The sequence below is a fragment of the Pseudomonas sp. Irchel 3H3 genome (assembly GCF_900187635.1).
In the GTDB taxonomy this organism is placed as follows: Bacteria; Pseudomonadota; Gammaproteobacteria; order Pseudomonadales; family Pseudomonadaceae; genus Aquipseudomonas.
On record NZ_FYEC01000002.1, the window covers coordinates 1 to 57671 of the forward strand.

Consider the following 57671-nt stretch of genomic DNA (forward strand, 5'->3'; position numbering starts at 1 on the left):
TCTCGTAGTCACTGCACAGCTTGCTGAAGGTGTGTTTGTCCGCCAGATAGGCAGCGATGAACATCACTTTTCGATCCATAGGTTTCAGCTCTCTCCAGGGCATGGTCAGATCCTCGCGAAATCGACCATGCCAGTTAATAACTGTTACCTATGTGCTTGAACTGATTTGTAACCCATGTGGGTGAGTCATACCGGAAAGAGCCTTTTGCTTACTTTTGGGCTCCTCCAAAAGTGAGCCGCTGTAAAAGCGGAACCATAGGAGGCCGTTACCGCAAGAATGGATATGTACTCCGCCTAATCAAACACCCCGCCCGACCCAGAGACCGCTAAAACGTTGTGTAGATAGCTATGCCCATCGCGGGCAAGCCCGCTCCCCCAGGGGATTTGTGTCCAGCACAAGTCATCTGTGGGCGCGGATGCCCGCGATATTGGCAACGCGGACTTCAGACCTGCGCCTGCGCCCCTTCAAACCATGCCAGTTTCTCACGCAGTTGCACCACCTCTCCCACGATCACCAGGGTCGGCGCATGCACTTCATGCTCCGCCACCAGGCGTGGCAGGTCGGCCAGGGTGCCGGTGAAGACTCGCTGGTTAGCGGTAGTGCCCTGCTGGATCAACGCCGCTGGCGTGTCCGCGCCACGGCCGTGCTTGATCAACTGCTCGCAGATGATCGGCAAGCCCACCAGGCCCATGTAGAACACCAGGGTCTGGGCCGGTGCGACCAGGTCGCTCCACGGCAGGTCGCTGGTGCCGTCCTTCAGGTGACCGGTGACAAACCGCACGGATTGCGCGTAATCACGGTGGGTCAAGGGAATCCCGGCGTAGGCTGCGCAACCGCTGGCAGCGGTAATTCCCGGCACCACCTGGAACGGGATGCCCTGGGCCGCCAGCTCTTCGATTTCTTCGCCGCCGCGCCCAAAGATGAACGGATCGCCACCCTTGAGTCGCACCACACGCTTGCCTTGCCGAGCCAGGTCCACCAGTTGCTGGTTGATCTGGTCCTGGGGCACTGCGTGATCGGCGCGACGCTTGCCGACGTAGACACGCTCGGCGTCGCGCCGACAGAGTTCGAGAATCGCTGGCGCCACCAGGCGGTCGTACAGCACCACGTCCGCCTGCTGCATCAGGCGCAGGGCGCGGAAGGTCAACAGGTCCGGATCACCCGGGCCCGCGCCCACCAGATACACCTCGCCGGTAGTCACGCTGGCTTCACCCGCCAGCTTGGCTTGCAGCAAGCGTTCGGCCTCGGCGCCCTGCCCGGCCAGTTGCCGATCGGCGATCGGTCCCTGGAACACGTCTTCCCAGAAGCCACGGCGTTGCTGCACGTCCGGGAACAGGCCTTTGACCTGGTCACGGAAACGCGCCGCCAATCCCGCCAACTGGCCGTAGGTCGACGGAATCCAGGTTTCGATCTTGGCCCGGATCAGCCGCGCCAGCACCGGTGCATCACCGCCGCTGGACACCGCAATGATCAGCGGCGAACGGTCGACAATCGCTGGGAAGATCACGCTGCACAGGGCAGGCGCGTCCACCACATTGACCGGCAGGCAACGCCGGTGGGCATCGGCGGAGACTTGCGCGTTCAAGGTTTCGTCATCGGTAGCGGCAATGATCAGCCCGCAGCCATCCAAGTCCGATTCCTGGTAGCCGCGCACCAGCAGTTCGCCGCCACTGTTTTGCACCAGCTCACGCAGCTGGACTTCGATCTCGGGTGCAACGACCCGCAGCAGCGCACCGGCATCGGCCAGCAGGCGGGATTTGCGCAAGGCAATCTCCCCTCCACCGACCACCAGCACACGGCTACCGCGCAGGTTGTGAAACAGTGGCAGATATTTCATTTAGCCGATGACCTCAAGGCCACCCATGTAGGGTTTCAGCACGTCTGGCACGCGGATCGAACCGTCGGCCTGCTGGTAGTTTTCCAGCACCGCCACCAGGGTCCGACCGACTGCCAGGCCAGAACCGTTCAAGGTGTGCACCAGCTCAGGCTTGCCGGTTTCCGGGTTACGGAAACGCGCTTGCATGCGTCGGGCCTGGAAATCACCGCAGTTGGAGCACGAGGAAATCTCGCGGTATTTGTCCTGGCTCGGAATCCACACTTCCAGGTCGTAAGTCTTGACGGCGCTGAAGCCCATGTCGCCGGTGCACAGCGCCAGGGTGCGGTAAGGCAGTTCCAGCAATTGCAGGACCTTCTCGGCATTGGCTGTGAGGCCTTCGAGGGCTTCCATCGAGGTCGACGGCTCGACGATCTGGACCATTTCAACCTTGTCGAACTGGTGCTGGCGAATCATCCCGCGGGTATCACGACCCGAGGCACCGGCTTCACTGCGAAAGCACGGGGTGTGCGCGACGAACTTGATCGGCAGCAGCTTGGCATCGACGATTTCGCCGGCGACGATGTTGGTCAGCGACACTTCGGCAGTCGGGATCAGGTACAGATCGGCCTCGCCTTCGCGGCTGATCTTGAACAGGTCTTCCTCGAACTTCGGCAGTTGGCCAGTGCCTTGCAGGGCCGGCGCTTGCACCAGATAAGGGGTGTAGGCCTCTTCGTAACCGTGTTCGGTGGTGTGCAGGTTGACCATGAACTGCGCCAGGGCGCGGTGCAGACGGGCAATCGGCCCGCGCAGCAGGGCAAAACGGGCACCGGACAGCTTGGCGGCAGTTTCAAAGTCGAGCCAGCCGAACTTCTCGCCCAGGGCGACGTGGTCCTTGACCTCGAAATCGAAGGTGGCCGGGGTGCCCCAGCGACGCACTTCAACGTTGCCGTCTTCGTCTGCGCCTACCGGCACCGACTCATGCGGCAGGTTCGGCAGGCCCAGCAGGATGGCATCCAGCTCGGTCTGGATCGCGTCCAGCTCGACCTTGCCGGCCCCCAGTTCGTTGGCCATGCGCTCGACGTCGGCCATCAACGGTGCGATGTCTTCGCCGCGCTGTTTGGCCTGACCGATGGATTTGGAACGCGCGTTACGTTCAGCCTGCAGTGCTTCGGTGCGGGTCTGGACGGTCTTGCGCTGTTCTTCCAGCGCTTCGATGCGCGCGACATCCAGCACAAAACCACGGGATGCCAGGCGGTCCGCTACGTCCTGAAGGTTGCTACGTAACAGTTTGGAATCGAGCATGTCGGTCTCTCGTTTATCAAAGTTTGGTCAGGGACAGGCCAGCCCAGGTCGCGAGCAGCCCGCCGAATACGCTGATGGCCGCGTAGCCCAGGGCCAGCGGCACTTGCCCGCTTTCCAGCAAGCGCACCGTATCCAGTGAAAAGGATGAAAAAGTAGTCAGGCCGCCAAGAAAGCCAACCATCAACCCGGCGCGCACCTCCAGGGGTACTTCCGGGCGAGTCAAAAACAGGCCGTACAAAATGCCAATCAGCAGACAGCCCACGATATTAACGGCCAGCGTCGCGCTATAGAAGTGCCGCGGCCAATTGGCGTTGATCCAGTTGCCGGTGGCAAAGCGCAATAACGTGCCGGCCACCCCGCCGACGGAAACCGCAACAATCAGTGCAAGCACTATTTTCTCCGCTGCCTAGGGCTTAAACGGTCGAGTTTGGCCAAGTGATTGAGCTTCTCGCCGATTTTCAACTCCAGGCCACGGGGCACCGGTTGATAGAACGGGATCGGCTCGAGCTCTTCCGGGAAATAGTCTTCCCCGGCGGCATAAGCATCCGGTTCGTCGTGGGCATAGCGGTATTCGTCACCATAGCCCAATTGCTTCATCAGCTTGGTCGGCGCATTGCGCAGGTGCAGAGGCACTTCCAGCGAACCGTGCTCGGCAGCGGCACGCAGGGCAGTCTTGAAGCCCATGTACACCGCGTTGCTTTTCGGTGCGCAAGCCAGGTAGGTGATGGCCTGGGCCACCGCCAGTTCGCCTTCGGGGCTGCCCAGGCGCTCCTGCACTTCCCACGCCGCCAGGCACAGGCTGAGGGCGCGCGGGTCGGCATTGCCGATGTCTTCGCTGGCCATGCGCACCACGCGCCGGGCCAGGTACAGCGGGTCGCACCCGCCGTCGATCATGCGCGCGAACCAATACAGCGCACCGTCGGGGTTGGAGCCACGTACCGATTTGTGCAAAGCGGAAATCTGGTCGTAGAAGGCTTCACCGCCCTTGTCGAAACGACGACGAGTGTCACCGAGCAAGCTTTGCAGGAGATCGGTGCCGATTTCGCTGTTGTCTTCAGCCAGGTCCGAGGCGTTTTCCAGCAGGTTGAGCAGGCGCCGACCATCGCCGTCGGCGGCCGACAGCAGCATCTGGAAGCCTTCGTCGCTGAGGCTCAGGTTGCGCTTGCCCAGGCCCCGCTCTTCGGTCAGCGCGCGCTGCACCAGCTTGCGCAGGGCCGTCTCGTCGAGGCTTTTAAGCACGTACACGCGTGCCCGCGACAGCAAAGCGTTATTGAGTTCGAACGAAGGGTTTTCCGTGGTCGCGCCGATGAAAATCAGCGTGCCGTCCTCGACATAGGGCAGGAACGCATCCTGCTGCGACTTGTTGAAGCGATGCACTTCGTCGACGAACAAGATGGTGCGGCGGCCGTATTGCCCAGCCTGCTGCTTGGCCACTTCCACTGCCTGGCGGATCTCCTTGACCCCGGCCAGCACCGCCGAAACCGTTTCGAAGTGTGCATCCGAAACTTCCGCGAGCAAACGCGCCAGGGTGGTCTTGCCCACACCCGGCGGTCCCCAGAAGATCATCGAATGCAGGGCACCCTGCTCCAGCGCCTCGCGCAGGGGCTTGCCGCGGGCCAGCAGGTGTTCCTGGCCGACGTACTCATCCAGGTTCGCCGCGCGCAAGCGAGCGGCCAGTGGCTGAGCGATCGGGGCACTTCGAAACAGATCCATGACTACGTTTGAAACCTCACTGGGGCCTGACGTCGATGTGTTTGACAACACAATCCCTGTGGGAGCGGGCTCGCCCGCGAAAGCGGCGCATCAGTCACATCAATGCTGGATGTACCGGCGCCATCGCGGGCAAGCCCGCTCCCACAGGCGCTTTGCGGCTGGTTATTCCTGGATCACATCGGCACCCTTGGGGATGTCGAACTTGAACTTGGATGCTGGGATCGGCTCGTTGGCTTTCACGCCGGTGAACAAGATATTGGTGCGCTGGCCGACGCTGTCGATCAGTTGCATGTCGTTGACCAGGCCATTACGGAACGACAGGCGCAGGTTGTCGAACAGGGTGTCCTTGGTTTTCGGCTTGAGGGTGAAATCGATCACGCCGCCGGCTTCCTTGGCACTGATATCAAAACTCTGGCTGATCTTCGACACATCACCGGAGAGCAGCAGCGCCGGGGTCTGGGTCAGGCGCTGGTCGAGGGTCTTGATGGTGACCTGCTCCAGGTCCGGGTCCCACAGGGAGACCTTCTTGCCATCGGAGACCATCAACTGTTCCTGCGGCGCATCGGTGTGCCAGTAGAACAGGCCCGGGCGCTGCAGCGACATCTGGCCGGTGGTTTCCTGCAACTGGGTACCGCTGCCGTCGAGGGTCAGCTGGGAGAAACGCGCACTCAGGGTCTGGGACTTTTCCAGCAGTTGAGTCAGACGCGCCACGTCCTTGTCATCGGCATGGGCCGAGAGGGTGGTGAAAGCCAGTACCGGCAACAGCAACATGCGGATAAGACGCATGGGAGTCCTCATAGAGATTCGTTTGAATGACGCGCCGCGTGAGGTCACGCGGCACTGATCAGTCGCGCACCGGGCCAGGGGCCAGGACTTCACGCGAGCCGTTGGTATTCATGGAGGTCACGACCCCGGCCATTTCCATGGCTTCGATCATGCGCGCCGCGCGGTTGTAGCCGATCTTGAGCTTGCGCTGCACCGCCGAGATGGACGCGCGGCGGCTTTCGAGCACGAACTGCACGGCTTCGTCGTAGAGCGCATCGGTTTCGGCGTCATCGTCACCACCGCCGCCGCCATTTTCAAAGCCGCTGCCGGCTTCTTCGACACCGGCGAGGATGTCGTCGTTGTATTCCGGAGCGCCGCGCAATTTCCAGGCCTCCACCACGCGGTGAACCTCGTCATCGGAAACGAACGCACCGTGCACCCGGATTGGCAGGCTGGTGCCAGGTGGCATGTAGAGCATGTCACCGTGGCCCAGCAGTTGCTCGGCGCCGCCCTGGTCGATGATGGTCCGCGAGTCGATCTTGCTCGACACCTGGAACGCCATGCGCGTCGGGATGTTGGCCTTGATCAGACCGGTGATCACGTCCACCGATGGACGCTGGGTCGCGAGAATCAGGTGGATACCGGCCGCACGGGCTTTCTGCGCGATACGGGCAATGAGTTCTTCAACCTTTTTGCCGACGATCATCATCATGTCGGCGAATTCGTCGACGACCACGACGATGGTCGGCAGCTTGGTCAGCAGCGGCGCTTCGTCGTGAATGCTTTCGCGGTTGTACAGTGGGTCGGTCAACGGCGTGCCGGCTTCTTGCGCCTCGCGCACCTTCTGGTTGAAACCGGACAGGTTACGCACCCCCATCTTGGCCATCAGCTTGTAGCGCCGCTCCATCTCGGCCACGCTCCAGCGCAGGGCGTTGGCGGCGTCCTTCATGTCGGTGACCACCGGGCAGAGCAGGTGCGGAATGCCTTCGTAGATCGACAATTCAAGCATTTTCGGGTCGATCATGATCAGCTTGGCGTCTTCCGGGCCGGACTTGAACAGGATCGACAGGATCATTGCGTTGACCCCCACCGACTTACCGGAACCGGTGGTACCGGCCACCAGCAGGTGCGGCATTTTGGCCAGGTCGGTGATGATCGGCTTGCCGCCGATGTCGTGGCCCAGGGCCAGGGTCACCGGCGACTTGAAGTTGTCGTATTCCGGCGTCGACAGCACTTCGGAGAAGCGCACGATCTGCCGGTCTTCGTTGGGAATCTCGATACCGACCGTGGTCTTGCCCGGGATCACTTCCACCACCCGCACACTGGTCACTGCCAACGAGCGCGCGAGGTCTTTCGCCAGGTTGGAAATACGGCTGACCTTGACCCCCGCCGCCGGCTGGATTTCGTAGCGGGTAATCACCGGACCCGGGTGAATCGAGTCCACCGAGACCTCGACCCCGAACTCCTTGAGTTTGATTTCCAGCAGATGCCCGACCGCCGCCAGCGACTCAGGCGAATAGTTGAGTTGTTTCTTTTCCGCCGGGTCGAGAATAGAGATCGGCGGCAAGGTGCCTTCCACGGCGCTGTCGACGAACAACGGCGCCTGCTTCTCTTTCTCCACGCGCTTGCTTGGGGCGGCGGGTTTCGGTGGCGCCGGGGCGATCACCGGCGGGACCTGTTTCTCGCGTTCGGACATGTGCTTGCTCAGGGCCTGCTCGCGCTCGATCAAGCGTTCCTTGACCTTGGCCTGCTCGCGCTTGTCGGTCACGGTCGGTGCGACGACGTTATGCACCCGATCATCCACTTCACGCAATTGCGCGACCAGTTGCTTGCGCTCGGTACGCGCGGCCCACCAGCGATTGGCGGCACCCTGGAACAGTTCGAACAGATCGAGGGTGATCTTGCCGGTGACGTCCATCACCTTGAACCACGACAGGTCGGTAAACACGGTCAGGCCGAACAGGAACAGCGCAATGAACATCAGGGTGCTGCCCTGGATGTTCAGCGCATTCTTGGCCAACTCGCCCAGGCTTTCGCCCAGCGCACCACCGGCGCCGGCCGGCAAGCCGGTGGGGGCATGGAAATGGATGTGGGCCAGGGCTGCGCCCGACAACACCAGGAACACCAGGCCAATCAGGCGCCAGGAGAACAGCCAGCCGCTCCACTCCCACGGATCGTGGCGCTGGCGGAAGATCTGATAGGTCTTGATCGCCAGCAACAGCGGGAAAATATAGGCGAAATACCCCAGCACCATGAACAGGATGTCGGCGCTGTAGGAGCCCGCCGGGCCGCCGAAGTTCTGCACGTCATCGATCTTGCTGTTGTGGCTCCAGCCCGGATCGTCCTTGCCATAGGTCAGCAAGGCCATCATCAGGAACAGGCACAAGGCCCCGATGGCGATCAACGCACCTTCCTTGAGTCGGTAGTGCAGGTGTTGACGCCAAAGCGGAACGACTGGTTTAGGTGCTGCGGTGGATTTCTTCAAAACGCTACTTTTCCTGCGCCAGGGGCGCGTCCATCTGTTGAATGACTATAAAAAACTGCCCAATCCAGGCAGGTAAAAAAGTGTAGAGGCGCAACTGGGACTACTTTTAACACTGCGCTTGGGTTTTTATAAACACGGCACGCTGTGCTTTTTTCCGTAAAGCATTGTTACAGCCTTGCATTGTACGGGTTTGTACGGCCGATGCCATGCTTCAAGTCCATGGCTACAGCATAGCCAGAAGTCTCTGGCACGCGATTCAATTTGAGCATGCATTGTCTTTTGTGACAAAGGCTTATGAGGTGTTTTTATGAGCGATGCGAAGCATTCACGCCTGATCATTCTGGGTTCCGGTCCTGCCGGTTACAGCGCTGCCGTTTATGCCGCCCGCGCCAACCTCAAACCCGTGGTCATCACCGGCATGCAGGCTGGTGGCCAGCTCACCACTACGGTCGAAGTCGACAACTGGCCCGGCGACGTCGAAGGCCTGACCGGCCCGGCACTCATGGAACGCATGCAAAAACACGCCGAGCGTTTTGACACACAGATCGTCTACGACCACATCCATACCGCCAAGTTGCAGCAACGCCCGTTCCAGCTGATTGGCGACAGCGCCACCTACACCTGCGATGCCTTGATCATCGCCACTGGCGCCTCGGCGCAGTACCTGGGACTGCCGTCAGAAGAAGCCTTTGCCGGCAAGGGGGTCTCGGCCTGCGCGACCTGCGACGGGTTCTTCTATCGCAACCAAGTGGTCGCCGTCGTGGGTGGCGGCAATACGGCAGTAGAAGAGGCTTTGTATCTGTCCAACATTGCCCGGGAAGTGCACCTGATTCACCGTCGCGACAAGTTACGTTCGGAAAAAATCCTCCAGGACAAATTGTTCGAAAAAGCCGCCAACGGCAATATCCGCCTGCACTGGAACCAGAACCTGGACGAAGTCCTCGGCGATGCCAGCGGCGTGACCGGCGCCCGCCTGCGGGACAGCCTGAGCGGGCAAACCCGTGAGCTGCCCCTGGCCGGGGTCTTCATTGCTATTGGCCACAAACCCAATACCGAGCTGTTCCAGGGCCAGTTACCGATGCATGATGGCTACTTGCGGATCCAGGGCGGCAGTGAGGGCAATGCCACCGCCACCGCGATTGCCGGGGTGTTTGCCGCAGGCGACGTAGCCGACCATGTGTACCGCCAGGCGGTGACTTCTGCCGGCGCGGGTTGCATGGCGGCGCTGGACGCTGAAAAATACCTCGACGACAACTGACCCGGATGATGAGCGGCAGCCCGGCGCTGCCGCTGCCCTCCCCTACTGCAAGCTGGATACCATGCTGACCTGGTTACAACGCGACTCCCTGAACTTCCCACCGCTGGAAAAAGCCCTGCGCGAGCCCAACGGCTTGCTCGCCGCCGGTGGCGACCTGTCTGCCGATCGCCTGGTCCAAGCCTATCGCCACGGCTGCTTCCCCTGGTTTTCCGAAGGCCAGCCAATTCTGTGGTGGTCTCCCGATCCGCGCACGGTGTTGTTTCCCGACGAACTGCATATCTCGCGCAGCCTCGGCAAACTGCTGCGCCAGCAACGCTACCGGGTGACGTTCGACCAGGACTTCGCCGCCGTGATCAGCGCCTGCGCAGCGCCCCGGGACTATGCTGACGGCACCTGGATCACCGACGCCATGCAGGACGCCTACCGAGAGCTACATGCCCGTGGCCACGCCCACAGCGTGGAAGTCTGGGACCAGGACGTGCTGGTGGGCGGCCTGTACGGCCTAGCCATGGGCCAGTTGTTTTTCGGCGAGTCGATGTTCAGCCGCGCCGACAACGCCTCCAAGGTTGGCTTTGCCAGCCTGGTGCAGCACCTTCGGGAGGCCGGTTTTGTCCTCATCGACTGCCAGATGCCCACCGACCACCTGCACAGCCTGGGCGCGCGCTCGATTGCGCGCCGGGAGTTCGCCGATTATCTGGCCCGCCACCTCGATCAGCCCAACCGCGCCACATGGGTTTATCAGGCGACTTTGACGCCTGTGGCTTACACTTAATTGAACGGCTTACCCCCGAGGGTTGATCCATGACCGAGTTGGCGCGTCTCAAGTTTTATGCCACTCAGCCCCATTCTTGCAGCTATCTGCCAGAGGAGCAGGCGACCACGCTGTTCCTCGACCCTAGCCAGCCCATGGATGTGCATGTCTACGCAGACCTGTCGGAAATGGGTTTTCGGCGCAGCGGCGATCACCTGTACCGGCCCCATTGCCAGAACTGCAATGCGTGCGTGCCTGCCCGTATCCCCGTGGCGCAATTTACCCCCAACCGGCAGCAGAAACGCATTTTCAAGCGCAACGCCGACTTGCAGGTACGCCCAGCCAAACCGGGGTTCAGCGAAGAATATTTCGACCTTTACCAGCGCTACATCGAACAACGGCACGCCGATGGCGACATGTATCCGCCCAGTCGCGATCAGTTTTCCACCTTCCTGGTGCGCGACCTGCCCTTTTCCCGATTCTACGAGTTCCGCCTGGAAGGCCGGCTGCTGGCCATCGCCGTGACCGACCTGCTGCCCAATGGTTTATCCGCGGTCTACACCTTCTACGAGCCCGCAGAAGAGCGCCGCAGCCTGGGACGCTACGCGATCCTCTGGCAAATCGGCGAGGCCAGCCGCCTGGGGCTGGATGCGGTGTACCTGGGGTACTGGATCAAGAACTGCAAAAAAATGAACTACAAGACCCAATATCGCCCCATAGAGCTGCTGATTAACCAGCGCTGGGTGGTTCTGAACTAGGGTCAACCCTAAAGCCCTTGGCTTAAACCCCATTTTTCGGGCACAATGCACGCCGCTTTTGCCTGGCGCAGTTGCACCGGGCCATTCATTGGACACCGAGGGCTTTACTGCATGTCGAAAGAAGACAGCTTCGAAATGGAAGGCACTGTCGTCGACACCCTGCCCAACACCATGTTTCGTGTGGAGTTGGAAAATGGGCACGTCGTAACCGCGCATATTTCCGGCAAGATGCGCAAGAACTACATTCGTATTCTTACCGGTGACAAAGTGCGCGTCGAGCTGACGCCCTATGACTTGAGCAAAGGGCGCATCACTTACCGCGCTCGCTAATCAAGTCAATACAAAACGCCCGGTTTATGCCGGGCGTTTTTGTTTGTCTGTTGTTTGCGTAGATTGAGTGCATATCCGTTTCTACGGTTACGGCTGCCGGCGGGTTCGCTTTTGCGGGCTGGGTTGCGTATATATCCGTTTCTGCGGTTACGGCTGCCGGCGGTTGCGCTTTTGCGGGCTGGGTTGCGTATATATCCGTTTCTGCGGTTACGGCTGCTGGCGGTTGCGCTTTTGCGGGCTGGGTTGCGTGTATATCCGTTTCTGCGGTTACGGCCGCCGGCGGTTTCGCTCTTACAGCGACTCACTTTTCCAAACGCCGAAAAGTAAGCAAAAGGCTTCGCCCCGGCGTACGGCACTTCGCTAAGGCTCAGTGTTCCCTCGCTACGGCGTCCATCAGGGGGCATCGCCTACGGTTTGCTTCGCTGCACCTCCTCTCGATGTGTGCGGCTTCGCCGCACGGCGCTACGCGCCTATCCCCCTGATGGACACCTTCGCTCGGCCTGCCGAAGGGGCGAAAGATCAAGAGCCAAAGCAAAGCAAAGCAAAGCAAAGCAAAGCAAAGCAAAGCAAAGCAAAGCAAAGCAAAGCAAAGCAAACGCCAATGCCAATGCCAATGCCAATGCCAACGGTGTGGCGCGGATCGCCATCGCGAGCAAGGGGGATTTGTACGCAGGGCAAACAGGCCGGCCGGTAGGCCGCCTCGTTCGCTCTTACCACTCAGGCCGACTGTCAGGTCGCCGTGCTCTTGCTTTTGATCTTGATCCACCTGCCCCTTCGGCAGGCTGAGCGAAGGTGTCCATCAGGGGGGGGAGGCGCGTAGCGCCGTGCGGCGAAGCCGCACACATCGAGAGGAGGTGCAGCGAAGCAAACCGTAGGCGATGCCCCCTGATGGGCACCGTAGCGAAGGCACCCCGAGCCTTAGCGAGGGGCCGAACGCTGGGGCAAGACTTTTTGGGTACTTTTGTGTCGTTTGACAAAAGTGCCTCGCCGTAAGGGCGAAACCCTAAGCCGCCGTTACCGCAGCAACGGATATGCCCCCAAACCCCCAAACCCCAAGCAGCAAACCCCACACAGCAAAAAGGCGCCTCCCGGCGCCTTCTGCTCTAACACAACCAACCGTCAGGCCATTTCCGCCGTGGTCTCGAAATCGAAGGTCAGCTCCCCGTCCTTGATATCGATATGCACCACGCCACCATGATCGGCCAACTCGCCAAACAGGATCTCCTCCGCCAGCGGACGCTTGATCTTGTCCTGGATCAAACGGGCCATTGGACGAGCGCCCATTGCCGAATCGTAGCCACCCGCCGCCAGCCAGCTGCGTGCGGCATCGGTCACTTCCAGCTGCACGCGCTTGTCTTCCAACTGCGCTTGAAGCTCGGTAAGGAACTTGTCCACCACACTTTTGATGACCTCATGACTGAGGCGACCAAACTGGATAATGGTGTCCAGACGGTTACGGAACTCCGGCGTGAAGCTCTTCTTGATCACTTCCATCGCATCGGACGAGTGGTCCTGATGGGTGAAGCCGATCGACGCACGGGCCGCAGTTTCGGCGCCGGCGTTGGTCGTCATGATCACGATCACGTTGCGGAAGTCCGCCTTGCGCCCGTTGTTATCGGTGAGCGTACCGTGGTCCATGACCTGCAGCAGCAGGTTGAAGACTTCCGGATGCGCCTTCTCGATCTCATCGAGCAACAACACGCAATGCGGCTGCTTGGTGATGGCTTCGGTCAACAGACCGCCCTGGTCGAACCCGACGTAACCCGGCGGCGCACCGATCAGACGCGATACGGTGTGACGCTCCATGTACTCGGACATGTCGAACCGCACCAGCTCGATCCCCAGCGCCTTCGCCAGTTGGCGAGCCGCCTCGGTCTTGCCGACACCGGTCGGACCGGCGAACAGGAATGAGCCCACTGGCTTGTCCGGCGACTTGAGACCGGCACGGGACAGTTTGATCGCAGTCGACAGCGAGTCGATCGCGGCATCCTGGCCAAATACCGTCAGCTTGAGGTCACGCTCAAGGTTGCGCAGCAGCTCCTTGTCGGAACTGGTGACATGCTTAGGCGGAATCCGCGCGATTTTCGCCACGATGTCCTCGACCTGAGGCACCTCGATGCGTTTCACGCGTTTCTCGACCGGCTGCAGACGCTGGTAGGCGCCCGCCTCGTCGATCACGTCGATGGCCTTGTCCGGCATGTGCCGGTCGTTGATGTAGCGCGAGGCCAGTTCGGCAGCGGCGCGCAAGGCCTCATCACTGTATTCGATGTTGTGGTGCGCTTCGAAACGACCCTTGAGGCCGCGCAGGATGCCAATGGTGTCTTCCACCGAAGGCTCCGACACATCGACCTTCTGGAAACGTCGTGCCAGGGCGCGGTCTTTTTCGAAGATCCCGCGAAATTCCTGGAACGTGGTCGAACCGATGCAGCGGATATCACCCGACGACAGCAGCGGCTTGAGCAGGTTCGAAGCGTCCATGACGCCACCAGAGGCGGCACCCGCACCAATGATGGTGTGGATTTCGTCGATGAACAGAATGGCCTGCGGACGTTTTTTCAGCTCATTGAGCAGCGCCTTGAAGCGCTTCTCGAAATCGCCACGGTACTTGGTACCTGCCAGCAGCGCACCGAGATCCAGGGAGTAGACCACGGCATTGGCCAACAGATCAGGCACCTGGTTGTCGACAATGCGCTTGGCCAGGCCTTCGGCAATCGCGGTTTTACCCACGCCTGCCTCGCCCACCAGCAACGGGTTGTTCTTGCGCCGGCGCGCGAGAATCTGCGCCACTCGCTCAACTTCCATTTCACGCCCGACCAGCGGGTCGATACGACCCTGGCGGGCCAGTTCGTTGAGGTTGCTGGCATAAGCGTCCAGCGGATTGCTTGAAGAAGAAGATTCACCACCTTCCTCGTCCTGCATATCTTGCTCACCTTCAGAGTGATCGCCATGCCCCGGCACTTTGGAAATGCCGTGGGCGATGTAGTTGACGACATCAATGCGGGCAACGCTCTGCTGTTTCAGCAGGAACACCGCCTGACTCTCTTGCTCACTGAAGATCGCGACCAGCACGTTGGCGCCGGTCACTTCACGCTTGCCCGAGCTCTGCACATGGAAGACAGCACGTTGCAGTACACGCTGGAAGCCCAGGGTTGGCTGGGTTTCACGATCCTCGTCATGGACGGGAATCAAAGGCGTGGTGGAGTCGATGAACTCCTGCAGGTCGTGCTTGAGTTTGTCGAGGTTTGCGCCGCAGGCACGCAAAACGGTGGCGGCTGCCTCATTATCCAATAGTGCCAACAGGAGGTGTTCGACAGTCATGAACTCATGACGTTTCGAACGCGCCTCCTTGAAGGCGAGATTGAGGGTGACTTCGAGCTCGCGGTTTAACATAGCTTCACCTCATACCCAAGTGGTCGGCGTTAACCGTCCTTCTCGATTTCACAGAGTAGCGGATGCTGGCTTTCCCTGGCGTACTGGTTGACCTGCATGGCCTTGGTCTCGGCGATGTCACGGGTAAACAATCCGCATACTGCCCGTCCTTCTGTATGGACGGCCAGCATTACCTTGGTCGCCAGCTCACGATTCAGGTTAAAAAACACCTCGAGCACTTCGACGACGAAATCCATCGGTGTGTAGTCATCATTGAACAAAACCACCTTGTACATCGGCGGCGCCTGTAAAGCAGGCTTTGCCTCCTGTACAGCAATGCCTGCGGAATCGTCGTCGTGTGAATCCGGGCGATCCTGATTGAATGTTAGTCGAATCTGGCTGATTGCATGCATGGAAAGAAAGGTTCGTCTGTTGAGCTGAATACAGTGGTGGGGGCGGTCCCAGAGCTTTTCAACTCTGACTGTCCGGTCGCCTTGACTATCGGCAAATCAGTGTTACAACCAATAGAGCCCACAGTGGGTAAAAAAGGTCCGTGCCGTCAAACCCTATTTGCAGGATTTGAGCAGGATCAACTGGATGATACTCCAGTGATGGAGTCTGTTGCAGAGGGAGTTGGGTATGTCAGGCGTCAAGATCAATGGCAAGGTCAAGTGGTTCAACAATGCCAAGGGTTACGGTTTCATCAATGAAGACGGCAAAACGGACGATCTGTTCGCCCACTACTCGGCGATCCAGATGGAGGGATACAAAACCTTGAAGGCCGGCCAGGCGGTGGTCTTCGAGATCATCCAGGGCCCCAAGGGCCTGCACGCCGTGAACATCGGTGCCGCCATTGACGCCAGCGCAATCAACACAACCCCGCAAGAACACTCCGTTACCGCCTGAGACCCTCACTGACCGCAGGCTTTGCATAAAAAAACCGGCCGACTCAATCACTTGAGCCGGCCGGTTTTTGTTTAATGCCGCTCAGCTCACATGTGCGAGATCAGGGCATCGCCAAACGCCGAAGAAGACAGCAGCTTGGCGCCTTCCATCAGGCGTTCGAAGTCATAGGTCACGGTCTTGGCCGAGATAGCGCCATTGGTGCCCTTGATGATCAGGTCGGCCGCTTCGGTCCAGCCCATGTGGCGCAGCATCATTTCCGCGGACAGGATCAGCGAGCCCGGGTTGACCTGGTCCTTGCCGGCGTACTTCGGCGCAGTGCCGTGGGTGGCTTCGAACATCGCCACGGTGTCGGACAGGTTGGCACCTGGCGCGATACCGATACCGCCGACTTCAGCCGCCAGGGCGTCGGACAGGTAGTCGCCGTTCAGATTCAGGGTCGCGATCACGTCGTATTCTGCCGGGCGCAGCAGGATCTGCTGGAGCATGGCATCGGCGATAGCATCCTTGACGATGACGTTCTTGCCGGTTTTCGGGTTCTTGAACTGCATCCACGGACCGCCGTCGAGCAGGGTCGCGCCGAACTCTTCGGCCGCCACTTCGTAGGCCCATTCCTTGAAGGCACCTTCGGTGAACTTCATGATGTTGCCTTTGTGGACGATGGTCAGCGAGTCGCGATCATTGTCGACCACATATTGCAGGGCTTTGCGCGCCAGACGCTTGGTGCCTTCCAGGGAAACCGGCTTGACGCCGATGCCGCAGTTTTCGTCGAAACGGATCTTGGTGACACCCATTTCCTCTTTCAGGAACTTGATGACCTTGGTCGCTTCCGGCGAGCCGGCTTTCCACTCGATACCGGCATAGATGTCTTCCGAGTTCTCACGGAAGATGGTCATGTCGACGTCGCCTGGCTTCTTCACCGGGCTTGGTACACCTTCGAACCAGCGCACCGGGCGCAGGCAGACGTAAAGGTCGAGTTGCTGACGCAGGGCCACGTTCAACGAACGGATACCGCCACCGACCGGGGTGGTCAGCGGGCCCTTGATGGAAACCACGTAATCCTTGACTGCGTCCAGGGTTTCCTGAGGCAGCCAGGTGTCCTGATCGTAAACCTGAGTCGCTTTTTCCCCGGCATACACTTCCATCCAGGAAATCTTGCGTTCGCCGCCGTAAGCCTTCTTAACAGCAGCATCGACAACCTTGATCATGACCGGGCTGATATCAACACCAATACCATCACCTTCAATGAAAGGGATGATCGGGTTGTTAGGAACATTGAGAGAATGGTCTGCATTGACGGTGATTTTGTCGCCGACTGCTGGAACCTGAATCTTCTTGTATCCCATGCTGAACTCCGTTGTGTGGATTGAACATCTGGCTGCGTTCGAGCGTACCCCAGTTGAATCTGCACGGGAACCTCATGTTCCACTCATCTGCCGCCAAGCTAACCAGTTCGCGGCCTACAAGCCTGAAAGCAAAGGGGAAACTGCCAAACTCAAGCACATGGAGCGACTCTACGCCGCAGCACCGGGTGCGACCTTTAGACCAATGGACGAGACCGGAGGTGTATGAACCATCGGCGTTTTGCCAGCTACCTATGTATAATGCCGCCGCTGACCACAGAGTCACGACGGCCGAGCCCTCTACTACAAGAGTTTCGGCCCGAAAAGCCGGGTTGTTACCGCAACCCGAGCGCTTGACGCTCGACTGATGCACCCAACATCACCGCGACGAAATCTCGACATTCGGCTCATGGATGACTTTGAACGAACGCGCTTACCCGGCGCCCCTCGAATTTCCGCGCACGCTTTTAGCAAAGAAGAGAGTTAATCCGAATATGCCCACCCGCTCGAAGATCATCTACACCTTCACCGACGAAGCTCCCGCCCTCGCCACCTATTCCCTGCTCCCGATCGTAGAAGCCTTTACCGCTTCCGCCGATATTGCCGTGGAAACCCGCGATATCTCCCTTGCAGGGCGCATCCTGGCAAGCTTCCCCGAGCAACTGGGTGACAAAGCCGTAGCCGACCACCTCGCCGAACTGGGCGCCCTGGCCGTTACGCCTGAAGCCAACATCATCAAGCTGCCGAACATCAGTGCTTCGGTACCGCAACTGCAGGCCGCGATCAAAGAGTTGCAAGCCCAGGGCTATGCACTGCCGGACTACCCGGAAACCGTGACCAGCGATGCCGACAAAGACGCCAAGGCTCGTTACGACAAGATCAAGGGCAGCGCGGTAAACCCGGTTCTGCGTGAAGGCAACTCCGACCGTCGCGCACCGCTGTCGGTCAAGAACTACGCACGCAAGCACCCGCACAAAATGGGCGCATGGGCCAAGGACTCCAAGTCCCACATTGCGCACATGAGCACCGGCGATTTCTACGGCAGCGAAAAGGCCGCCCTGATCGACGCCGCTGACGCCGTGAAAATCGAACTGATCGCCCAGGACGGCACCGCCACCGTCCTGAAGGCCAAGACCACCGTGCAAGCCGGTGAGATCCTCGATTGCGCAGTCATGAGCAAAAACGCCCTGCGCAGCTTCATCGCCGCCGAGATCGAAGACGCCAAGGCCAAGGGTGTACTGCTGTCGGTCCACCTCAAAGCCACCATGATGAAGGTCTCCGACCCAATCATGTTCGGCCAGATCGTTGCCGAGTTCTATAAAGACGCCCTGGCCAAGCACGCAGACGTGCTGGCCCAGATCGGCTTTAACCTGAACAACGGTATCGGCGACCTGTACGCTCGCATCAAGGCCCTGCCGGCCGACCAGCAAGCGCAGATCGAAGCTGACATCCAGGCGGTCTACGCCGCTCGCCCTTCCCTGGCGATGGTCAACTCCGACAAAGGCATCACCAACCTGCACGTGCCAAGCGACGTGATCGTCGACGCATCGATGCCGGCCATGATCCGTGACTCCGGCAAAATGTGGGGCACCGACGGCCAACTGCACGACACCAAGGCCGTGATCCCGGATCGCTGCTACGCCACCATCTACCAGGCCGTGATCGAAGACTGCAAGGTCAATGGCGCCTTCGACCCAACCACCATGGGCAGCGTGCCAAACGTTGGCCTGATGGCGAAAAAAGCCGAAGAATACGGTTCCCACGACAAGACCTTCCAAATCAAGGCTGACGGTGTGGTTCGTGTTTCCGACAGCGCTGGCCGCACCCTGCTGGAGCAACCGGTTGAGGCCGGCGACATCTTCCGCATGTGCCAGACCAAGGACGCGCCGATCCAGGATTGGGTCAAACTGGCCGTCAACCGCGCTCGCGCCAGCGCCACCCCAGCGATTTTCTGGCTGGACCCAATGCGCGCCCACGACGGCGTGGTGATCGAGAAGGTCCAGGCTTACCTGAAAGACCACGACACCGCCGGCCTGGATATCCAGATCATGGCACCGGTCGACGCCATGAAGTTCACCCTGCAGCGCACCCGCGAAGGCAAGGACACCATCTCGGTGACCGGCAACGTGTTGCGCGACTACCTGACTGACCTGTTCCCGATCATGGAACTGGGCACCAGCGCCAAGATGCTGTCGATCGTGCCGCTGATGAACGGTGGCGGCCTGTTCGAAACCGGCGCTGGCGGTTCGGCACCCAAGCACGTGCAACAACTGCTGGAAGAAAACTTCCTGCGTTGGGATTCGCTGGGCGAGTTCCTGGCCCTGGCCGCCTCCCTGGAACACCTGGGCGTGACCTACAACAACCCTAAAGCGTTGGTGTTGGCCAAGACCCTGGACCAGGCTACTGGCCAGTTCCTCGACAACAACAAGTCGCCATCGCGCAAAGTCGGCAACATCGACAACCGCGGCAGCCACTTCTACCTGGCGCTGTACTGGGCACAAGCCCTGGCCGCCCAGAGCGAAGACACTGCACTGCAGGCGCAGTTCAGCCAACTGGCCAGCACCCTGACCGAGAACGAGGCAACCATCGTTGCCGAGCTCAACGCCGTCCAGGGCAAGCCAGTGGACATCGGCGGTTACTACCACGCCAATGCCGAGCTGATCAGCCAGGCCATGCGCCCGAGCAACACCTTCAACGCGGCGATTGCTGCGCTGGTGTAAGGTTGTAAGGGAACACCACAAACCCCGGCCATGTGCCGGGGTTTGTGTTTATGACTTTTATTGATCGACACAGGCCCCTGTGGGAGCTGGCTTGCCAGCGATGGCGGCTTATCATTCAACATTGATGATGACTGCCCCGTTGCTATCGCTGGCAAGCCAGCTCCCACAGGGTTTCATTGCTCACGACCGAGGACACTTCATGGACTGGAAACCCCACATCACCGTCGCCACCATCGTCGAGGACAACGGCCGCTTTCTGATGGTTGAAGAGCACAAGGCTGGTCGCAACGTACTCAACCAGCCCGCCGGCCATCTGGATCCGGATGAGACCTTGACCGAAGCCGCCGTGCGCGAAACCCTCGAAGAGACCGGCTGGGACGTTGAACCGACCGGCGTGGTCGGTATTTACCTGTACACCGCCCCCAGCAACGGCGTGACTTACCAACGGGTCTGCTTCATCGCCAAAGCGATCAAACACCACCCCGATTACCCACTGGACGACGGTATCGTCGGCGCCAAGTGGCTGACCCGGGACGAGTTGCTGGCCCAGCGCGACAACTGGCGCAGCGAGCTGATCATCCGTTGCATCGAAGATTATCTGCAGGGAAATTGCTTTAGTCTCGAACTGATCCGTCCTTCTCTTTAGCCTTGCGGGCGCCAGCCTGTTAGAATCGCGTCCTTTTTCAAGACACTCATTAAATTCCCATGCGTGATCCAGCCCCTTCTGACACCCAATCGAAGCGCGTCATTGTCGGCATGTCCGGCGGCGTGGACTCTTCCGTTTCCGCCCTACTGCTGATCGAGCAGGGTTACCAGGTGGAAGGCCTGTTCATGAAGAACTGGGAAGAGGACGACGGTACGGACTACTGCACCGCCATGGATGACCTGGCCGACGCCCAGGCCGTGTGCGACAAGATCGGCATCAAGCTGCACACCGCCAACTTCGCCGCCGAGTACTGGGACAACGTGTTCGAGCACTTCCTGGCCGAATACAAGGCCGGACGTACGCCAAACCCGGACATCCTGTGCAACCGTGAAATCAAGTTCAAGGCGTTCCTCGATTACGCCATGATGCTCGGCGCCGACCTGATCGCCACCGGTCACTACGTGCGCCGCCGCGACATTGATGGCCGCACCGAACTGCTCAAGGGCCTGGACCCGAACAAGGACCAGAGCTATTTCCTGCACGCAGTCGGCGGTGAACAGATCGCCAAGACCCTGTTTCCGGTCGGCGAACTGGAAAAGCCGGAAGTCCGCGCGATTGCCGAGAAACACGACCTGGCCACGGCCAAGAAGAAAGACTCGACCGGCATCTGCTTTATCGGTGAGCGTCGTTTCAGCGACTTCCTCAAGCAATACCTGCCGGCCCAGCCAGGCGAAATCAAGACCACCGAAGGTGAAGTGATCGGTCGCCACCATGGCCTGATGTACCACACCATCGGCCAACGCCAGGGCCTGGGCATCGGCGGCTTGAAAGACGCCGGCGACGAGCCCTGGTACGTGCTGGTCAAGGACCTGGAGCACAACGAGCTGATCGTGGGCCAGGGCAACAACCACCCATGGCTGTTCTCCGGCGCCCTGCTCGCCTCCGAGATCTACTGGGTCAACCCGGTCGACCTGAGCCAGCCGCGCCGCCTGACCGCCAAGGTCCGCTATCGCCAGGGCGACCAGCTCTGCACCCTGGAACAAACGGCGACCGGCTATCGCGCCACCTTCGATGAACCGCAACGCGCGGTCACGCCCGGCCAGTCCGTGGTGTTCTACGACGGTGAGATCTGCCTCGGTGGCGGTGTCATCGAAGTCGCAGAGCCCTGGAGCAGCAAGGCATGAGCCCCACTCAGGAGCAATTGACCGCGCTGGGCGGTGTCTTCCTGGCCGCTGTGCTGGTGGACAAGATCGCCAAGACCGGCCAGGTCAGCGAAGCCGGCCTGACCTGCATGCTCGGCAGCCTGCTGATCCGCGACCCCAAGGACACCCTGGAAGTCTACGGCGGCGACGACCTCAACCTGCGCGAAGGCTATCGCGCGTTGATTGGCGCCCTGGAGCGCGACCCCAGCACCCTGCAGCGCGAACCACTGCGCTACGCCCTGTCGATGCTCGGTCTTGAGCGGCAACTGGCCAAGCGCGAAGACATGCTCGCGGAAATCGGCAAACGCCTACCCCAGATCCAGTCCCAGGTTGAACACTTCGGCCCGGCGCACGAGAACGTGATTGCCGCCTGTGGCGCCCTGTACCAGGACACCCTGAGCACCTTGCGCCAGCGCATCCAGGTACACGGCGACATGCGCAACCTGCAGCAACCCAGCAATGCCTCGAAAATCCGCGCCCTGTTGCTGGCCGGCATCCGCTCGGCACGCCTGTGGCGGCAACTGGGTGGGCACCGCTGGCAGTTGGTGATCAGCCGTCGCAAATTGCTCAAAGAACTTTACCCATTGATGCGCAACGAATAAGTCGCATCAAGGGTCATGTACACCGTGTTAGGCGTAATACGCTGGTCAGTTGGCAACGGACCGGCGGATTTTTTCATGTATGATACGCGCCCCATTTCGTTGCCCGACTGTCCGAGAACACCCCATGCAGCTCTCTTCGCTCACTGCGGTTTCCCCTGTTGACGGCCGCTACGCCGGCAAAACCCAGGCCCTGCGGCCAATTTTCAGCGAATACGGCCTGATCCGTGCTCGCGTCCTGGTGGAAGTGCGCTGGCTTCAACGCCTGGCCGCCCACGCTGCCATCCCTGAAGTGCCAGCCTTCTCCGCGCAAGCCAACGCCGTTCTCAACGAACTGGCCGAGAACTTCTCGCTGGAGCACGCCGAGCGCGTCAAAGAGATCGAGCGCACCACCAACCACGACGTCAAGGCCATCGAATACTTGCTCAAAGAGCAAGCGGCCAAGCTGCCGGAACTGGCCAACGTCAGTGAGTTCATCCACTTTGCCTGCACCAGCGAGGACATCAACAACCTGTCCCACGCGCTGATGCTGCGCGAAGGCCGTGATGACGTGATGCTGCCGCTGATGCGTCAGACCGCCGAAGCCATCCGTGAACTGGCGATCCGCTTCGCCGACGTGCCGATGCTGTCGCGCACCCACGGGCAACCGGCTTCGCCGACCACCCTGGGCAAAGAGCTGGCGAACGTGGTGTACCGCCTGGAGCGCCAGATCGCCCAGGTCGCTGCCGTGCCACTGCTGGGCAAGATCAACGGCGCCGTAGGCAACTACAACGCCCACCTGTCGGCTTACCCGCAGATTGACTGGGAAGCCAACGCCCGCGCCTTCATCGAAGACGAACTGGGCCTGGGTTTCAACCCGTACACCACGCAGATCGAGCCGCACGACTACATCGCCGAGCTGTTCGACGCGATCGCGCGTTTCAACACCATCCTGATCGACTTCGACCGTGACATCTGGGGCTACATCTCCCTGGGTTATTTCAAGCAGCGCACCATCGCTGGCGAAATCGGTTCCTCGACCATGCCGCACAAGGTCAACCCGATCGACTTCGAAAACTCCGAAGGCAACCTGGGTATCGCCAACGCACTGTTCCAGCACCTGGCGAGCAAACTGCCGATTTCCCGCTGGCAGCGCGACCTGACCGACTCCACCGTACTGCGTAACCTCGGCGTGGGTTTTGCCCACAGCGTGATCGCGTACGAAGCCAGCCTCAAAGGCATCAGCAAGCTGGAGCTCAACGCGCAGAAAATCGCCGCTGACCTGGACGCCTGCTGGGAAGTGCTGGCCGAGCCGATCCAGACCGTGATGCGCCGCTACAACATCGAAAACCCGTACGAAAAGCTCAAAGAATTGACCCGCGGCAAGGGCATCAGCCCTGAAGCGCTGCAGACTTTCATCGATGCACTGGACATGCCTGCCGAGGCAAAGGCCGAGCTGAAACTGCTCACCCCGGCCAACTACATCGGTAACGCAGTCGAGCAAGCTCGACGCATCTGATCGACCGCTTGACCCGTTTGAGACGCCCGGCAGCGCCGGGCGTTTTTATTCCCGTCTGAAAAGTGCTTTTTTTCAATAGGTTACACATGAATCCTGATATTCCTCTGCAACTTCTGGGCGGCATCACTGCACGCGAGTTCCTGCGCGACTACTGGCAGAAAAAACCGCTGCTGATCCGCCAGGCAATCCCTGACTTCGAAAGCCCGATCGACGCCGACGAACTGGCCGGCCTGGCCCTGGAAGAAGAAGTCGAATCACGCCTGGTCATCGAGCACGGCGAGCGCCCTTGGGAATTGCGTCGCGGCCCGTTCGCCGAAGACGAATTCAGCAAGCTGCCGGAGCGTGACTGGACCCTGCTGGTGCAGGCTGTCGACCAGTTCGTGCCGGAAGTCAGCGAACTGCTGGAAAACTTCCGCTTCCTGCCGAGCTGGCGCATCGACGACGTGATGATCAGCTTCGCCGCCCCAGGTGGCAGTGTTGGCCCGCACTTCGACAACTACGATGTGTTCCTGCTGCAAGGCCATGGCCAGCGCAACTGGAAAATCGGTCAGATGTGCGACTCCGAGAGCCCACTGCTGCAACACGCCGACCTGCGCATCCTGGCCGACTTCGAAGCTACCGACGAGTGGGTCCTGGAGCCGGGCGACATGCTCTACCTGCCGCCACGCCTGGCCCATTGTGGCGTCGCCGTGGATGACTGCCTGACCTATTCGGTAGGCTTCCGCGCGCCGAGCGCCGCTGAAGTGCTGACCCACTTCACCGACTTCCTCAGCCAGTTCCTGCCGGACGAAGAACGCTACACCGACGCCGACGCACAACCGGCTGCCGACCCACACCAGATCCAGCATGACGCACTCGACCGCTTGAAAGGCCTGCTGGCCGAGCACATGAGCGACGAGCGCCTGTTGCTGACCTGGTTCGGCCAGTTCATGACCGAGCCGCGCTACCCGGAGCTGGTAGCAGGCCCGGAAGATGTGACCGAGGACGACTTCCTTGGCGCCCTGGAACAAGGCGCGGTGCTGATTCGCAACCCGAGCGCGCGCCTGGCCTGGTCCGAAGTCGACGACGACCTGCTGCTGTTTGCCAGCGGCCAGAGCCGTTACCTGCCGGGCAAACTGCGCGAACTGCTGAAAATGATTTGCGCCGCCGACGCGCTGCATGTCGACAACCTCGGCCCATGGCTGAGCGACGAAGACGGCCGCGGCCTGCTGTGCGAACTGGTCAAGCAAGGTAGCCTGGGGTTTGCCGATGAATAAGATTCGCGTACGTGTCGCAGACTGGCAAAAGGATAACGCCGAGATCCGGCGCATTCGTGAAGCGGTATTCATCGCCGAGCAATCGGTTCCACCCGAGCTGGAATGGGATGCCGACGACGCAAGCGCCGTGCACTTCCTCGCATTTGAAGGCGACTTTCCAATTGGTACCGCTCGCCTGCTGTCCGACGGCCACATCGGCCGGGTCTCGGTACTCAAGGACTGGCGCGGCCTGAAAGTCGGCGACGCCTTGATGCAAGCGGTGATCGGCGAAGCCGAGGAGCGCGGGCTCAAGCAGCAGATGCTCAGCGCCCAGGTGCAGGCCACAGCGTTCTATGAGCGCCTGGGTTTCAAGATTGTCAGTGAAGAGTTCCTCGAAGCCGGGATTCCTCATGTCGACATGGTGCGTGACTCGGCCTGAAACCGGGTTGCGGCCATCGCGGGCAAGCCCGCTCCCACAGGGCTTGCCCATGACCTTGTGGGAGCGGGCCGGGCGGCGCTCCGCTTGCCCGCGATAGCACTATCAGAACCACCCAGAACGCCCCGCCATCCACCGATGCCGGGGCGTTTTGCTGTCTACGATTCAACTTGCTCCACCGCAGGCCGACAAACTGGCACTATCAAGACACTTGAATGCGGAGATAACGGATATGTCCCTACGCGCCCTGCTCACCACCCTGCTGCTCGGCTGCAGCTTTGCGGCCATGGCGGCGACCGAAGTGGTACCGCTCAACCACCGCACCAGCGCCGACCTGCTCCCCGTGGCGCAGAATTTCATCGGCAAGGACGGCACCGTCAGCGCCTATGGCAATCAACTGATTGTCAACGCAGATCCCGCCAGGATCAACGAACTTAAGGCCCTGCTCAGCCAGCTCGACACCGCGCCAAAACGCCTGCTGATCACCGTCGACACCAACCAGAACAACCAGCAGGACAGCAGCGACCAGCAAACGCAGATCATCAGCTACAGCACCGCCAGTCGCGAAGGCGGCATCCAGCAGATCCAGGCCAGCGAAGGCGTGCCGGCACTGATCCAGACCGGCCAGAGCGTCCCGCTCACCAGCACCGGGACCGACACTTACGGCCGCCTGCAAAGCCAGACCGAATACCGCAATGTCACCCAGGGTTTTTACGTGACCGCCAGCGTCACCGGCGAAACCGTGCACCTGGCCATCAGCACCAACCGTGACCGCATGAGCCAGGAACGTCCCGATGTAGTGAATGTGCAAAGTACCGACACAAGTGTCAGCGGCCGCCTGGGCCAATGGATCACCCTGGCCGGGATCAACCGCCAGACCCAGGCCGATAAACAGGGCATGACCCATACCTATGGGACCCAAGGCCGGGATGACCTGAGCTTGCGGGTGAAAGTCGATACCTTGGACTAACTCACCGAAAACTGACTGATTAGTCGTATTAGACCAAAGATGTAGTGCTTGAAAAAAAGCACTACAAAACGTTTGACGAGGCAAAAAAGCAAAGGCATGATGGCCTCGCTCCCGCTAATCAGAGGCCCTGGCAAGGGCCTTCGAAGCGTTGCTTGCAACCACCCTGCGAGCCGTTTCGTGTCTGTACCGCCCACAAGGTGTGTTTGACGAGGTTGCCGACTGGAACGAAGTTGTCCCGAGGGACGGAAGCGTAAATAGGTAACCCGGCACACCACTGATGTTCGCACCAGGCCCACGACGCCCGAATGCGCCCGACAGCTCGCCCTTACCTGCTCAGCCTCCATCCTCGAGCTCATCGTTCATCCCGTCGCCACCCCCGCCAAACCCGCCTTGACCGGCCAAGCTTCTGGTCAGCGAGCAGCCTGTTACGCCTTTTGACACGCGTACCCGGCAAACGGAATTTTCCACCAAGACCTATGCGACGAGGTTTATCTCCATGGCACTGACACGCGAACAGCAAATTGCAGCCCTCGAAAAAGACTGGGCTGAAAACCCACGCTGGAAAGGCGTGACACGCGCTTACTCCGCTGCTGACGTCGTCCGCCTGCGCGGCTCGGTTCAACCCGAGCACACCTTTGCAAAACTGGGCGCCGAGAAGCTGTGGAACCTGGTGACCCAGGGCGCCAAGCCGTCCTTCCGCCCTGAGAAAGATTTCGTCAACTGCATGGGCGCCCTGACCGGCGGCCAGGCTGTACAACAAGTCAAAGCCGGTATCCAGGCGATCTACCTGTCTGGCTGGCAAGTGGCTGCGGACAACAACTCTGCCGAATCGATGTACCCAGACCAGTCGCTGTACCCGGTTGACTCGGTACCGACCGTGGTCAAGCGCATCAACAACTCGTTCCGTCGTGCTGACCAGATCCAGTGGAAAGCCGGAAAAGGCCCGGGCGACGAAGGCTACATCGACTACTTCGCACCCATCGTGGCTGACGCTGAAGCTGGTTTCGGCGGCGTCCTGAACGCCTACGAGCTGATGAAGAGCATGATCGAGGCAGGCGCTGCCGGCGTTCACTTCGAAGACCAACTGGCTTCCGTGAAAAAATGCGGGCACATGGGCGGCAAGGTACTGGTTCCTACCCAAGAAGCTGTACAGAAGCTGACCGCTGCTCGTCTGGCAGCTGACGTCGCCGGTACTCCGACCATCATCCTGGCCCGTACCGACGCTAACGCCGCTGACCTGCTGACTTCCGACTGCGACCCGTACGACCAGCCATTCGTGACTGGCGAACGCACCCAGGAAGGCTTCTACAAAGTGCGCGCCGGCCTGGACCAGGCCATCGCTCGCGGCCTGGCTTACGCTCCGTACGCCGACCTGATCTGGTGCGAAACCGCCAAGCCGGACCTGGACGAAGCTCGTCGCTTCGCTGAAGCGATCAAGAAGGAATACCCGGACCAACTGCTATCGTACAACTGCTCGCCTTCCTTCAACTGGAAGAAAAACCTGGACGACGCGACCATTGCCAAGTTCCAGCGCGAACTGTCCGCCATGGGCTACAAGCACCAGTTCATCACCCTGGCTGGCATTCACAACATGTGGCACAGCATGTTCAACCTGGCGCACGACTACGCCCGCAACGACATGACTGCCTACGTGAAGCTGCAAGAGCAGGAATTCGCTGACGCTGCCAAAGGCTATACCTTCGTGGCGCACCAGCAGGAAGTGGGCACTGGCTACTTCGACGACATGACCACCGTGATCCAGGGCGGCTCGTCTTCGGTGACCGCACTGACCGGCTCCACCGAAGAAGAGCAGTTCCACTGATCGCCTTCGCCTTGAGCACACGGCCATCGCAGACCTGGTAGAAAGCTAACTGCAATGCCGAAAATCTGACGCCCCGACTGGTTCGGGGCGTTTTTTTGCCTGCGATCCCTTCTGAGCTTGCTTGCGAGCGAAGGCGGCCTCGAGCCTTGTGGCGCCCATAAAGACGCCTTCGCCGGCCGGCTCCTACAGGGGGGGAGCGGAGTCGGCGACCAGGAATCAGATGACGAAGTTAACCAGTCGGTTGGGCACCACAATCATCCTGCTCGCGCCTTCCAGATAGCTACGCAGCACCGGATCAGCCAATGTCCGGATCCGTATTGCATCGTGATCGACATCAGCCTGGATCAGGATTTCCCCACGCAATTTGCCGTTGACTTGCACCATCATTTTTACCTCGTCCTGCTTCAAGGCTTCGTTGTCCGGCGCAGGCCATGAACTGTCATAAATGCCGCCCGGGAAACCCAGTTCCGCCCAGAGTGTCTGGGTGATGTGCGGCGTCACGGGATTCAGGACCTGCAACAGGATCGCCATCCCCTCGCGAGCCACCTGGAGGCTGGCAGCCCTGCCCCCCTCCAGCACCTTGAGCATCTTCATCGCACCCGACACTACCGTGTTGTATTGCATCCGTTCGTAATCGCTGTTGACCTGCTGCAGCAAGCGATGCATCTCAAAGCGCACGCGCCTGGATTCTCCAACGTCCTCAACCCGATCGCCCTCCCTCGCCCGACCTTCATAGGCAAACGTCCAAAGCCGACGCAGGAAGCGATAAGCCCCCTCAACCCCACTGTCGCTCCAGATCGTGTCCTGGTCGGGCGGGCCCGCGAAAATGGTAAACAAACGGGCAGTGTCGGCGCCGAATCTGCTGATGATGTCCTTCGGCTCGACAACGTTGTTCTTCGACTTCGACATTTTTTCCACGCCGCCAATGATGACGGGCAAACCGTCCTCAAGCGCCGTAGCCCTTACCGGGCGGCTTTTTTCATCGTACTCGACCGTCACCTGCGCCGGATAAAACCATCGCCGACTGCCATCGTCCGCCTTGCGGTAATAACTTTCCCGCAACAGCATGCCTTGGGTGAACAGGTTCATGAACGGCTCGCTGAACGCCACCAGCCCCTCATCCCGCATCGCCCGGGTCCAGAACCTGGCGTACAGCAGATGCAACACCGCATGCTCGATACCGCCGATGTATTGATCGACGGGCATCCAGTATCGACTGCCTGGCCCGACCATCGCAGTATCACTGTCGGGATCGCAATAACGCATGAAATACCAGCTCGAGTCGACGAAGGTATCCAGGGTGTCCGTTTCCCGTAGCGCCGGCGCCGCGCAGCGAGGGCAAGCCACCTGGCGAAACCCGGCATGCGCCAGCAACGGATTTGCGCTGCCGTCGGGAATGCAATCGGTCGGTAACACCACAGGCAGATCCGAATAAGGTACCGGGACGTCGCCACAGTGTTCACAACGGATGATCGGGATTGGGGTCCCCCAGTAACGTTGCCGTGAAATCCCCCAATCGCGCAGGCGCCAGGTGGTGGCTTCCTCACCCATCCCACGTTCAGCCAGCGCAGCGACGATGGCCTGGGGGACTGTCAGCCCGTCGCAGGCGCCGGAATCACCGCTGGCCTTGCCGATCCAGTTGCGCTGCATGATGCGCACTCTGTCGGGCCAACCCTCCAGTGTGTCGATGGCTGACAGCAACTCTTCGGCATATTGCGTGATGCGCAGATAGTACCCGGGAATTTCCCGCTGCTCGACCAGTGCCCCCGAGCGCCAGCCTCGACCGTCGATCACCTGCTCATTGGCCAGCACCGTCTGGTCGACAGGGTCCCAGTTGACTACCTGGGTTTTCTTGTAGGCCACGCCCTTTTCCAGCAGCTTGAGGAAGAACCACTGACTCCATTTGTAATACTGCGGGTCGCAGGTGGCGATCTCGCGCGACCAATCGAAGGCCAGCCCCAACGGCTGCATTTGCGCCTTCATGTCCGCAATGTTCAGCCGTGTCCACTCGGCAGGAGAAACACCCGACTGCATGGCGGCATTCTCTGCCGGCAGGCCGAAAGCGTCCCAGCCCATCGGCATTAGCACGTTGAATCCTTTCATACGCATATGACGGGCCAACATGTCGTTGATCGTATAGTTGCGCACATGCCCCATATGCAACTTTCCCGAGGGATAAGGAAGCATCGAGCAGGCATAAAACTTGGGCCGAGTCTCGTCTTCGACTGCCCTAAATACATCATCTTCAAGCCATTTGGCCTGCGCCGTACTTTCTACCCAGGCTGGATCATATTGCGGTCGCATAAGAGGTTCCTTGACATTGCTGGAGCTGAACGACAAATGACTCGCTCGGCTCACACTCCTTGAAAATTACCGGTCGATTTGCGTTAGCTCCTGTCCGGCGATGAAACACGCGGTGCTACAGCCGTCCTGGCAGCAACCAATAGACAGCCGCCTCCGAACAGGATGCCCAACAGCCCATAGAGACTCCAACTAAGTTGGAAACCGATCCCGGTGATCAACGAGGCTCCCAGCCCTACGGATACCATCCTCGCCCCCGCCAGCACGATCGGAATAAGGGAAAAAAGACTGGCCTGGGTTTGCAATGTGGTTTTCTGCGAAATCAGCGCAGTGATGTAGGTAATGCCGAGAATCTCACCCAGCGTCCAGAACAAAACGAACGCGAGGATTAGAGCCGTGTGTTCGAAAAAGGCATAGGCGCCAAATCCGATACCGTAAAAAACCGCAGCCAGGGACAGATTGGTGAGCGCCCCGAAACGCGACGTCAACGCTATAAGTGGTTGCGTCAATAAGATCACCAGCGACGCATTAACGATACCGACAGCACCGAACACGCTGGCGGCCTTCCCCGCCGTCACCATATCAATCCAAAGAGGCAACTGATATTCACGCTGCGCATCCAGCACGGACAACGCAAAGAACATGGCGCCGGCGATGATCACGATCCTTGGCACATCGACCATCGCGCCGAGGGCAGCCCTTCTGTCTTCAGGTACAGCGCTCTGGCGTTCCGGCAGCGCCAGAAAGACACTCGCTAAAACGCACAACACACTCACGACCATCGCAAAAAGCATTAGGTAGTGACTGTCGAGGCCAAGCAAATAACCACCAATCATGAACAGCAGCGCTGCCCCAAGATTGCTGGCCAAATGCAAATAGCCAAAGGAAGCGATGCGGTTGCTTTCATTTGCCACCAAGGACGTGAGGACACTGAATACCGGAGTGATCAGGCCCGCACACAGCATGAACAACAGCACCATCGCAATGGAGGCGAGCGATGAGCTGAACACGGCAGCGAGCAACAAAAACACCGATGAACAGGACGAGGTACTGATCAAAAGCGCCCGGAAGGAATAATGACCGACCAGCGCCCCACCCAGCAGATTGCCCACCAGATAGAACGCCGACATTAGCGTGATCACCAACGCCACCGCCGAACTGTCGAGTTGGTAATGACGCTGGAAAAACAAGGCAGCGAAAGGCCCCAAGGCATTTGCCATGACGAACAGCAACCGGAGAAAAACGATATTGCGCATCCCTGCCGCCAGACCGATCCTTTTCAGAAATCTCTTCACTTGAGGATAACCTCGACGCTGCGCAAGCACGCAACGCTGGCAGCAGCACTGCCGCTCCCAAGTAGTATTGCCTTCAGGAATTTTTTGAGATCCGCCGAAGCAGGAACGGCCACACGTAACATATTGTGGAGCAGGCCAAAGCTGTGGGGGTATTGTGAACAGTCGCTGACGCGAATTTTAGCCTGAGCGAAAGCGTTGGCCAGACGACCGTCGTACTGATCCTGCAATAATAAAAAATTCGTATCGCTTTCGAATACGACGATCGCGTTAGCCCGGCAGACTTCGATTATTTCACGCTTGATCTGCGCGAGTTTATCGTGCGCCTGCTGCATTGCATCCCGGTTCTGCAAGCAGAACAGCGCAGCTTTCACCGCCACATGGTTTACATCCCATGGGCCGCGCACCTTCATCAGCTCACGAATTGATTCCGGTCGCGTGACTACATACCCCAGGCGCAACCCGGCAAGACCAAAGTATTTGGAGAACGAACGAATGACGAATAACTGCCTGACCGCGCTGAATGCATCCAGACACGAGTGTTGCAAGTACTCAAAGTAGCATTCGTCAACGATCATCGGCTTGTCTTGTCTTACACTAGCCTTGACTAGCGCTTTCAATTGCTCAGGGTCGGTGCGTACGCCCAGAGGATTGTTGGGGTTACACAGGATCAGTCCCTGGCAAGTCCGCAAGGATTCGAGTACAGCATCGGTAGGCAGCACGAATCTTTGGGCTTGTTTCTCGAACCCAACGATCACCGGTACTACGCCATTGACGTCGAGCATCTGGTAATAGAAGGAAAAAACCGGAGAAGGAACCACCACCCTATCCCCAGGCGAAAACAGTGACCGTATCACCAGATCGATTGCCTGATCCGCCCCATTGGTCAGCAATAAACTATCGGTTGAAACCTTGCAGTACTTTGCCAGCTCGCTCAGGAGCATCTGATAATTAGGGTAAGTGAACAGATCTCCGGGCTTCAATTCGGTAGCAATGAATCGAGCCAGAAACTCATGTAGAAACTGGTTTTCATTCAGATCCAGCAACATCGACGAGAGATCGCGTTCCGGAGCCTTCCATAATCCGGAACGCAAGATATGTCCGTGAAACTTCATTTGTGCATCCCTCCGTAGATCACTTGTTCGCCTAGCTCATACATCTGTCTGACCTCGTCGTCGCTGGCGTACACCACCGACTTCCCTGTGGCCGCCGACAAATACTGGCTGGTAATCAATCGACTGATTTCCGCAGTGAACGCCACGGCACGATGAAACGCCTCGGACAGGTCGCGGCCAAAACAGGTAATGCCATGACTGGGCATGACAATGCAGTTGGTGTCATTGGCACAGCGGCCAATGGCACTGACATCCAGTTCGACATTCACACCCTCGCCAAGAATGCATGGCGGTTTGCCCAATACCAGTGCCGTATCGTTCGACACGTATTCCATCTCACGCCACTGCATGACAGCGAAGAAGGAAATGACTTCGTTGGGATGAAGATGCACCGTGGCATTGACATCAGCGCGACAGCGCATGATTTCCCGATGCATCTGGTGCCCAAGGCTGGGTCTGAAACGACCGTGCAAAAGCTCATCGGACTGCATATCCAGCACAGCCAGATGTTCAAGACCGCACTCTTCCAGGGAGACGCCGCGGTGTTTGGTGTAGATCACTTGGCGCTGCCAGTACGAGCAATGGCTGCGTACAGCGATATTGCCCAGCGTATTGACCAACAGCTGTCGCGCAGCCAAGCGCTGACCGTATTGAAGAATACTGCTGCCTATCGCTACGTCGAACCAAGCCGGCAACCCGGTTCGGGAAGTTTCCAGTCCCGCCATTTTTAATTCAGGCATATCCCTTTGCCTCCCCCGATACGCAATCGGGATTGACCACGGTTTTGATCTCTGCCCCCTCTAGCAGACCCATAATCGTTTCCAAGGCATTGGCCTTTAACTCGGCCAGCGAGCGTTCGCTGTAAAACGCGGCATGCGGGGTCAATAACACACGCTCATGTTCGATCAGGGCCTGGGGAAGTACCGGTTCCTCCTGCACAACATCAAGTAGTGCCATGGAAACTATCCCGGACTGCAAAGCCCGAAGCAGAGCACCGGTATCGACGATGCCGCCTCGCGCGGTATTGACTAGGGTCGCACCGTGCTTCATCCGCGAAAATTGCGCATCGTTCATCAAATGCTCAGTGTCCGGACTAAGCGGCAGATGCAGCGATATAACATCAGCCGTTTCAAGCAATGACTTCAGCGTGCCACCTTGCGCAATACCTTCGCCACAGCGCTCGACCCTGGGATCGTAAAAACAGATCCGGTAACCCAAGGCCGTCGCTCTGCGCGCCAATGCCCGTCCTGTCGCGCCATAACCGATCAACCCCAGGACCGTATCTGCGCAGGCTCTAATCTCGCCATTATGAGCTCGCCAGCTCCAGCCGCCCTGCCGGGTGTGCCTGGCGTAGTCGAGAAGCTTGCGCTGGGCAAAGAGGATCAACGCCATGGCATGCTCCGCGACTTCCTCTGCTCCCACAGAGCCGATGTTGGAGCAATGAATGCCTTTCGCGCTCAACGCCTCGACATCCACATCATCAAGGCCAATAGTTGCCTTTACCAATGCACGGCAACGATGCATCCTGGCAACCAATGGCGCGTCGATGACGACCGAATGAAAAGCGATGATTCCGTCGGCCCGGGCCAATTGTTCATCCGAGGGGCGGGAGGTGACCTCCAGGCGATAAGGCTGATACACCGAACCAGAGGCATACTCCCCAGGGTCGATATAATTCACTCTCTGCGAATCGATTATCAAAATATTCATGGGCATCTCCTCCTTCCCTAGCAGTAGCATTGCCGATTCAAATAACGCGCCTGGCAGCTCTCAGCCGCTGAGGTAGTCGCAGTGTTTGCCAATGTTCCCTGCTTGGGCCACGTCATATAGGCAGGCAGCGACCACCATGTCCTGACTGGCGTGTCCGACGCTGCGGAAATAACTCAGACCTTGTTTATGCGTGACTGGCGCAGGCTGCTCGACGGCTAATGCACCGATTTCACGGATGTCCTTTACACCGATCACCGACAACGCCAACGCCTGAGAAATTTCGCCCGACTCGCGGCATGCGGCGTCCAAATGATCGACATGAACCTGAGCGTTACCCAGTAACCGAGGATCGATCTCGCACGCCTGATGAGTACTGCCGCCAATGGCGTTGATATGGGCATCGGGTTTGAGCTGATGCGCTTTAATCAAGGGCAGTGGACTGTCATGGGAGGTCGTCGTGCAGACAATGTCCGCATCAGCCAACGCCTCCTCCATGCAGTTGACGGCCTCGACCGGCAGCGAAAGCTCAATGGACAGACGCTCGGCCAAAGCGACACTTTTGGCCGGACAACGGGAAAATATCCTGACCTGTCCCAGATCCCTAATGGCGGCCATCGCCTTGATATGCGCTGCGGCCTGAGCCCCGGAACCTATCACCGCCAGATTGAGTCGCGCCCACGGGCAGAGCTTGTCCGTCGCCAGGGCACTCATGGCACTGGTACGAATCGCCGTCAGTGATGCACTGTCAATCATGGACAGCAACCTCCCGCTTTCGACATCGATCAATAAAACCGCACCATTGACCCCGGATAACCCATGCATAGGGTTGTCCGGATGGAACGACGATACTTTGATGCCCAGCGTCTGACTTCCGGGCAAAAAGGCCGGCATGAACAAAGAGAATGCTTTCTGTCGCTCATGAGTAATTATCGAACGTTGCGGAACCACGGGAGGCGCGAGTGCAAACTCCTGGTGGGCTTTTTCGAGTGCGCGAATAAGCGTTCGCAACTCGACACAACGCCCGATATCTTCGCGATTAAGAAGTAGCATGGCTTATCCTTTTTCCATCAAGACTTTCGAAGGTACCAGCCATCCTCGAGCCGGCAGCACTCATGCTTGAGTGCCTCCATCCACCGGCATCGCAATACCAGTGACAAACGACGCATCATGGGAGCTCAGCCAGTAAACTGCGTTGGCCACTTCCTCTGCCTCGCAAATACGATTCAGAGGGTGCGAGCTGCCCATCGCTTCCAGACCATCCCCCAGAATGCCTTCCGATAATGGAGTGCGGACAAATGCGGGACATACAGCGTTTATACGAATACCAAAAGGCGCATACTCCCGGGCAACTGCCCGGGTCATACCCACGACTCCATGCTTGCTCGCGGAGTAAACTGAACCACCGGTGACACTTGCCCGAATCCCGGCCAGTGACGCCACATTGACGATACTGCCCGAGCCCACCGACCGCATTACAGGTAATACAGCCTTCATGCACTGCCAAGGCACCTTTACATTGGTTGCCATAACCTCATCAAACACCGCGTCGCAGTAATCCTCAGTCAACGTAAAGGGCGTGCCTTCGATACCTATGCTATTGATCAGGCAATTAACTGGCGAATGATCCATGGCGATCTGCTGAAAAAACTCAGCGAGTGCGCGCGAATCACGTAGGTCGACGGCGTATCCGTGAGCTTGTCCTCCGGCCTCCCGAATGCGCTCGCAGAGCTCCCGGTTCCGCATTTCCCGGCGCCCACAGAAAACGACCTCATACCCTTCCCTGATAAAGCGCCAGGCGCAGGCCTCGCCAATACCCGAATTTCCACCGGTAACCACCGCCAGCTTTGTCATGGCATCGTTCCATTGTGTTTCTGTGACTGAAAGACCGTTGAAGACAGTCGCCTAGCCGACGGGATAGTCCTGGGAATACCCCTGCTTGGGAACGAGAAAGGTGCGCAAGTAAGTGATCACGGGGGTGCCTTCCTGCTTACGACCAATTACCCTGATGGTGACAATGCCCTGACCCGGACGCGATCGGGATTCACGCTTGGAGACCACCTCGCTCTCGGCGTACAAGGTGTCGCCGACATAGACTGGATTTGGCAGTCGAATTTCGTCCCAGCCAAGGTTTGCGATCGCCCGGGCACTCATTGTCGCTACCGTCATGCCGCTGATAATCGACAAGGTCACCGAACTGTTGACCAGTAACTTCTCGAATTCGGTGCGCTGGGCATAAGCAACGTCGATATGTGCAGGATGATTGTTCATGTTCATTAATGACTGCCAGATGTTGTCCAGTTCAGTCACGGTTCGTCCGGGACGGTGTTCGAACACATCCCCCACCACAAACTCTTCATAATGCAGGCCATAAGACTCACGGTAGCGATTTGCACCGATCCGTACATGGGCCGAAATCATCGGTTCCATCACTTTCTCCTCAAAGACCCAGTTCCTGGGCGCGCTGGATAAGTTTCCGGGCTTGCTTCACAAACGGCGGCCCTACCATGAGGTTTTTTAACCGGGTAATTTTTTCACCACTGTTTTCCGCAGCCTGCACAACTGCCAAAGCATGTTCGTACTCAGCGATGGAAGGAGTGAACACATCATTGATGATGGATATCTGCCTTGGGTGAATGGAGGTCTTGCCACTGAATCCCAATTCCCGGGTTTCCTGGCATTCCTTCAGCAGCCCCGCCTCATCGTCGAGATTGAAGTAAGCGGTGTCGAACGCAGGTATACCCGCCGCGCTTGCAGCAGCGACGATGCTCCCACGTGCATGCAGGATGTTGCTCCAGCCCCCGATCTGCACCCCCAAGCTGGCCGCATAGTCGGCGGAACCAAAGATCAGTCCGTCGGCACTGGATGCTATGGCGTAAATATCCCGCAAACAGGCCGGCGTTTCGACGGTGACCAGGATTTTCGGACTTTCTCCATTGCGATTTAAGTTGGCGCGCACCACCTCTATTTCGGCCGCCGCCTCGGTCATTGCCATGACTATGAACTCTGGCCGCTGTTCAAGTGATTGCACCAACAACAGATCGAGCAACCCTTGATTATCACGCAGAGGATTGATACGCAGTGCTGTACGCTGCGTAACAGGGTAACGATAGAATTGTTCAACACATAATCGGGCTTCGGATTTATCAGGGAACGGAACCCCGTCCTCCAGATCAATCACCATGACATCCGTCAGGGCACTCTTGGCGTACTGCTCAGTGTGCAAGGCGGAGCAATACAGCAAACTTCTTGGTGTGGGATTGGTCATCGTAACTTCTCAACGCTGGACAGGTTTCAGGTTCAGGCGCGCCTCTTCGACCGCTGCCTGTACAGCGGAGCAGAAGCTACGGACATCTTCCTGGGACATGTCTGCACGCATCATCACGCGCAAACCGGATTTGTTCCTGGCCACGATGGGGAAGAATACGGCTGAAGTGTAATAACCGCGCTTGAAGACACCCTCGGAAACGCTGATTGCCATATCTGGACTGTCCAACGGAATAACTCGTATTGGTAGACACGACCCCGCGTGCTCTGTCGCAAACAAGCTATCGAACAGACGAATATTGGCACTAAGCTTCTGCTGCAAAACGTCAAGCTCACTGGTCTTGTGAATATCCAGGGAAGCCATCGCAGCGCCTATAGCGGCGGGATTTACATATTGTGAATAGGACATTGGCCCGCCAAACCGACGGAAAATTTCCTGACAGTTAGCCTTCTCCGACATGAATATGCCGCCACCATTGGCGCCAAATGCTTTAGCCAATGAATAAACCAGTAGGGTCCGAGGATTGAGCTCAGGCATAAACGTACGAATATAGCCCTCGCCCCGCTCACCATAGGCACTTAATGAATGAGAATCATCGAAGTACAGAAACAACCCATACTTGTCCTGCAAAGCCAACAGTCGTTCAATGGGCGCACTCCCTCCCATACTGTAAGCACCGTCAGCAACATACGCGACCAAAGCATGACGCTTGCACATATCCTCGATAAAATCGACATCATTGTGATCGCACGTGACAACCTGCGTTTCATCACCACAGATAGCCTTGACCTGATTCAATGCAAAATGGGCATGCTTATCAAAGATCAAAACCGGGCGTTGGCCTTCGGTAAACATACCGGCTGCAAGCAGAGGCAGAGACGCGACAATGCCCGCGCTACAGGAAGTCGCTGTAAATGCTCGACAATCGAAATGTGCGGATAAGGCGTCTTCAAGCTCGTCGAGCTCTTTCAATCTTATTCTGATACGCGAGGTGGGCAAATTCACGGTACCGCAACTCAAGACATAATCTGCGGCACGTCGCGCCAGGCGCTCATCGACCTCAAGCCCCAAATATGAGCAAGAGCACATATTCATGAACTCATGACCGTTCTGGTCTTGCATACGCCCAAGCCGGGTATGTTCGATACTCAAATCGGTAAGCCCTGAATCTTGTGCAAGTGCCCAAGAAGGATTACCGATGTCGACGGATCTGGCAGTATTAATATATTTGTTTTTTTGCTCTGACATACACGACCTCCATCATTCATGACGCAAGAAGAGCCCCAGCAGCGTTGCACATTCATTTTTTTACGGCAACTAAGAAAAGTCGTTAATTTACGAATGAAAGTTCCGTAGGAATTTTCGCCAACACCAAGACGCCATTTAAACACCGCACCACAAGAGATATATACGCCGTACAACCCTGATGAGAAATCACACCCAGCGCCGGCCCGAAATATAATGTAACGAAGCAAGTTAATTTTGTTTGACTTCACGCCAGAAAAATTTAGACACCTCTCTATATTCAAGCGTTACGCCCACGTTCTTACAATCGAGCACTAAACGAAGGCTCAATCATGGAAGGAAGATGGAAAGGTAAGCGAGTTCTAATAACAGGAGCATCGGCAGGCATTGAAAGAGCGATAGCCGAAGCGTTCATTGCGCAAGGGGCCGATGTCTTCATTACCGCCCGCACGAATGAAGCCGGCGAGCGCGCGGTTACTGCATTAGCCGAGCGTCTTGAACAGCGGGCCAGTTTCATGCTGATGGATGCCGCAAGCTGTACCGTAGATGTACTCTTCGAGACAGCGCACGCGGACCTCGAACCGATAGATATACTTGTCAATAATCCCGCATTTATAACCAGCACTCCGTTCCTGGAGCTGAGCGGAGAGGAGTACGAACGAACCCTTGCGGTCAACCTCCGCTTTCCCTTCTTTGCAACTCAACGCTTTGCAACAGATTGCATAGCGCGTAAATAGAGCGGCAGCATCATTAACATTTCATCTGTCAGTGCCCTCAAGGTGGTCAGCCGAATGTCAGCTTATCAAGGCAGCAAGGCAGCAAGGCAGCACTGTCGATGCTTACACGAAACTGTGCGCTGGAGCTTGCACCCTATGGCATCAGGGGCAACACCATTTCACCTGGGCTGACCGTCACCAACGGCAACGCCAACCAGTGGCCGGATGCTCCAGAGGTATGACAGGTGCGGCCATCCTCCTGGCATCTGATGAATCATCATGGATGACCGGTGCCGATTTGGTCATTGATGGCGGGCACAGCTGTGTTTAGAGCGTCGGAGCCGGCTTGTCGGATCGCCGCACCGAAGCGAAGCGTCCGTTCATTCACAGCATGGCTTTCGGGCCTCTTCGCTGGCAAGCCAGCTCCAAGGTCTGCGTTGCAGCCTCGATCCCGCGGGAAAGACATTGATCCAGAGCAGTTTCTTTCGCTGAAAATCAAGGTAAAACAGCCCTGCCCGCTACTTGCAGCAATGCGCATCAAAGACAACTTCCCACTCACCCATACACCAAACAGTTTAAAAACCATCCCAAACAATATTGATTATCATTTAGCTCGAAAAATGTTCGTTACATTCCTTACAAAACATAATTAACAAAACCCCGGCTAATGCCCGTACCGCACGGGCTGCAGGGCCTCGCAGGTGCGCTATGTCCTTATTCCTATAAATAATTTCGCTATAGGAATTTTACTTGCACGGTGTTTAGCCATAAAATCACCGCGATTGATTGCGCTGCGACATATCGTCACTGCTTTATTTCTTTATCAAGCTCAGAGACCCTTGCTCTCTGTTAAGGATTACCAGCATGCCCGAAGCGACAGGACTCATGGCCCACAACTGGGGCTTTGCCATTTTCCTTCTGGGTGTCGGCGGCCTTTGTGCCTTCATGCTCGGCGTCTCCAGCCTCCTCGGGTCAAAAGCCTGGGGCCGCAGCAAAAACGAACCGTTCGAGTCCGGCATGCTACCTACAGGTGGCGCCCGCTTGCGGCTCTCAGCCAAATTCTATCTGGTCGCGATGTTGTTCGTGATCTTCGATATCGAAGCCCTCTTTCTCTTTGCATGGTCTGTGTCCGTCCGCGAAAGCGGCTGGACCGGATTCGTCGAAGCTCTCGTTTTCATAGCAATTCTGTTGGCAGGTCTTGTCTACCTATTTCGAGTGGGCGCCCTTGACTGGGCTCCGGAAGCTCGTCGTAAGCGGCAGGCGAAGCTGAAACAATGAGGCTTTGGCAATGCAATACAATCTCACCAGGATCGACCCGGATGCTCCTAACGAGCAGTACCCGATCGGCGAGCGGGAAACCGTTTCCGATCCGTTAGAAGATCAAGTCCACAAAAACATCTACATGGGCAAGCTCGAAGACGTGCTGAACGGCGCGGTCAACTGGGGACGTAAGAACTCCCTGTGGCCGTACAACTTCGGCCTTTCGTGCTGCTACGTGGAAATGACCACTGCCTTCACGGCGCCCCACGACATCGCGCGCTTTGGCGCCGAGGTTATCCGGGCATCGCCGCGCCAGGCGGATTTCATGGTTATCGCCGGTACCTGCTTCATCAAGATGGCGCCGATCATTCAGCGTCTCTACGAGCAAATGCTCGAGCCGAAGTGGGTAATCTCCATGGGCTCGTGCGCCAACTCCGGTGGCATGTACGACATCTACTCCGTGGTTCAGGGAGTGGACAAGTTCCTGCCCGTGGACGTCTACGTGCCTGGCTGCCCGCCCCGCCCTGAAGCTTTCCTGCAAGGCCTGATGCTGCTGCAGGAGTCGATTGGCCAAGAGCGTCGCCCGCTTTCCTGGGTCGTCGGCGATCAAGGCGTGTACCGCGCCGAGATGCCTTCGCAAAAGGAACAGCGCCGCGAACAGCGAATCGCAGTCACCAACCTGCGCAGCCCCGACGAAGTCTGATCCAGATCTGTTCCTGCAAAGAAACCGAAAACTGGCTTCATTCTTTACGTTGACCGAAAGCGATAAATAACCATGACTACAGGCAGTGCTCTGTACATCCCGCCTTACAAGGCAGACGACCAGGATGTGGTCGTCGAACTGAACAACCGTTTTGGCCCTGAGGCATTCACTGCCCAGCCTACCCGCACCGGCATGCCGGTGCTTTGGGTTGCCCGTGCCAAACTCGTCGAAGTCCTGACCTTCCTGCGCAACCTGCCCAAGCCGTACGTCATGCTCTATGACCTGCATGGCGTGGACGAGCGTCTGCGCACCAAGCGTCAAGGGCTGCCTGGCGGCGTCGACTTCACCGTGTTCTACCACCTGATGTCGATCGAACGTAATAGTGACGTAATGATCAAGGTCGCCTTGTCCGAGAGCGACCTCAGCGTGCCGTCCGTCACCAGCATCTGGCCCAACGCCAACTGGTACGAACGTGAAGTCTGGGACATGTACGGCATCGACTTCAAAGGTCACCCGCACCTGTCGCGCATCATGATGCCGCCGACCTGGGAAGGTCACCCGCTGCGCAAGGACTTCCCGGCCCGTGCCACCGAGTTCGACCCGTTCAGCCTGACCCTGGCCAAGCAACAGCTTGAGGAAGAAGCCGCGCGCTTCAAGCCTGAAGACTGGGGCATGAAACGTTCCGGGGCGAATGAGGACTACATGTTCCTCAACCTGGGTCCCAACCACCCTTCGGCTCACGGTGCGTTCCGCATCATCCTGCAGCTGGACGGCGAAGAGATCGTCGACTGCGTACCGGACATCGGCTACCACCACCGTGGTGCCGAGAAAATGGCCGAGCGTCAGTCCTGGCACAGCTTCATCCCGTACACCGACCGTATCGACTACCTCGGCGGCGTGATGAACAACCTGCCGTACGTGCTCTCGGTCGAGAAGCTGGCCGGCATCAAGGTGCCCGAGAAGGTCGACGTCATCCGCATCATGATGGCCGAGTTCTTCCGGATCACCAGCCACCTGCTGTTCCTGGGTACCTACATCCAGGACGTCGGCGCCATGACCCCGGTGTTCTTCACCTTCACCGACCGCCAGAAGGCGTACACGGTGATCGAAGCCATTACCGGCTTTCGCCTGCACCCGGCCTGGTACCGCATCGGCGGTGTCGCCCACGACCTGCCACGCGGCTGGGAAAAACTGGTCAAGGACTTCGTTGAATGGCTGCCAAAGCGCCTCGACGAGTACACCAAGGCCGCCCTGCAGAACAGCATCCTCAAGGGGCGGACCATTGGCGTCGCTGCCTACAACACCAAAGAGGCCCTGGAATGGGGCGTCACCGGTGCCGGCCTGCGTTCCACCGGTTGCGATTTCGACCTGCGCAAGGCGCGCCCGTACTCGGGCTACGAGAACTTCGAGTTCGAAGTCCCGCTGGCAGCCAATGGCGATGCCTACGACCGCTGCATGGTGCGCGTCGAAGAAATGCGCCAGAGCATCAAGATCATCGACCAGTGCATGCGCAACATGCCGGAAGGCCCGTACAAGGCGGATCACCCGCTGACCACGCCGCCGCCTAAAGAGCGCACGCTGCAGCACATCGAGACCCTGATCACGCACTTCCTGCAAGTTTCGTGGGGCCCGGTGATGCCGGCCAACGAATCCTTCCAGATGATCGAAGCGACCAAGGGCATCAACAGTTACTACCTGACGAGCGACGGCGGCACCATGAGCTACCGCACCCGGATTCGTACTCCAAGCTTCCCGCACCTGCAGCAGATCCCTTCGGTGATCAAAGGCAGCATGGTCGCGGACTTGATTGCGTACCTGGGTAGTATCGACTTCGTTATGGCCGACGTGGACCGCTAAGCATGAACAGCACGCTTATCCAGACAGACCGTTTCACCTTGAGTGAAACCGAGCGCTCGGCCATCGAGCACGAGTTGCATCACTACGAAGACCCGCGCGCGGCGTCGATCGAAGCCCTGAAGATCGTCCAGAAGGAACGTGGCTGGGTGCCCGATGGCGCCCTGTACGCCATCGGCGAGATCCTCGGCATCCCGGCCAGCGACGTTGAAGGCGTGGCGACGTTCTACAGCCAGATCTTCCGCCAGCCAGTGGGCCGCCACATCATTCGCGTCTGCGACAGCATGGTCTGCTACATCGGCGGCCATGAGTCGGTGGTCAGCGAAATCCAGAGCAAACTGGGGATCGGCCTCGGCCAGACCACTGCCGACGGTCGTTTCACCCTGCTGCCTGTCTGCTGCCTTGGCAACTGCGACAAGGCGCCGGCGTTGATGATCGACGACGACACTTTCGGTGACGTACAGCCTGCTGGCGTTGCCAAACTGTTGGAGGGCTACGTATGACCCTGACTTCCTTCGGCCCGGCCAACCGCATCAAGCGCTCGGCAGAGACCCATCCGCTGACCTGGCGCCTGCGTGACGACGGCGAGGCCGTATGGCTCGACGAGTACCAGGCCAAGAACGGTTACGCCGCGGCACGCAAGGCCTTCGCCGACATGGCCCAGGACGACATCGTCCAGACCGTGAAAGACGCCGGCCTCAAGGGTCGCGGTGGCGCGGGCTTCCCCACGGGTGTGAAGTGGGGCCTGATGCCCAAAGACGAATCCATCAACATCCGCTACCTGCTGTGCAACGCGGATGAAATGGAGCCCAACACCTGGAAAGACCGCATGCTGATGGAGCAACTGCCCCATCTGCTGATCGAAGGCATGCTGATCAGCGCCCGCGCGCTGAAAACCTACCGTGGCTACATCTTCCTGCGTGGCGAATACACCACCGCCGCCAAGCACCTCAACCGTGCCGTGGAAGAAGCCAAGGCCGCTGGCCTGCTGGGTAAAAACATCCTCGGCTCAGGCTTCGACTTCGAGCTGTTCGTGCACACCGGCGCCGGGCGTTACATCTGCGGTGAAGAAACCGCACTGATCAACTCCCTCGAAGGCCGTCGCGCCAACCCGCGCTCCAAGCCACCCTTCCCTGCCGCCGTAGGCGTGTGGGGCAAGCCGACCTGCGTGAACAACGTTGAAACCCTGTGCAACGTGCCGGCGATCATTGCCGACGGCGTGGACTGGTACAAATCGTTGGCCCGCGAAGGCAGCGAAGACATGGGCACCAAGCTCATGGGCTTCTCCGGCAAGGTCAAGAACCCGGGCCTGTGGGAGCTGCCATTCGGCGTTACCGGCCGCGAGCTGTTCGAAGACTACGCGGGCGGCATGCGCGATGGCTTCAAGCTCAAGGCCTGGCAGCCAGGCGGCGCCGGTACCGGTTTCTTGCTGCCGGAACACCTGGACGCACAAATGTACGCCGGCGGCATCGCCAAGGTGGGCACCCGTATGGGTACCGGCCTGGCCATGGCGGTGGACGACAGCGTCAACATGGTGTCCCTGCTGCGCAATATGGAACAGTTCTTCGCCCGTGAGTCGTGCGGTTTCTGCACCCCTTGCCGCGATGGCTTGCCATGGAGCGTCAAGCTGCTGATGGCCATCGAGAAAGGCGAAGGCCAACCCGGTGACATCGAGACCCTGCTGGGTCTGGTCGGCTTCCTCGGCCCAGGCAAGACCTTCTGTGCTCACGCACCGGGTGCCGTGGAGCCATTGGGCAGCGCAATCAAATACTTCCGTCCAGAGTTCGAAGCCGGCATCGCGCCTATCAGCGCCGCCGTCCCGCCCCTGGCAAGGCCGATCGTAGTCGGCGCGTAACGCTTAACAAGGCGAAGGGTCCGTGCCCTTCGCCTTCTCGTGTGATGACGCCGCCCGCGGCTGTTTTGACTCACGCGAATGACAAGATTCCATTAGCCACGCCCGCTGACACCGGGCCAACGAAGAACTTTGAACCATGGCCACTATCCACGTAGACGGCAAAGCGCTCGAAGTCGACGGGGCAGACAACCTGTTACAGGCATGTCTGTCGCTAGGCCTCGATATTCCTTACTTCTGCTGGCACCCCGCCCTTGGCAGCGTTGGCGCTTGCCGCCAGTGCGCGGTCAAGCAGTACACCGACGAGAACGACACCCGCGGTCGTATCGTCATGTCCTGCATGACCCCTGCCACTGATGGCACCTGGATCTCCATCGACGATGAAGAGTCCAAGGCCTTTCGCGCCAGCGTTGTTGAATGGCTGATGACCAACCACCCTCACGACTGCCCGGTCTGTGAGGAAGGCGGTCACTGCCACCTGCAAGACATGACGGTAATGACCGGCCACAACGAGCGCCGTTACCGCTTCACCAAGCGTACCCACCAGAACCAGCAACTGGGCCCGTTCATTTCCCACGAGATGAACCGCTGCATCGCCTGCTACCGCTGCGTGCGCTTCTATAAAGACTACGCCGGCGGCACCGACCTGGGCGTGTTCGGCGCCCACGACAACGTGTACTTCGGTCGCGTTGAAGACGGCACCCTGGAAAGCGAGTTCTCCGGCAACCTCACCGAGGTCTGCCCGACCGGTGTGTTCACCGACAAGACTCACTCCGAGCGCTACAACCGCAAGTGGGACATGCAGTTCTCGCCGAGCATCTGCCATGGCTGCTCCAGCGGTTGCAACATCTCCCCAGGTGAGCGCTACGGCGAACTGCGGCGCATCGAGAACCGTTTCAACGGCTCGGTGAACCAGTACTTCCTGTGCGACCGTGGCCGTTTCGGTTATGGCTACGTCAACCGCGAAGACCGCCCGCGTCAGCCACTGCTGGCCAATGGTGCCAAGCTGAGCCTCGACGAAGCGCTGGATAAAGCCGCCGACCTGCTGCGCGGTCGCAACATCGTCGGTATCGGTTCGCCGCGGGCCAGCCTCGAAAGCAACTACGCGTTGCGCGAGCTGGTCGGCGCCGAGCACTTCTACAGCGGTATCGAAGCCGCTGAGCTGGAGCGTATTCGCCTGGTCCTGCAAGTGCTGAACGACAGCCCACTGCCAGTGCCGAACATGCGTGACATCGAAGACCACGACGCGATCTTCGTCCTCGGTGAAGACCTGACCCAGACCGCCGCCCGCATGGCGCTGTCCCTGCGTCAATCGGTCAAGGGCAAGGCTGAAGACATGGCCGACGCCATGCGCGTCCAGCCTTGGCTCGACGCCGCCGTGAAGAACATCGGCCAGCACGCGCTGAACCCGCTGTTCATCGCCAGCATCGCTGAGACCAAGCTCGACGACATCGCCGAAGAGTGCGTACACGCCGCGCCCGACGACCTGGCCCGCATCGGTTTCGCCGTGGCTCACGCCCTCGACGCCAGCGCTCCAGCCGTTGAAGGCCTGGACAGCGAAGCCCTCGAACTGGCCAAGCGCATCGCCGACGCCTTGCTCGCGGCCAAGCGCCCATTGATCATTGCCGGCACCTCGTTGGGTTCCAAGGCGCTGATCGAAGCTGCCGCGAACATCGCCAAGGCGCTGAAGCTGCGCGAGAAGAACGGCTCCATCAGCCTGATCGTGCCAGAGGCCAACAGCCTCGGCCTGGCCATGCTCGGTGGCGAATCGGTCGATGCAGCCCTGCAAGCAGTCATCGACGGCCAGGCCGACGCCATCGTCGTGCTGGAAAACGACCTGTACACCCGCACCACCAAGGCCAAGGTCGATGCAGCCCTGAGCGCCGCGAAAGTAGTGATCGTCGCTGACCATCAGAAGACCGCCACCAGTGATCGCGCGCACCTGGTCCTGCCAGCTGCCAGCTTCGCCGAAGGCGATGGCACCCTGGTCAGCCAGGAAGGTCGCGCCCAGCGCTTCTTCCAGGTGTTCGATCCGAAGTACATGGACGCCAGCATCCTGGTCCACGAAGGCTGGCGCTGGCTGCACGCCCTGCGCGCCACCCTGCTGAACCAGCCAATCGACTGGACCCAGCTCGACCACGTGACCGCTGCCGTCGCTTCCAGCACGCCGCAACTGGCACGCATCGTCGATGCCGCCCCGTCCGCCGCGTTCCGCATCAAGGGCATGAAACTCGCCCGTGAGCCGCTGCGTTACTCCGGCCGGACCGCCATGCGCGCCGACATCAGCGTGCACGAGCCGCGCACCCCGCAAGACAACGACACCGCGTTCGCCTTCTCCATGGAAGGTTACTCGGGTTCGGTCGAGCCGCGTCAGCAAGTGCCATTCGCCTGGTCCCCGGGCTGGAACTCGCCGCAAGCCTGGAACAAGTTCCAGGACGAAGTCGGTGGTCACATCCGCGCTGGCGACCCAGGCACCCGCCTGATCGAAAGCACAGGTGATGCGCTGAACTGGTTCGCCAATGTGCCTCGCGCCTTCAACCCGGCCCAGGGTACCTGGCAGGTCGTGCCGTTCTTCCACCTGCTCGGCAGCGAAGAGAACTCTTCCAAGGCCGCTCCGGTACAAGAACGCATTCCCGCGGCCTACGTGGCGCTGGCCAAGTCCGAAGCCGATCGCCTGGGGGTTAACGATGGCGCCCTGCTGAGCCTGAACGTGGCCGGCCAGACCCTGCGTCTGCCACTGCGCATCAATGAGCAGCTGGGTGCTGGCCTGGTGGCCTTGCCTGCCGGCCTGGCTGGCATTCCACCAGCGATCGCAGGCTTTTCCGTTGACGGTCTGCAGGAGGCAGCGCAATGACCTGGTTCACCCCTGAAGTGATCGACACCATCATCGCGGTCGTCAAGGCCCTGGTGGTGATGCTGGCCGTGGTGGTTGCAGGTGCCCTGCTCAGCTTCGTCGAACGTCGCCTACTGGGCTGGTGGCAGGACCGTTATGGTCCGAACCGCGTTGGCCCGTTCGGCATGTTCCAGATCGCCGCCGACATGCTCAAGATGTTCTTCAAGGAAGACTGGACCCCGCCGTTTGCCGACAAGGTGATTTTCACCCTGGCACCGGTCGTGGCCATGAGCGCCTTGCTGATCGCCTTCGCGATCATCCCGATCACCCCGACCTGGGGTGTGGCGGACCTGAACATCGGCCTGCTGTTCTTCTTCGCCATGGCCGGCCTTTCGGTCTACGCGGTGCTGTTCGCCGGCTGGTCGAGCAACAACAAGTTCGCCCTGCTGGGTGCCTTGCGTGCCTCGGCCCAGACCGTGTCCTACGAAGTGTTCATGGGCCTTGCGCTCATGGGCATCGTGGTTCAGGTCGGCTCGTTCAACATGCGTGACATCGTCGAGTACCAGGCGCAGAACCTGTGGTTCATCATTCCGCAGTTCTTCGGTTTCTGTACCTTCTTCGTTGCTGGCGTCGCCGTGACTCACCGTCACCCGTTCGACCAGCCGGAAGCAGAACAGGAACTGGCCGACGGTTACCACATCGAATATGCCGGCATGAAGTGGGGCATGTTCTTCGTCGGCGAGTACATCGGCATCATCCTGATCTCGGCGCTGCTGGTCACCCTGTTCTTCGGTGGCTGGCACGGTCCGTTCGGCATCCTGCCGCAACTGGCTTTCTTCTGGTTCGCATTGAAGACCGCGTTCTTCATCATGCTGTTCATCCTGTTGCGCGCTTCGATTCCGCGCCCGCGTTATGACCAAGTGATGGATTTCAGCTGGAAATTCTGCCTGCCGCTGACCCTGATCAATTTGCTGGTGACCGCTGCGGTTGTGTTGTTGAACACGCCTGCGGGCGCGGTTCAGTGAGGATTTGACCCATGTTCAAATATATTGGCGACATCGTTAAGGGTACTGGTACCCAGTTGCGCAGCCTGATCATGGTTTTCGGCCATGGCTTTCGCAAGCGCGACACCCTGCAATACCCGGAAGAGGCGGTGTACCTGCCGCCTCGCTACCGTGGCCGTATCGTCCTGACCCGCGACCCCGATGGTGAAGAGCGTTGTGTAGCCTGCAACCTGTGCGCCGTGGCCTGCCCGGTCGGCTGCATCTCGCTGCAGAAAGCTGAAACCGAAGACGGTCGCTGGTACCCGGACTTCTTCCGTATCAACTTCTCGCGCTGCATTTTCTGCGGCCTGTGCGAAGAAGCCTGCCCGACCACCGCGATCCAGCTCACGCCGGATTTCGAAATGGCCGAGTTCAAGCGTCAGGACCTGGTTTACGAGAAAGAAGATCTGCTGATCTCCGGTCCCGGTAAAAACCCTGACTACAACTTCTATCGTGTTGCAGGTATGGCCATTGCCGGTAAGCCAAAAGGCTCCGCGCAAAATGAAGCCGAGCCGATCAACGTGAAGAGCTTGCTGCCTTAAGGAAGAAAGATGGAATTCGCTTTCTATTTCGCATCGGGTATCGCGGTGGTGTCCACGCTTCGTGTGATCACCAACACCAACCCTGTGCACGCCCTGCTCTACCTGATTATTTCGCTGATCGCCGTGGCGATGACCTTCTTCAGCCTCGGTGCGCCATTTGCCGGGGTCCTGGAAGTGATTGCCTACGCCGGCGCCATCATGGTGCTGTTCGTGTTCGTGGTGATGATGCTGAACCTGGGCCCGGCCGCGGTTCAGCAGGAACGTGTCTGGCTCAAGCCCGGTATCTGGCTGGGCCCGGTCGTGCTCGCTGCGCTGCTGTTGGCTGAACTGCTGTACGTACTGTTCAGCCACTCCAGCGGCGCTGCCATTGGTCTTACCACCGTGGACGCCAAGGCCGTGGGCATCAGCCTGTTCGGTCCTTACCTGCTGGTGGTCGAACTCGCCTCGATGCTGCTGCTCGCTGCAGCCGTCACGGCGTTCCATTTGGGCCGCAACGAGGCGAAGGAGTAATTCATGCCTGCTATCCCTTTAGAGCATGGACTGGCTGTCGCCGGCATCCTGTTCTGCCTCGGCCTGGTCGGCCTGATGGTCCGCCGCAACATTCTTTTCGTGTTGATGAGCCTGGAAGTGATGATGAACGCCGCTGCCCTGGCATTCATCGTTGCCGGTGCACGTTGGGGCCAGCCGGATGGACAAGTCATGTTCATCCTGGTGATCAGCCTGGCAGCCGCCGAGGCCAGTATTGGCCTGGCGATCCTGCTGCAACTGTATCGCCGCTTCCACACGCTCGATATCGACGCTGCCAGTGAGATGCGCGGATGAACCTACTCTTCCTGACTTTCGTATTCCCCCTGATCGGGTTCCTGCTGCTGTCGTTCTCCCGCGGACGCATCTCGGAAAACCTCGCGGCGCTGATCGGTGTCGGCTCCATCGGCCTCTCGGCGATCGTCACTGCCTACGTGATCTGGCAGTTCAACGTCGCACCGCCTGAAGGCGGCCACTACACCCAGGTGTTGTGGCAGTGGATGGCGGTGGATGGTTTCACCCCCAACTTCGCCCTGTACCTGGATGGCCTGTCGGTCACCATGCTTGGCGTAGTCGTGGGCGTGGGCTTCCTGATCCACCTGTTCGCGTCCTGGTACATGCGCGGTGAAGCCGGCTACTCGCGCTTCTTCGCCTACACCAACCTGTTTATCGCCAGCATGCTGTTCCTGGTGCTGGGCGATAACCTGCTGTTCCTGTACTTCGGCTGGGAAGGCGTGGGCCTGTGCTCCTACCTGTTGATCGGTTTCTACTACAGCAACCGCAACAACGGTAACGCAGCACTCAAGGCGTTCATCGTCACCCGTATCGGCGACGTGTTCATGGCCATCGGCCTGTTCATCCTGTTCCAACAGGTGGGCACGCTGAACATCCAGGAACTGCTGGTGCTGGCACCGCAGAAATTCCAGGCTGGCGACTTCTGGATCGTGTTGGCAACCCTGATGCTGCTGGGTGGCGCGGTCGGTAAATCGGCTCAGCTGCCACTGCAAACCTGGTTGGCGGACGCAATGGCCGGCCCAACCCCGGTTTCGGCACTGATCCACGCCGCGACCATGGTGACCGCCGGTGTCTACCTGATTGCCCGTACCCACGGCCTGTTTGCCCTGGCACCGGACATCCTGCAACTGGTCGGCATCGTCGGCGGTGTGACCCTGGTGCTGGCGGGTTTCGCCGCCCTGGTCCAGACCGACATCAAGCGTATCCTCGCCTACTCGACCATGAGCCAGATCGGCTACATGTTCCTGGCCCTGGGCGTCGGTGCCTGGGATGGCGCGATCTTCCACCTGATGACCCACGCCTTCTTCAAGGCGCTGCTGTTCCTCGCATCCGGTGCGGTGATCGTGGCCTGCCACCACGAGCAGAACATCTTCAAGATGGGCGGCCTGTGGAAAAAGCTGCCACTGGCGTACGCCAGCTTCATCGTTGGCGGCGCGGCCCTCGCGGCCCTGCCACTGGTTACCGCAGGTTTCTACTCGAAAGACGAAATCCTCTGGGAAGCCTTTGCCAGCGGCAACCACGCCCTGCTGTACGCAGGCCTGGTGGGTGCATTCATGACCTCGCTGTACACCTTCCGCCTGATCTTCATCGCGTTCCACGGTGAAGCGAAGACCGAAGCCCACGCCGGCCACGGCATTGCCCACTGGCTGCCACTGTCGGTGCTGATCGTACTGTCGACCGCCATTGGCGCGATGATCGTGCCGCCGCTGCACGGTGTGCTGCCGCAAAGCGTCGGGCATGCCGGTGGCGAAGCCAAGCACAGCCTGGAAATCGCCTCGGGCGCCATCGCCCTGTCCGGTATCCTGCTGGCCGCCCTGCTGTTCCTGGGCAAGCGTCGGTTTGTCACGGCCATCGCCAACAGCGGCATCGGCCGTCTGCTCTCGGCCTGGTGGTTCGCCGCCTGGGGCTTCGACTGGATCTACGACAAGCTGTTCGTCAAGCCGTACCTGGCGATCAGCCATCTGCTGCGCAAAGACCCGTTCGACCAAACCATCGGTTTGATCCCGCGTCTGGCCAAAGGGGGTCACAACTCCCTGAGCCGCACCGAGACGGGTCAACTGCGTTGGTACGCCGCCTCGATGGCTGCTGGTGCCGTGCTGGTAATCGGCGCCATCGTGCTGGTAGCGGTCTGATATGAACCTTGCGAATTTGCGAAAGGAAACGAGCCCGTCATGATTCTGCCTTGGCTAATCCTGATCCCCTTCATCGGCGGCCTGCTGTGCTGGATGGGTGAGCGCTTCGGCGCCACCCTCCCTCGCTGGATTGCGCTGTTGACCATGACCCTGGAACTCGCCCTCGGCCTCTGGCTGTGGGCCCATGGTGACTATTCATTTGCTCCGGCACCTGGTGCCGATCCGACCTGGGCGCTTGAGTTCAAGCACGTCTGGATCGAGCGTTTTGGCATCAACGTGCACCTGGCCCTCGACGGCCTGTCACTGTTGATGATCCTGCTGACCGGCCTGCTGGGTATCCTCTCGGTACTCTGCTCCTGGAAAGAGATTCAACGTCACGTGGGTTTCTTCCACCTGAACCTGATGTGGATCCTGGGCGGCGTTGTCGGCGTGTTCCTCGCCCTCGACCTGTTCATGTTCTTCTTCTTCTGGGAAATGATGCTGGTGCCGATGTACTTCCTCATCGCGCTCTGGGGTCACAGTTCTTCGGACGGCAAGAAAACCCGGATCTACGCGGCGACCAAGTTCTTCATCTTCACTCAGGCTTCCGGCCTGATCATGCTGGTGGCGATCCTCGGTCTGGTCCTGGTCAACTTCAACAGCACGGGCGTGATTACGTTCAACTACGCCGACCTGCTGAAAACCAAGATGTCGATGACCACCGAGTACATCCTGATGCTCGGCTTCTTCATCGCCTTCGCGGTCAAGCTGCCCGTGGTGCCGTTCCACTCCTGGCTGCCTGACGCTCACGCCCAGGCACCGACCGCAGGTTCCGTCGACCTCGCCGGTATCTTGCTGAAAACCGCGGCCTACGGCCTGCTGCGTTTCGCCCTGCCGCTGTTCCCGAACGCCTCGGCCGAGTTCGCGCCGTTCGCCATGGCCCTGGGCCTGGTCGGGATCTTCTACGGTGCGTTCCTGGCATTTGCCCAGACCGACATCAAGCGCCTGATCGCGTTCTCCAGCGTTTCGCACATGGGCTTCGTGCTGATCGGTATCTACTCCGGCAGCCAGTTGGCCCTGCAAGGCGCGGTGATCCAGATGCTTGCCCACGGCCTGTCCGCGGCGGCACTGTTTATCCTCAGCGGCCAGTTGTACGAGCGTACCCACACCCGCGACATGCGTGAAATGGGTGGACTGTGGTCGAAGATCGCCTACCTGCCGGCCATCAGCCTGTTCTTCGCAGCCGCCTCCCTGGGCCTGCCGGGTACCGGCAACTTCGTCGGTGAGTTCCTGATCCTGATCGGCACCTTCGCCAGTGCCCCATGGATCACCGCGATTGCCACCTCCGGCCTGGTGTTCGGTTCGGTCTACTCGCTGATCATGATCCACCGTGCCTACTTCGGCCCGTCCAAGTCGGACGCGGTGCTGCACGGTATGGATGCTCGCGAACTGATCATGGTGCTCGGCCTTGCGGTACTGCTGATCTACCTCGGCGTCTACCCGCAACCGTTCCTCGATACCTCTGCTGCGACGATGCATGGTGTGCAGCAATGGCTCGGTACCGCCTTCACTCAACTCGCTTCGGCCCGGTAAGAGCGCTATGGAATTCACGATTCAACACTTTATCGCGCTAGCGCCACTGTTGATCACCAGCCTCACCGTGATTGTGGTGATGCTGGCTATCGCATGGCGCCGCAACCACTCACAGACGTTCCTGCTCTCGGTGGCGGGTCTTAACCTGGCCTTGCTGTCTATCCTGCCGGCACTCAAGGTCGCGCCGCTGGTCGTCACCCCGCTGATGCTGGTCGACAACTTCGCGCTGCTGTACATCGCACTGATCCTCGTGGCGACCCTGGCCTGCGTCACCCTCGCCCACGCCTACCTCGGCGAAGGCGGCACTGGCTACCCGGGCAACCGCGAAGAGCTGTACCTGCTGATCCTGCTGGCTGCGGCCGGCGGTATCGTGCTGGTCAGCGCGCAACACCTGGCCGGCTTGTTCATCGGCCTGGAGCTGCTCTCGGTACCGGTCTACGGTCTGGTGGCGTATGCCTTCTTCAACAAGCGCTCGCTGGAAGCCGGCATCAAGTACATGGTGCTGTCGGCCGCCGGTTCCGCGTTCCTGTTGTTCGGCATGGCGCTGCTCTATGCCGATGCTGGCAGCCTGAGCTTCAGCGGTATCGGTCACGCCCTGGCCGCCAGCGGCGCAGCCAGCCCGCTGGCGCAATTGGGCATGGCGATGATGCTGGTGGGCCTGGCGTTCAAATTGTCCCTGGTGCCTTTCCACTTGTGGACGCCGGACGTGTACGAAGGTGCTCCGGCCCCTGTCGCCGCGTTCCTGGCGACTGCCTCGAAAGTTGCAGTGTTTGCGGTCATGGTGCGTCTGTTCCAGATCTCCCCAGCCGCCAACACCGCCGTGCTGAGCAACGTCCTGACCGTGATCGCGATTGCCTCGATCCTGTTCGGTAACCTGTTGGCACTGACCCAGAGCAACCTCAAGCGTCTGCTGGGTTACTCCTCCATTGCCCACTTCGGCTACCTGCTGATCGCCCTGGTGGCGAGCAAGGGCCTGGCCCTGGAAGCTATCGGCGTGTACCTGGTCACCTACGTGATCACCAGCCTCGGCGCGTTCGGCGTGATCACCCTGATGTCCTCGCCGTACAAAGGCCGTGACGCCGACGCCCTGTACGAGTATCGCGGCCTGTTCTGGCGCCGTCCGTACCTGACCGCCGTGCTGACCGTGATGATGCTGTCCCTGGCCGGCATCCCGCTGACCGCAGGCTTCATCGGCAAGTTCTACATCATTGCCACGGGTGTCGAAGCGCACCAATGGTGGCTGGTCGGCTCGCTGGTGCTGGGTAGCGCCATCGGCGTGTTCTACTACCTGCGCGTGATGGTTACCCTGTTCCTGATCGAGCCTAACCTGCGCCGCGTCGACGCTCAGCTGCACTGGGAGCAAAAGGCTGGTGGCGTGATGCTGCTGGCCATCGCCGCCCTGGCGTTCCTCCTGGGCGTCTACCCGCAACCGTTGCTGACTCTGGTCCAGCAAGCCGGCCTGGCGGGCTGATCGCTCAAGCGAATCGCAGCAACAAAAAAACGGCACCCTCGGGTGCCGTTTTTGCATTTCATCAATCCGTTCAGGCGAGAGCGTGCAACGCCGGACCGTAGCCTTCGATGAACTCGGCGGGCATGCGCTTGGGCTTGCCGCTGGACAGCTCGATACAGACAAAGGTGGTTTGCGCGCGCAGCAGGGTCGCGTTGTCACTGGGGCGAACCAACTGGAAATGCCGGGTCATTTTCAGGCGCTGGTCCCAGTCGACGATCCAGGTCGCCAACTGCAACTCGTCACCTTCATAGGCCGCTGCCAGGTAATCGATCTCGTGGCGCACCACGGCCATGGCCCGGTCCAGTCGCCGATACTCCACCAGGTCCAGCCCCAGACGCTGTGAGTGGCGCCAGGCGCAGCGCTCGAGCCAGGTAACGTACACCGCGTTATTGGCGTGTCCCAGCCCGTCGATGTCCTCCGCGGCCACCTGCAGGTCAATCACAAAGGGTGTTGCCCGATCCCAGCCCATGCCTCACTCCCGGTCCGATTATTCGACCGGGAGCAGTGTAACGGATGATCAGGCCGATTGCCGCGCCTGCAGGCTGCTACCCGCGAGCAATCCCAGCACCCCTTCGATCACTCGCGGGTCGGCCAGCACCCGTTGGTGACCGCCCTCTTCCAGCCGCAGCAGGCGACTGTCGAACCAGGCTTCATGGATCAGCTGCGACTCGCTCACCGGGACAAAGGTGTCGTCCTCGGCATGCACAATCAATCCGGGCATATCCAATTGATAGTGGGCGACATCGAGCCTTGAAGCCTGCATGCCGACATCCTGCTCGACCTTGCGGATAAACGCCGAGCGCGCACGCGGTGGCAAACCGAAGTAGCGGGCAAAACCACGCAGCACGCCAAGAATCCGCGCCGGTGCCGCGATGCTCACCAGGGTCTGTGTACGCAGCCCCAACTGCACCGCAAGCATTGCACTGGCGCCGCCCATGGAGTGGCCGACCACCCCTTGCAGCGGCGGTAACTCGGCCGCCGCTTCGAGCATGGCGCGGGCAAACAGTACGACGTTGGCCTCGCGTCCCGGCGAACGACCGTGGGCAGGACCGTCCAGGGCAATCACCGTATAACCGGCGTCCACCAGGGCGCTGATCAGGCTGGCGAACTGGGTCGGCCGCCCTTCCCAACCATGCATCAGCAACACTGCCGGGCCCTGGCCCCAGCGCAAGGCCGAGAGCCCAAAGCGCAAGGTAATGCGCTCGGCACTGGTCAGCAGCGGCATCTCCCAGTCACGGGGTGGCAATTCACGCGGCGTCATGAACACCCGACGCATCTTGTTCGCAATCAACTTCGGCGCCACCCAGCCCAACGTGCCGTTAACGCCGCGAACCCAACTCAAGGTGCTCATCGCTCATCTCCAAAGGCCAACGCTTCAGGTCACAGCACCGCCGACTTGGCGGCACGCAGCAATCGATCAGACAACTCACCGGCTCCCAGCGCCCGCGCCAGGGCCAGGCCTCCCACCATCAGCGCCAGGTCCGCAAGGACCTTGTCGGCGTCTTCCGGGCTGCTGGCCAACTGCGCGACCATCAGCTCGACGTGCTCGTTCAAGGCCACCCGGAAGTCATCCGGCAGGCGAACCAACTCCCCCACCGACGCCGGAATCGGACAGGCGTTTTCGGTGGAGTCGCGGTGTTTGCGCGACAGGTAGAACGCCGCGACCAACGCCCGGCGCTCTTCCCCGGTCAGCTCGGCATCCATGTCGGCGATCAACGCCCGACGCTGGCCGAGCAACTGGGTGAAGGCTTCCAGCATCATTGCGTCCTTGCTTTCGAAGTGCGCATAGAAGCCGCCGACGGTCAGGCCGGCCGCACCCATCACTTCGCCCACGCTCGGTTCCGCCGGGCCACGTTGAATCAGCGCAGAGCTGGCGGCCTGGAGAATGCGTTCACGGGTTTGAGCTTTTTTGTCGTTCATCGTTGCCTCCGAATATTACGATGGAAATATTATTCTCATAATAAATTTACGCAAGGGCTGGATTTGACCGTTGGTCAGAAGAGCAGAGAGGGTATGGGGGAATTGGCCAAACGCCAGACAAACAAAAGGGCCATTCAATAATTGAATGACCCTTATAAAATCCCGCAGAGCGGGTAATCGTGGCGTCCCCTAGGGGACTCGAACCCCTGTTACCGCCGTGAAAGGGCGGTGTCCTAGGCCACTAGACGAAGGGGACGCAAACCCTTCTATACACTGATCAGCGCTGAGTACTGATCGCTTCAAGGCCGGTGTGGCCAGACCTTGAAGTGTAAAATTGGTGGAGC

Annotated in this window: 51 protein-coding genes, 2 tRNA genes and 1 pseudogene (1 of these 54 running past the window's edge); 29 read left to right on the forward strand and 25 right to left on the reverse strand. The window is 59.4% G+C overall.

The window, feature by feature from the left end; translation table 11 throughout:
- The 7 genes and pseudogenes from CKW24_RS28605 to ftsK all read right to left on the reverse strand — a co-directional run.
- A pseudogene (locus CKW24_RS28605) lies at positions 1-103 on the reverse strand (helix-turn-helix domain-containing protein); the annotation flags it as partial.
- Between the two features lie 340 nt (positions 104-443).
- The gene (gene cysG / locus CKW24_RS03015; protein ID WP_095165209.1) at positions 444-1838 is read right to left on the reverse strand and encodes a siroheme synthase CysG; all 1395 of its coding nucleotides are present in this window, start codon (positions 1836-1838) and stop codon (positions 444-446) included.
- Positions 1839-3119: a serine--tRNA ligase gene (serS, locus tag CKW24_RS03020; RefSeq protein WP_095165210.1), complete on the reverse strand. Its 1281-nt coding sequence runs from the start codon at positions 3117-3119 to the stop codon at positions 1839-1841.
- 16 nt (positions 3120-3135) lie between these two features.
- Positions 3136-3510 (reverse strand): fluoride efflux transporter CrcB, encoded by a 375-nt coding sequence (gene crcB / locus CKW24_RS03025; RefSeq protein WP_095165211.1) that lies wholly within the window; start codon positions 3508-3510, stop codon positions 3136-3138.
- Positions 3510-4832, reverse strand: coding sequence for a replication-associated recombination protein A (locus CKW24_RS03030; protein WP_095165212.1), 1323 nt, complete (start codon positions 4830-4832; stop codon positions 3510-3512). Before CKW24_RS03030 ends, crcB begins: the two co-directional genes overlap by 1 nt.
- 162 nt (positions 4833-4994) lie before the next feature.
- Positions 4995-5618 carry an outer membrane lipoprotein chaperone LolA gene (lolA, locus tag CKW24_RS03035; protein WP_095165214.1) on the reverse strand — a complete coding sequence of 208 codons (624 nt, stop codon included), beginning with the start codon at positions 5616-5618 and terminating at the stop codon, positions 4995-4997.
- Positions 5619-5676: 58 nt separating this feature from the next.
- Positions 5677-8082, reverse strand: coding sequence for a DNA translocase FtsK (gene ftsK, locus CKW24_RS03040; RefSeq protein ID WP_095165215.1), 2406 nt, complete (start codon positions 8080-8082; stop codon positions 5677-5679).
- A gap of 307 nt (positions 8083-8389) precedes the next feature.
- On the opposite strand from ftsK, the gene trxB reads away from it, so the two are divergent.
- The 4 genes from trxB to infA all read left to right on the forward strand — a co-directional run bounded on the left by trxB (position 8390) and on the right by infA (position 11179).
- Positions 8390-9340, forward strand: a complete 951-nt coding sequence (gene trxB / locus CKW24_RS03045) for a thioredoxin-disulfide reductase (RefSeq protein WP_095165216.1) — start codon at positions 8390-8392, stop codon at positions 9338-9340.
- Positions 9341-9401: 61 nt separating this feature from the next.
- Positions 9402-10112, forward strand: coding sequence for a leucyl/phenylalanyl-tRNA--protein transferase (gene aat / locus CKW24_RS03050; protein WP_095165217.1), 711 nt, complete (start codon positions 9402-9404; stop codon positions 10110-10112).
- Positions 10113-10141: 29 nt separating this feature from the next.
- Entirely contained in the window at positions 10142-10849 is a 708-nt protein-coding gene (locus tag CKW24_RS03055; protein WP_095165218.1) for an arginyltransferase, read from the forward strand.
- A gap of 111 nt (positions 10850-10960) precedes the next feature.
- Positions 10961-11179 carry a translation initiation factor IF-1 gene (gene infA, locus CKW24_RS03060; protein WP_002553999.1) on the forward strand — a complete coding sequence of 73 codons (219 nt, stop codon included), beginning with the start codon at positions 10961-10963 and terminating at the stop codon, positions 11177-11179.
- 1119 nt (positions 11180-12298) lie between these two features.
- Here the strand turns inward: infA and clpA are convergent.
- The gene (gene clpA, locus CKW24_RS03065; RefSeq protein ID WP_095165219.1) at positions 12299-14569 is read right to left on the reverse strand and encodes an ATP-dependent Clp protease ATP-binding subunit ClpA; all 2271 of its coding nucleotides are present in this window, start codon (positions 14567-14569) and stop codon (positions 12299-12301) included.
- 29 nt (positions 14570-14598) lie between these two features.
- Positions 14599-14961, reverse strand: a complete 363-nt coding sequence (gene clpS, locus CKW24_RS03070) for an ATP-dependent Clp protease adapter ClpS (RefSeq protein WP_093421263.1) — start codon at positions 14959-14961, stop codon at positions 14599-14601.
- Between the two features lie 226 nt (positions 14962-15187).
- On the opposite strand from clpS, the gene cspD reads away from it, so the two are divergent.
- Positions 15188-15454 carry a cold shock domain-containing protein CspD gene (cspD, locus tag CKW24_RS03075; RefSeq protein WP_095165220.1) on the forward strand — a complete coding sequence of 89 codons (267 nt, stop codon included), beginning with the start codon at positions 15188-15190 and terminating at the stop codon, positions 15452-15454.
- An 86-nt stretch (positions 15455-15540) separates the two neighbouring features.
- Here cspD and icd read toward each other — a convergent pair whose 3' ends face one another.
- A complete protein-coding gene (icd, locus tag CKW24_RS03080; protein ID WP_007905029.1) occupies positions 15541-16797 on the reverse strand; it encodes an NADP-dependent isocitrate dehydrogenase in 1257 nt (418 codons plus the stop codon).
- 491 nt (positions 16798-17288) lie between these two features.
- On the opposite strand from icd, the gene CKW24_RS03090 reads away from it, so the two are divergent.
- The 9 genes from CKW24_RS03090 to aceA all read left to right on the forward strand — a co-directional run bounded on the left by CKW24_RS03090 (position 17289) and on the right by aceA (position 27922).
- Positions 17289-19514 (forward strand): NADP-dependent isocitrate dehydrogenase, encoded by a 2226-nt coding sequence (locus tag CKW24_RS03090; protein WP_095165222.1) that lies wholly within the window; start codon positions 17289-17291, stop codon positions 19512-19514.
- A 199-nt stretch (positions 19515-19713) separates the two neighbouring features.
- Positions 19714-20160 (forward strand): NUDIX hydrolase, encoded by a 447-nt coding sequence (locus tag CKW24_RS03100; protein WP_095165631.1) that lies wholly within the window; start codon positions 19714-19716, stop codon positions 20158-20160.
- A gap of 59 nt (positions 20161-20219) precedes the next feature.
- Positions 20220-21344: a tRNA 2-thiouridine(34) synthase MnmA gene (gene mnmA / locus CKW24_RS03105; RefSeq protein WP_095165224.1), complete on the forward strand. Its 1125-nt coding sequence runs from the start codon at positions 20220-20222 to the stop codon at positions 21342-21344.
- A complete protein-coding gene (gene hflD, locus CKW24_RS03110) occupies positions 21341-21964 on the forward strand; it encodes a high frequency lysogenization protein HflD (RefSeq protein WP_095165225.1) in 624 nt (207 codons plus the stop codon). The genes mnmA and hflD overlap by 4 nt, the downstream gene beginning before the upstream one ends.
- A 124-nt stretch (positions 21965-22088) precedes the next feature.
- Positions 22089-23459, forward strand: coding sequence for an adenylosuccinate lyase (purB, locus tag CKW24_RS03115; RefSeq protein WP_095165226.1), 1371 nt, complete (start codon positions 22089-22091; stop codon positions 23457-23459).
- Between the two features lie 86 nt (positions 23460-23545).
- Positions 23546-24715, forward strand: a complete 1170-nt coding sequence (locus CKW24_RS03120; RefSeq protein ID WP_095165228.1) for a cupin domain-containing protein — start codon at positions 23546-23548, stop codon at positions 24713-24715.
- The gene (locus CKW24_RS03125) at positions 24708-25133 is read left to right on the forward strand and encodes a GNAT family N-acetyltransferase (protein WP_095165229.1); all 426 of its coding nucleotides are present in this window, start codon (positions 24708-24710) and stop codon (positions 25131-25133) included. The genes CKW24_RS03120 and CKW24_RS03125 overlap by 8 nt, the downstream gene beginning before the upstream one ends.
- Before the next feature lie 229 nt (positions 25134-25362).
- Positions 25363-26100, forward strand: a complete 738-nt coding sequence (locus tag CKW24_RS03130) for a secretin N-terminal domain-containing protein (RefSeq protein ID WP_095165230.1) — start codon at positions 25363-25365, stop codon at positions 26098-26100.
- A gap of 496 nt (positions 26101-26596) precedes the next feature.
- Entirely contained in the window at positions 26597-27922 is a 1326-nt protein-coding gene (gene aceA, locus CKW24_RS03135) for an isocitrate lyase (protein ID WP_008032724.1), read from the forward strand.
- A 216-nt stretch (positions 27923-28138) separates the two neighbouring features.
- On the opposite strand, the gene CKW24_RS03140 is transcribed toward aceA, so the two are convergent.
- The 10 genes from CKW24_RS03140 to CKW24_RS03185 all read right to left on the reverse strand — a co-directional run bounded on the left by CKW24_RS03140 (position 28139) and on the right by CKW24_RS03185 (position 38853).
- Positions 28139-30226, reverse strand: coding sequence for a leucine--tRNA ligase (locus CKW24_RS03140; RefSeq protein ID WP_095165231.1), 2088 nt, complete (start codon positions 30224-30226; stop codon positions 28139-28141).
- An 83-nt stretch (positions 30227-30309) separates the two neighbouring features.
- A complete protein-coding gene (locus tag CKW24_RS03145) occupies positions 30310-31518 on the reverse strand; it encodes an MFS transporter (protein WP_256585383.1) in 1209 nt (402 codons plus the stop codon).
- Positions 31515-32630, reverse strand: coding sequence for a histidinol-phosphate transaminase (locus tag CKW24_RS03150; protein WP_095165233.1), 1116 nt, complete (start codon positions 32628-32630; stop codon positions 31515-31517). Before CKW24_RS03150 ends, CKW24_RS03145 begins: the two co-directional genes overlap by 4 nt.
- Entirely contained in the window at positions 32627-33370 is a 744-nt protein-coding gene (locus CKW24_RS03155; protein ID WP_095165234.1) for a class II aldolase/adducin family protein, read from the reverse strand. Before CKW24_RS03155 ends, CKW24_RS03150 begins: the two co-directional genes overlap by 4 nt.
- Complete coding sequence (locus CKW24_RS03160; protein WP_095165633.1) at positions 33363-34340, reverse strand: C-terminal binding protein; 978 nt, start codon at positions 34338-34340, stop codon at positions 33363-33365. The genes CKW24_RS03155 and CKW24_RS03160 overlap by 8 nt, the downstream gene beginning before the upstream one ends.
- A gap of 60 nt (positions 34341-34400) precedes the next feature.
- On the reverse strand, positions 34401-35390 hold the full coding sequence (locus CKW24_RS03165) for an ornithine cyclodeaminase family protein (protein ID WP_095165235.1): 990 nt from the start codon (positions 35388-35390) through the stop codon (positions 34401-34403).
- Positions 35391-35450: 60 nt separating this feature from the next.
- Entirely contained in the window at positions 35451-36191 is a 741-nt protein-coding gene (locus CKW24_RS03170; RefSeq protein WP_095165236.1) for an SDR family NAD(P)-dependent oxidoreductase, read from the reverse strand.
- Positions 36192-36242: 51 nt separating this feature from the next.
- Complete coding sequence (locus CKW24_RS03175; protein ID WP_095165237.1) at positions 36243-36767, reverse strand: MaoC family dehydratase; 525 nt, start codon at positions 36765-36767, stop codon at positions 36243-36245.
- Between the two features lie 10 nt (positions 36768-36777).
- The gene (locus CKW24_RS03180) at positions 36778-37605 is read right to left on the reverse strand and encodes a CoA ester lyase (protein ID WP_095165238.1); all 828 of its coding nucleotides are present in this window, start codon (positions 37603-37605) and stop codon (positions 36778-36780) included.
- Between the two features lie 9 nt (positions 37606-37614).
- On the reverse strand, positions 37615-38853 hold the full coding sequence (locus tag CKW24_RS03185; protein ID WP_095165239.1) for an aminotransferase class I/II-fold pyridoxal phosphate-dependent enzyme: 1239 nt from the start codon (positions 38851-38853) through the stop codon (positions 37615-37617).
- 329 nt (positions 38854-39182) lie between these two features.
- Here CKW24_RS03185 and CKW24_RS28315 point away from each other — a divergent pair, with 329 nt between their 5' ends.
- The 15 genes from CKW24_RS28315 (at position 39183) to nuoN (ending at position 55368) form a co-directional block, all read left to right on the forward strand.
- Complete coding sequence (locus CKW24_RS28315; RefSeq protein WP_256585384.1) at positions 39183-39587, forward strand: SDR family NAD(P)-dependent oxidoreductase; 405 nt, start codon at positions 39183-39185, stop codon at positions 39585-39587.
- A gap of 98 nt (positions 39588-39685) precedes the next feature.
- Positions 39686-39808 carry an SDR family oxidoreductase gene (locus CKW24_RS28320; protein WP_256585385.1) on the forward strand — a complete coding sequence of 41 codons (123 nt, stop codon included), beginning with the start codon at positions 39686-39688 and terminating at the stop codon, positions 39806-39808.
- 622 nt (positions 39809-40430) lie between these two features.
- Positions 40431-40844, forward strand: a complete 414-nt coding sequence (locus CKW24_RS03195; RefSeq protein ID WP_007905050.1) for an NADH-quinone oxidoreductase subunit A — start codon at positions 40431-40433, stop codon at positions 40842-40844.
- 10 nt (positions 40845-40854) lie between these two features.
- Positions 40855-41529, forward strand: coding sequence for an NADH-quinone oxidoreductase subunit B family protein (locus CKW24_RS03200; protein ID WP_093421209.1), 675 nt, complete (start codon positions 40855-40857; stop codon positions 41527-41529).
- Between the two features lie 72 nt (positions 41530-41601).
- Positions 41602-43386, forward strand: a complete 1785-nt coding sequence (gene nuoC, locus CKW24_RS03205) for an NADH-quinone oxidoreductase subunit C/D (RefSeq protein WP_095165240.1) — start codon at positions 41602-41604, stop codon at positions 43384-43386.
- 2 nt (positions 43387-43388) lie between these two features.
- A complete protein-coding gene (gene nuoE, locus CKW24_RS03210) occupies positions 43389-43886 on the forward strand; it encodes an NADH-quinone oxidoreductase subunit NuoE (protein WP_008020715.1) in 498 nt (165 codons plus the stop codon).
- Positions 43883-45238 (forward strand): NADH-quinone oxidoreductase subunit NuoF, encoded by a 1356-nt coding sequence (gene nuoF, locus CKW24_RS03215; protein WP_095165241.1) that lies wholly within the window; start codon positions 43883-43885, stop codon positions 45236-45238. The genes nuoE and nuoF overlap by 4 nt, the downstream gene beginning before the upstream one ends.
- Positions 45239-45374: 136 nt before the next feature.
- Positions 45375-48089, forward strand: coding sequence for an NADH-quinone oxidoreductase subunit NuoG (nuoG, locus tag CKW24_RS03220; RefSeq protein ID WP_095165242.1), 2715 nt, complete (start codon positions 45375-45377; stop codon positions 48087-48089).
- Entirely contained in the window at positions 48086-49093 is a 1008-nt protein-coding gene (gene nuoH, locus CKW24_RS03225; protein ID WP_095165243.1) for an NADH-quinone oxidoreductase subunit NuoH, read from the forward strand. Before nuoG ends, nuoH begins: the two co-directional genes overlap by 4 nt.
- Positions 49094-49104: 11 nt before the next feature.
- Positions 49105-49653: an NADH-quinone oxidoreductase subunit NuoI gene (gene nuoI, locus CKW24_RS03230; RefSeq protein ID WP_042559871.1), complete on the forward strand. Its 549-nt coding sequence runs from the start codon at positions 49105-49107 to the stop codon at positions 49651-49653.
- A gap of 9 nt (positions 49654-49662) precedes the next feature.
- Positions 49663-50163, forward strand: a complete 501-nt coding sequence (gene nuoJ, locus CKW24_RS03235) for an NADH-quinone oxidoreductase subunit J (RefSeq protein WP_095165244.1) — start codon at positions 49663-49665, stop codon at positions 50161-50163.
- A 3-nt stretch (positions 50164-50166) separates the two neighbouring features.
- Positions 50167-50475 (forward strand): NADH-quinone oxidoreductase subunit NuoK, encoded by a 309-nt coding sequence (gene nuoK / locus CKW24_RS03240; RefSeq protein ID WP_093421177.1) that lies wholly within the window; start codon positions 50167-50169, stop codon positions 50473-50475.
- Positions 50472-52325 carry an NADH-quinone oxidoreductase subunit L gene (nuoL, locus tag CKW24_RS03245; protein WP_095165246.1) on the forward strand — a complete coding sequence of 618 codons (1854 nt, stop codon included), beginning with the start codon at positions 50472-50474 and terminating at the stop codon, positions 52323-52325. Before nuoK ends, nuoL begins: the two co-directional genes overlap by 4 nt.
- Positions 52326-52364: 39 nt before the next feature.
- Positions 52365-53897 (forward strand): NADH-quinone oxidoreductase subunit M, encoded by a 1533-nt coding sequence (gene nuoM / locus CKW24_RS03250; RefSeq protein WP_095165247.1) that lies wholly within the window; start codon positions 52365-52367, stop codon positions 53895-53897.
- 7 nt (positions 53898-53904) lie between these two features.
- Positions 53905-55368 carry an NADH-quinone oxidoreductase subunit NuoN gene (gene nuoN / locus CKW24_RS03255; RefSeq protein WP_095165248.1) on the forward strand — a complete coding sequence of 488 codons (1464 nt, stop codon included), beginning with the start codon at positions 53905-53907 and terminating at the stop codon, positions 55366-55368.
- Positions 55369-55438: 70 nt separating this feature from the next.
- On the opposite strand, the gene CKW24_RS03260 is transcribed toward nuoN, so the two are convergent.
- From CKW24_RS03260 to CKW24_RS03280, 5 genes are all read right to left on the reverse strand, one after another.
- Positions 55439-55876 carry a thioesterase family protein gene (locus tag CKW24_RS03260; protein ID WP_095165249.1) on the reverse strand — a complete coding sequence of 146 codons (438 nt, stop codon included), beginning with the start codon at positions 55874-55876 and terminating at the stop codon, positions 55439-55441.
- A gap of 48 nt (positions 55877-55924) precedes the next feature.
- Positions 55925-56758, reverse strand: coding sequence for an alpha/beta fold hydrolase (locus CKW24_RS03265; protein ID WP_095165250.1), 834 nt, complete (start codon positions 56756-56758; stop codon positions 55925-55927).
- Positions 56759-56787: 29 nt separating this feature from the next.
- Positions 56788-57327 (reverse strand): TetR/AcrR family transcriptional regulator, encoded by a 540-nt coding sequence (locus CKW24_RS03270; protein ID WP_095165251.1) that lies wholly within the window; start codon positions 57325-57327, stop codon positions 56788-56790.
- A gap of 180 nt (positions 57328-57507) precedes the next feature.
- Positions 57508-57583, reverse strand: a tRNA-Glu gene (locus tag CKW24_RS03275).
- 79 nt (positions 57584-57662) lie between these two features.
- Positions 57663-57671 (reverse strand) — tRNA-Ala (locus CKW24_RS03280); it runs 67 nt beyond the window's last position.

What these genes read in the sequence shown, in the direction of transcription:
- CKW24_RS03120 (WP_095165228.1), top strand. Translation starts at nt 23,546, where the DNA reads ATGAATCCTGATATTCCTCTGCAACTTCTGGGCGGCATCACTGCACGC.
- CKW24_RS03180 (WP_095165238.1), bottom strand. Translation starts at nt 37,605, where the DNA reads ATGACCAATCCCACACCAAGAAGTTTGCTGTATTGCTCCGCCTTGCAC.
- CKW24_RS03260 (WP_095165249.1), bottom strand. Translation starts at nt 55,876, where the DNA reads ATGGGCTGGGATCGGGCAACACCCTTTGTGATTGACCTGCAGGTGGCC.
- CKW24_RS03160 (WP_095165633.1), bottom strand. Translation starts at nt 34,340, where the DNA reads ATGAATATTTTGATAATCGATTCGCAGAGAGTGAATTATATCGACCCT.
- clpA (WP_095165219.1), bottom strand. Translation starts at nt 14,569, where the DNA reads ATGTTAAACCGCGAGCTCGAAGTCACCCTCAATCTCGCCTTCAAGGAG.
- CKW24_RS03270 (WP_095165251.1), bottom strand. Translation starts at nt 57,327, where the DNA reads ATGAACGACAAAAAAGCTCAAACCCGTGAACGCATTCTCCAGGCCGCC.
- CKW24_RS03150 (WP_095165233.1), bottom strand. Translation starts at nt 32,630, where the DNA reads ATGAAGTTTCACGGACATATCTTGCGTTCCGGATTATGGAAGGCTCCG.
- serS (WP_095165210.1), bottom strand. Translation starts at nt 3,119, where the DNA reads ATGCTCGATTCCAAACTGTTACGTAGCAACCTTCAGGACGTAGCGGAC.
- nuoH (WP_095165243.1), top strand. Translation starts at nt 48,086, where the DNA reads ATGACCTGGTTCACCCCTGAAGTGATCGACACCATCATCGCGGTCGTC.
- CKW24_RS03140 (WP_095165231.1), bottom strand. Translation starts at nt 30,226, where the DNA reads ATGCGACCGCAATATGATCCAGCCTGGGTAGAAAGTACGGCGCAGGCC.
- purB (WP_095165226.1), top strand. Translation starts at nt 22,089, where the DNA reads ATGCAGCTCTCTTCGCTCACTGCGGTTTCCCCTGTTGACGGCCGCTAC.
- lolA (WP_095165214.1), bottom strand. Translation starts at nt 5,618, where the DNA reads ATGCGTCTTATCCGCATGTTGCTGTTGCCGGTACTGGCTTTCACCACC.
- CKW24_RS03170 (WP_095165236.1), bottom strand. Translation starts at nt 36,191, where the DNA reads ATGACAAAGCTGGCGGTGGTTACCGGTGGAAATTCGGGTATTGGCGAG.
- CKW24_RS28320 (WP_256585385.1), top strand. Translation starts at nt 39,686, where the DNA reads ATGCTTACACGAAACTGTGCGCTGGAGCTTGCACCCTATGGCATCAGG.
- aat (WP_095165217.1), top strand. Translation starts at nt 9,402, where the DNA reads ATGCTGACCTGGTTACAACGCGACTCCCTGAACTTCCCACCGCTGGAA.
- hflD (WP_095165225.1), top strand. Translation starts at nt 21,341, where the DNA reads ATGAGCCCCACTCAGGAGCAATTGACCGCGCTGGGCGGTGTCTTCCTG.
- CKW24_RS03155 (WP_095165234.1), bottom strand. Translation starts at nt 33,370, where the DNA reads ATGCCTGAATTAAAAATGGCGGGACTGGAAACTTCCCGAACCGGGTTG.
- CKW24_RS03100 (WP_095165631.1), top strand. Translation starts at nt 19,714, where the DNA reads ATGGACTGGAAACCCCACATCACCGTCGCCACCATCGTCGAGGACAAC.
- icd (WP_007905029.1), bottom strand. Translation starts at nt 16,797, where the DNA reads ATGGGATACAAGAAGATTCAGGTTCCAGCAGTCGGCGACAAAATCACC.
- CKW24_RS03200 (WP_093421209.1), top strand. Translation starts at nt 40,855, where the DNA reads ATGCAATACAATCTCACCAGGATCGACCCGGATGCTCCTAACGAGCAG.
- mnmA (WP_095165224.1), top strand. Translation starts at nt 20,220, where the DNA reads ATGCGTGATCCAGCCCCTTCTGACACCCAATCGAAGCGCGTCATTGTC.
- CKW24_RS03090 (WP_095165222.1), top strand. Translation starts at nt 17,289, where the DNA reads ATGCCCACCCGCTCGAAGATCATCTACACCTTCACCGACGAAGCTCCC.
- nuoC (WP_095165240.1), top strand. Translation starts at nt 41,602, where the DNA reads ATGACTACAGGCAGTGCTCTGTACATCCCGCCTTACAAGGCAGACGAC.
- CKW24_RS03130 (WP_095165230.1), top strand. Translation starts at nt 25,363, where the DNA reads ATGTCCCTACGCGCCCTGCTCACCACCCTGCTGCTCGGCTGCAGCTTT.
- nuoJ (WP_095165244.1), top strand. Translation starts at nt 49,663, where the DNA reads ATGGAATTCGCTTTCTATTTCGCATCGGGTATCGCGGTGGTGTCCACG.
- CKW24_RS03175 (WP_095165237.1), bottom strand. Translation starts at nt 36,767, where the DNA reads ATGGAACCGATGATTTCGGCCCATGTACGGATCGGTGCAAATCGCTAC.
- nuoF (WP_095165241.1), top strand. Translation starts at nt 43,883, where the DNA reads ATGACCCTGACTTCCTTCGGCCCGGCCAACCGCATCAAGCGCTCGGCA.
- CKW24_RS03185 (WP_095165239.1), bottom strand. Translation starts at nt 38,853, where the DNA reads ATGTCAGAGCAAAAAAACAAATATATTAATACTGCCAGATCCGTCGAC.
- trxB (WP_095165216.1), top strand. Translation starts at nt 8,390, where the DNA reads ATGAGCGATGCGAAGCATTCACGCCTGATCATTCTGGGTTCCGGTCCT.
- CKW24_RS28315 (WP_256585384.1), top strand. Translation starts at nt 39,183, where the DNA reads ATGGAAGGAAGATGGAAAGGTAAGCGAGTTCTAATAACAGGAGCATCG.
- nuoE (WP_008020715.1), top strand. Translation starts at nt 43,389, where the DNA reads ATGAACAGCACGCTTATCCAGACAGACCGTTTCACCTTGAGTGAAACC.
- nuoN (WP_095165248.1), top strand. Translation starts at nt 53,905, where the DNA reads ATGGAATTCACGATTCAACACTTTATCGCGCTAGCGCCACTGTTGATC.
- CKW24_RS03055 (WP_095165218.1), top strand. Translation starts at nt 10,142, where the DNA reads ATGACCGAGTTGGCGCGTCTCAAGTTTTATGCCACTCAGCCCCATTCT.
- aceA (WP_008032724.1), top strand. Translation starts at nt 26,597, where the DNA reads ATGGCACTGACACGCGAACAGCAAATTGCAGCCCTCGAAAAAGACTGG.
- cspD (WP_095165220.1), top strand. Translation starts at nt 15,188, where the DNA reads ATGTCAGGCGTCAAGATCAATGGCAAGGTCAAGTGGTTCAACAATGCC.
- clpS (WP_093421263.1), bottom strand. Translation starts at nt 14,961, where the DNA reads ATGCATGCAATCAGCCAGATTCGACTAACATTCAATCAGGATCGCCCG.
- nuoI (WP_042559871.1), top strand. Translation starts at nt 49,105, where the DNA reads ATGTTCAAATATATTGGCGACATCGTTAAGGGTACTGGTACCCAGTTG.
- CKW24_RS03165 (WP_095165235.1), bottom strand. Translation starts at nt 35,390, where the DNA reads ATGCTACTTCTTAATCGCGAAGATATCGGGCGTTGTGTCGAGTTGCGA.
- nuoG (WP_095165242.1), top strand. Translation starts at nt 45,375, where the DNA reads ATGGCCACTATCCACGTAGACGGCAAAGCGCTCGAAGTCGACGGGGCA.
- CKW24_RS03125 (WP_095165229.1), top strand. Translation starts at nt 24,708, where the DNA reads ATGAATAAGATTCGCGTACGTGTCGCAGACTGGCAAAAGGATAACGCC.
- CKW24_RS03265 (WP_095165250.1), bottom strand. Translation starts at nt 56,758, where the DNA reads ATGAGCACCTTGAGTTGGGTTCGCGGCGTTAACGGCACGTTGGGCTGG.
- cysG (WP_095165209.1), bottom strand. Translation starts at nt 1,838, where the DNA reads ATGAAATATCTGCCACTGTTTCACAACCTGCGCGGTAGCCGTGTGCTG.
- nuoK (WP_093421177.1), top strand. Translation starts at nt 50,167, where the DNA reads ATGCCTGCTATCCCTTTAGAGCATGGACTGGCTGTCGCCGGCATCCTG.
- infA (WP_002553999.1), top strand. Translation starts at nt 10,961, where the DNA reads ATGTCGAAAGAAGACAGCTTCGAAATGGAAGGCACTGTCGTCGACACC.
- nuoL (WP_095165246.1), top strand. Translation starts at nt 50,472, where the DNA reads ATGAACCTACTCTTCCTGACTTTCGTATTCCCCCTGATCGGGTTCCTG.
- CKW24_RS03195 (WP_007905050.1), top strand. Translation starts at nt 40,431, where the DNA reads ATGCCCGAAGCGACAGGACTCATGGCCCACAACTGGGGCTTTGCCATT.
- nuoM (WP_095165247.1), top strand. Translation starts at nt 52,365, where the DNA reads ATGATTCTGCCTTGGCTAATCCTGATCCCCTTCATCGGCGGCCTGCTG.
- CKW24_RS03030 (WP_095165212.1), bottom strand. Translation starts at nt 4,832, where the DNA reads ATGGATCTGTTTCGAAGTGCCCCGATCGCTCAGCCACTGGCCGCTCGC.